The organism is Pedobacter sp. HDW13, from assembly GCF_011303555.1.
Taxonomy (GTDB): domain Bacteria; phylum Bacteroidota; class Bacteroidia; order Sphingobacteriales; family Sphingobacteriaceae; genus Pedobacter.
On record NZ_CP049868.1, the window covers coordinates 3,921,661 to 3,979,331 of the forward strand.

At 39.2% G+C, this 57,671-nt stretch carries 48 protein-coding genes and 1 pseudogene (2 of these 49 only partly in view); 35 read left to right on the top strand and 14 right to left on the bottom strand.

Features of this window, described 5'->3' with window-relative positions:
• From G7074_RS16445 to G7074_RS16490, 10 genes and pseudogenes are all read left to right on the top strand, one after another.
• On the top strand, positions 1–588 hold the 3' portion of the coding sequence (locus G7074_RS16445) for a UDP-N-acetylmuramoyl-L-alanyl-D-glutamate--2,6-diaminopimelate ligase (RefSeq protein WP_166209976.1). 870 nt of this gene lie to the left of the window's left edge; only the last 588 of its 1,458 coding nucleotides appear in the window; the start codon falls outside the window, past its left edge; its stop codon occupies positions 586–588.
• Positions 588–1,835 carry a phospho-N-acetylmuramoyl-pentapeptide-transferase gene (gene mraY, locus G7074_RS16450; RefSeq protein ID WP_124560857.1) on the top strand — a complete coding sequence of 416 codons (1,248 nt, stop codon included), beginning with the start codon at positions 588–590 and terminating at the stop codon, positions 1,833–1,835. Before G7074_RS16445 ends, mraY begins: the two co-directional genes overlap by 1 nt.
• 145 nt (positions 1,836–1,980) lie before the next feature.
• The gene (murD, locus tag G7074_RS16455; protein WP_124560856.1) at positions 1,981–3,369 is read left to right on the top strand and encodes a UDP-N-acetylmuramoyl-L-alanine--D-glutamate ligase; all 1,389 of its coding nucleotides are present in this window, start codon (positions 1,981–1,983) and stop codon (positions 3,367–3,369) included.
• A 15-nt stretch (positions 3,370–3,384) separates the two neighbouring features.
• Entirely contained in the window at positions 3,385–4,572 is a 1,188-nt protein-coding gene (locus G7074_RS16460; RefSeq protein WP_205944083.1) for an FtsW/RodA/SpoVE family cell cycle protein, read from the top strand.
• Positions 4,573–4,673: 101 nt separating this feature from the next.
• A pseudogene (gene murG, locus G7074_RS16465) lies at positions 4,674–5,776 on the top strand (undecaprenyldiphospho-muramoylpentapeptide beta-N-acetylglucosaminyltransferase).
• Between the two features lie 107 nt (positions 5,777–5,883).
• Positions 5,884–7,239, top strand: coding sequence for a UDP-N-acetylmuramate--L-alanine ligase (gene murC, locus G7074_RS16470; protein WP_166209979.1), 1,356 nt, complete (start codon positions 5,884–5,886; stop codon positions 7,237–7,239).
• Positions 7,232–8,452 (top strand): cell division protein FtsQ/DivIB, encoded by a 1,221-nt coding sequence (locus G7074_RS16475; RefSeq protein ID WP_124560853.1) that lies wholly within the window; start codon positions 7,232–7,234, stop codon positions 8,450–8,452. Before murC ends, G7074_RS16475 begins: the two co-directional genes overlap by 8 nt.
• 5 nt (positions 8,453–8,457) lie before the next feature.
• The gene (gene ftsA, locus G7074_RS16480; protein ID WP_039473398.1) at positions 8,458–9,816 is read left to right on the top strand and encodes a cell division protein FtsA; all 1,359 of its coding nucleotides are present in this window, start codon (positions 8,458–8,460) and stop codon (positions 9,814–9,816) included.
• Positions 9,817–9,946: 130 nt separating this feature from the next.
• Complete coding sequence (ftsZ, locus tag G7074_RS16485) at positions 9,947–11,581, top strand: cell division protein FtsZ (RefSeq protein WP_124560923.1); 1,635 nt, start codon at positions 9,947–9,949, stop codon at positions 11,579–11,581.
• Between the two features lie 169 nt (positions 11,582–11,750).
• Entirely contained in the window at positions 11,751–12,992 is a 1,242-nt protein-coding gene (locus G7074_RS16490) for an aminotransferase class I/II-fold pyridoxal phosphate-dependent enzyme (RefSeq protein ID WP_124560852.1), read from the top strand.
• A 66-nt stretch (positions 12,993–13,058) separates the two neighbouring features.
• Here the strand turns inward: G7074_RS16490 and G7074_RS16495 are convergent, their stop codons facing one another.
• The gene (locus G7074_RS16495; protein ID WP_166209982.1) at positions 13,059–13,874 is read right to left on the bottom strand and encodes an alpha/beta fold hydrolase; all 816 of its coding nucleotides are present in this window, start codon (positions 13,872–13,874) and stop codon (positions 13,059–13,061) included.
• Between the two features lie 527 nt (positions 13,875–14,401).
• On the opposite strand from G7074_RS16495, the gene G7074_RS16500 reads away from it, so the two are divergent.
• The 3 genes from G7074_RS16500 (at position 14,402) to G7074_RS16510 (ending at position 16,609) form a co-directional block, all read left to right on the top strand.
• Positions 14,402–14,578 carry a hypothetical protein gene (locus G7074_RS16500; protein ID WP_056871440.1) on the top strand — a complete coding sequence of 59 codons (177 nt, stop codon included), beginning with the start codon at positions 14,402–14,404 and terminating at the stop codon, positions 14,576–14,578.
• Positions 14,579–14,930: 352 nt separating this feature from the next.
• Positions 14,931–15,926 (top strand): helix-turn-helix domain-containing protein, encoded by a 996-nt coding sequence (locus G7074_RS16505; protein WP_166209985.1) that lies wholly within the window; start codon positions 14,931–14,933, stop codon positions 15,924–15,926.
• Positions 15,927–16,126: 200 nt separating this feature from the next.
• Entirely contained in the window at positions 16,127–16,609 is a 483-nt protein-coding gene (locus tag G7074_RS16510) for a GNAT family N-acetyltransferase (protein WP_124560849.1), read from the top strand.
• A 96-nt stretch (positions 16,610–16,705) separates the two neighbouring features.
• Here the strand turns inward: G7074_RS16510 and dapA are convergent, their stop codons facing one another.
• From dapA to G7074_RS16525, 3 genes are all read right to left on the bottom strand, one after another.
• A complete protein-coding gene (gene dapA, locus G7074_RS16515) occupies positions 16,706–17,593 on the bottom strand; it encodes a 4-hydroxy-tetrahydrodipicolinate synthase (protein WP_166209988.1) in 888 nt (295 codons plus the stop codon).
• Between the two features lie 85 nt (positions 17,594–17,678).
• Positions 17,679–19,691 (bottom strand): NAD-dependent DNA ligase LigA, encoded by a 2,013-nt coding sequence (ligA, locus tag G7074_RS16520; protein ID WP_124560847.1) that lies wholly within the window; start codon positions 19,689–19,691, stop codon positions 17,679–17,681.
• 120 nt (positions 19,692–19,811) lie between these two features.
• Positions 19,812–20,489, bottom strand: a complete 678-nt coding sequence (locus tag G7074_RS16525) for a hypothetical protein (RefSeq protein ID WP_166209991.1) — start codon at positions 20,487–20,489, stop codon at positions 19,812–19,814.
• A gap of 119 nt (positions 20,490–20,608) precedes the next feature.
• Between G7074_RS16525 and G7074_RS16530 the strand changes: the two genes are divergently transcribed.
• A complete protein-coding gene (locus tag G7074_RS16530) occupies positions 20,609–21,910 on the top strand; it encodes a patatin-like phospholipase family protein (RefSeq protein ID WP_166209994.1) in 1,302 nt (433 codons plus the stop codon).
• Between the two features lie 51 nt (positions 21,911–21,961).
• Positions 21,962–23,248 (top strand): tyrosine--tRNA ligase, encoded by a 1,287-nt coding sequence (tyrS, locus tag G7074_RS16535; protein ID WP_166209997.1) that lies wholly within the window; start codon positions 21,962–21,964, stop codon positions 23,246–23,248.
• Between the two features lie 494 nt (positions 23,249–23,742).
• On the opposite strand, the gene G7074_RS16540 is transcribed toward tyrS, so the two are convergent.
• Positions 23,743–24,948, bottom strand: coding sequence for a GTP-binding protein (locus tag G7074_RS16540; protein ID WP_240916333.1), 1,206 nt, complete (start codon positions 24,946–24,948; stop codon positions 23,743–23,745).
• Positions 24,949–25,035: 87 nt separating this feature from the next.
• Between G7074_RS16540 and G7074_RS16545 the strand changes: the two genes are divergently transcribed.
• From G7074_RS16545 to G7074_RS16580, 8 genes are read left to right on the top strand one after another with little or no spacing between them, the layout of a single operon-like run.
• Positions 25,036–25,431: a MerC domain-containing protein gene (locus G7074_RS16545; RefSeq protein ID WP_166210000.1), complete on the top strand. Its 396-nt coding sequence runs from the start codon at positions 25,036–25,038 to the stop codon at positions 25,429–25,431.
• Between the two features lie 19 nt (positions 25,432–25,450).
• Positions 25,451–25,615: a hypothetical protein gene (locus G7074_RS16550; protein ID WP_166210003.1), complete on the top strand. Its 165-nt coding sequence runs from the start codon at positions 25,451–25,453 to the stop codon at positions 25,613–25,615.
• Positions 25,608–26,234: an ABC transporter ATP-binding protein gene (locus G7074_RS16555; RefSeq protein WP_166210006.1), complete on the top strand. Its 627-nt coding sequence runs from the start codon at positions 25,608–25,610 to the stop codon at positions 26,232–26,234. Before G7074_RS16550 ends, G7074_RS16555 begins: the two co-directional genes overlap by 8 nt.
• Positions 26,234–27,445 (top strand): ABC transporter permease, encoded by a 1,212-nt coding sequence (locus G7074_RS16560; RefSeq protein ID WP_166210009.1) that lies wholly within the window; start codon positions 26,234–26,236, stop codon positions 27,443–27,445. Before G7074_RS16555 ends, G7074_RS16560 begins: the two co-directional genes overlap by 1 nt.
• 3 nt (positions 27,446–27,448) lie before the next feature.
• The gene (locus tag G7074_RS16565; RefSeq protein ID WP_124560839.1) at positions 27,449–27,886 is read left to right on the top strand and encodes a hypothetical protein; all 438 of its coding nucleotides are present in this window, start codon (positions 27,449–27,451) and stop codon (positions 27,884–27,886) included.
• Position 27,887: 1 nt separating this feature from the next.
• Positions 27,888–28,331, top strand: coding sequence for a hypothetical protein (locus G7074_RS16570; protein WP_124560838.1), 444 nt, complete (start codon positions 27,888–27,890; stop codon positions 28,329–28,331).
• On the top strand, positions 28,328–28,777 hold the full coding sequence (locus tag G7074_RS16575; protein WP_233603914.1) for a hypothetical protein: 450 nt from the start codon (positions 28,328–28,330) through the stop codon (positions 28,775–28,777). Before G7074_RS16570 ends, G7074_RS16575 begins: the two co-directional genes overlap by 4 nt.
• 20 nt (positions 28,778–28,797) lie before the next feature.
• Positions 28,798–29,235, top strand: coding sequence for a Fur family transcriptional regulator (locus G7074_RS16580; RefSeq protein WP_124560837.1), 438 nt, complete (start codon positions 28,798–28,800; stop codon positions 29,233–29,235).
• A gap of 1 nt (position 29,236) precedes the next feature.
• On the opposite strand, the gene G7074_RS16585 is transcribed toward G7074_RS16580, so the two are convergent.
• Genes G7074_RS16585 through G7074_RS16595 form a run of 3 tightly spaced genes read right to left on the bottom strand, consistent with a single transcriptional unit; the run spans position 29,237 to position 33,035 of the window.
• Complete coding sequence (locus G7074_RS16585) at positions 29,237–30,220, bottom strand: acyl transferase (protein ID WP_205944084.1); 984 nt, start codon at positions 30,218–30,220, stop codon at positions 29,237–29,239.
• 19 nt (positions 30,221–30,239) lie between these two features.
• Positions 30,240–30,599: a hypothetical protein gene (locus G7074_RS16590; protein WP_166210014.1), complete on the bottom strand. Its 360-nt coding sequence runs from the start codon at positions 30,597–30,599 to the stop codon at positions 30,240–30,242.
• A 6-nt stretch (positions 30,600–30,605) separates the two neighbouring features.
• The gene (locus G7074_RS16595) at positions 30,606–33,035 is read right to left on the bottom strand and encodes a penicillin acylase family protein (RefSeq protein ID WP_166210017.1); all 2,430 of its coding nucleotides are present in this window, start codon (positions 33,033–33,035) and stop codon (positions 30,606–30,608) included.
• A 197-nt stretch (positions 33,036–33,232) separates the two neighbouring features.
• On the opposite strand from G7074_RS16595, the gene G7074_RS16600 reads away from it, so the two are divergent.
• The 3 genes from G7074_RS16600 (at position 33,233) to glgB (ending at position 40,877) form a co-directional block, all read left to right on the top strand.
• Positions 33,233–36,142 (top strand): TonB-dependent receptor, encoded by a 2,910-nt coding sequence (locus G7074_RS16600; protein ID WP_124560833.1) that lies wholly within the window; start codon positions 33,233–33,235, stop codon positions 36,140–36,142.
• 245 nt (positions 36,143–36,387) lie between these two features.
• Positions 36,388–38,850: a glycoside hydrolase family 31 protein gene (locus tag G7074_RS16605; protein WP_124560832.1), complete on the top strand. Its 2,463-nt coding sequence runs from the start codon at positions 36,388–36,390 to the stop codon at positions 38,848–38,850.
• A gap of 62 nt (positions 38,851–38,912) precedes the next feature.
• A complete protein-coding gene (glgB, locus tag G7074_RS16610) occupies positions 38,913–40,877 on the top strand; it encodes a 1,4-alpha-glucan branching protein GlgB (RefSeq protein WP_166210020.1) in 1,965 nt (654 codons plus the stop codon).
• 247 nt (positions 40,878–41,124) lie between these two features.
• Here the strand turns inward: glgB and G7074_RS16615 are convergent, their stop codons facing one another.
• Complete coding sequence (locus G7074_RS16615) at positions 41,125–43,284, bottom strand: TonB-dependent receptor (protein ID WP_240916334.1); 2,160 nt, start codon at positions 43,282–43,284, stop codon at positions 41,125–41,127.
• A gap of 1,063 nt (positions 43,285–44,347) precedes the next feature.
• Here G7074_RS16615 and G7074_RS16620 point away from each other — a divergent pair.
• Positions 44,348–44,845, top strand: a complete 498-nt coding sequence (locus tag G7074_RS16620; RefSeq protein WP_166210026.1) for a Crp/Fnr family transcriptional regulator — start codon at positions 44,348–44,350, stop codon at positions 44,843–44,845.
• 372 nt (positions 44,846–45,217) lie between these two features.
• A complete protein-coding gene (locus tag G7074_RS16625) occupies positions 45,218–46,171 on the top strand; it encodes a hypothetical protein (protein ID WP_166210029.1) in 954 nt (317 codons plus the stop codon).
• A gap of 197 nt (positions 46,172–46,368) precedes the next feature.
• Here the strand turns inward: G7074_RS16625 and G7074_RS16630 are convergent, their stop codons facing one another.
• Positions 46,369–46,929, bottom strand: a complete 561-nt coding sequence (locus G7074_RS16630; RefSeq protein WP_166210032.1) for a 5'(3')-deoxyribonucleotidase — start codon at positions 46,927–46,929, stop codon at positions 46,369–46,371.
• Positions 46,930–47,025: 96 nt separating this feature from the next.
• Between G7074_RS16630 and G7074_RS16635 the strand changes: the two genes are divergently transcribed.
• From G7074_RS16635 to G7074_RS16650, 4 genes are all read left to right on the top strand, one after another.
• A complete protein-coding gene (locus G7074_RS16635) occupies positions 47,026–47,775 on the top strand; it encodes a DeoR/GlpR family DNA-binding transcription regulator (protein ID WP_124560825.1) in 750 nt (249 codons plus the stop codon).
• 302 nt (positions 47,776–48,077) lie between these two features.
• Positions 48,078–48,404: a hypothetical protein gene (locus tag G7074_RS16640; protein WP_166210035.1), complete on the top strand. Its 327-nt coding sequence runs from the start codon at positions 48,078–48,080 to the stop codon at positions 48,402–48,404.
• A gap of 20 nt (positions 48,405–48,424) precedes the next feature.
• Positions 48,425–49,306, top strand: a complete 882-nt coding sequence (locus G7074_RS16645) for a hypothetical protein (RefSeq protein ID WP_166210038.1) — start codon at positions 48,425–48,427, stop codon at positions 49,304–49,306.
• 298 nt (positions 49,307–49,604) lie between these two features.
• Complete coding sequence (locus G7074_RS16650; protein WP_166210041.1) at positions 49,605–50,279, top strand: WG repeat-containing protein; 675 nt, start codon at positions 49,605–49,607, stop codon at positions 50,277–50,279.
• A 1,180-nt stretch (positions 50,280–51,459) separates the two neighbouring features.
• On the opposite strand, the gene gap is transcribed toward G7074_RS16650, so the two are convergent.
• The 3 genes from gap to pfkA are packed head-to-tail and all read right to left on the bottom strand — an operon-like array spanning position 51,460 to position 54,297.
• Positions 51,460–52,458, bottom strand: a complete 999-nt coding sequence (gap, locus tag G7074_RS16655; protein ID WP_124560821.1) for a type I glyceraldehyde-3-phosphate dehydrogenase — start codon at positions 52,456–52,458, stop codon at positions 51,460–51,462.
• A gap of 8 nt (positions 52,459–52,466) precedes the next feature.
• Positions 52,467–53,309 carry a hypothetical protein gene (locus G7074_RS16660; RefSeq protein ID WP_124560820.1) on the bottom strand — a complete coding sequence of 281 codons (843 nt, stop codon included), beginning with the start codon at positions 53,307–53,309 and terminating at the stop codon, positions 52,467–52,469.
• 1 nt (position 53,310) lies between these two features.
• Positions 53,311–54,297, bottom strand: a complete 987-nt coding sequence (pfkA, locus tag G7074_RS16665; protein WP_124560819.1) for a 6-phosphofructokinase — start codon at positions 54,295–54,297, stop codon at positions 53,311–53,313.
• Between the two features lie 112 nt (positions 54,298–54,409).
• On the opposite strand from pfkA, the gene G7074_RS16670 reads away from it, so the two are divergent.
• Entirely contained in the window at positions 54,410–55,099 is a 690-nt protein-coding gene (locus G7074_RS16670) for an NUDIX domain-containing protein (RefSeq protein WP_052266252.1), read from the top strand.
• A gap of 168 nt (positions 55,100–55,267) precedes the next feature.
• On the opposite strand, the gene G7074_RS16675 is transcribed toward G7074_RS16670, so the two are convergent.
• Complete coding sequence (locus G7074_RS16675) at positions 55,268–56,128, bottom strand: N-acetylglucosamine kinase (protein ID WP_124560818.1); 861 nt, start codon at positions 56,126–56,128, stop codon at positions 55,268–55,270.
• A gap of 221 nt (positions 56,129–56,349) precedes the next feature.
• Between G7074_RS16675 and G7074_RS16680 the strand changes: the two genes are divergently transcribed.
• Together G7074_RS16680 and G7074_RS16685 are read left to right on the top strand one after the other, a co-directional pair.
• Positions 56,350–57,372: a low specificity L-threonine aldolase gene (locus G7074_RS16680; RefSeq protein ID WP_124560817.1), complete on the top strand. Its 1,023-nt coding sequence runs from the start codon at positions 56,350–56,352 to the stop codon at positions 57,370–57,372.
• A 47-nt stretch (positions 57,373–57,419) separates the two neighbouring features.
• Positions 57,420–57,671 carry the 5' portion of a hypothetical protein gene (locus G7074_RS16685; protein ID WP_124560816.1) on the top strand. The gene runs 531 nt beyond the window's last position, so the window shows 252 of its 783 coding nt (coding positions 1–252); it begins with the start codon at positions 57,420–57,422; its stop codon lies off the right edge, out of view.

The window sequence follows — 57,671 nt, forward strand, 5'->3', positions numbered from 1 at the left end:
GGTTCTTTTAATGCCTATAACTTGTTGGCCGTATATGGTACAGCTATTTTGTTAGAGCAGGATAAATTAAAGGTATTAACGCTTTTAAGCACTTTGTCTGGAGCAGAAGGCCGTTTCGATTATATCACTTCGCCTGATAAAATTATCGGTATTGTAGATTATGCACATACGCCCGATGCTGTTCAGAATGTGCTGAGCACCATTGCCAATATTCGTAAAGGTACCGAACAGGTAATTACAGTAATAGGTTGTGGCGGAGACCGCGATAAAACCAAACGCCCGATTATGGCTCAGGTAGCCTGCGATTGGAGCGACAAAGTAATCCTAACCTCTGATAACCCACGGACAGAAGATCCGCAGACAATTATCAGTGAGATGGAAGCAGGGGTTTCGCCAAGTAATAAACGTAAAACCTTATCCATTTTGGATAGAAAAGAAGCGATTAAAACTGCTTGTCATTTGGCTCAGCCAGGAGATATCATTTTGATTGCCGGAAAAGGACATGAAAAATACCAAGAGATTAATGGTGTAAGAAATCATTTTGATGATAAAGAGATTTTACTTGAACAATTAAACCCGATCAGCTAATGTTATATTTATTATTCGAATACCTGCATAAGCATTACGACATTCCCGGATTGAGGCTGTTTCAGTACATCACATTCCGTGCTTCTGTATCGATCATTTTATCGTTAATCATTACAACAGTATATGGTCGCAGATTGATCGATTACCTGCACAAAAAACAAGTAGGCGAAACCGTAAGGAATTTAGGTCTGGAAGGTCAGATGCAAAAACAAGGTACGCCAACAATGGGTGGTATTATCATTTTGCTGGGTATTTTGATTCCAACCTTACTTTTTGCCAATATTTCCAATATCTACGTCATCCTCATGATCATTACCACCATCTGGATGGGTGCAATTGGCTTTTTGGACGATTATATCAAGGTTTTCAAAAAGAATAAGGAAGGTTTGGCTGGCCGTTTCAAAGTTGTTGGTCAGGTTGGTTTAGGGCTGATTGTTGGAACAACAATGTATTTCCACCCAAATATCGTGGTGCGCGAAACCGTTCAGGATAATGTTAAAAATACTTCTTCTGTACCGATGGTGTTGCGTCAGAAAGGTGAAACATTTTACTACACGCAGGATGTAAAATCGACTAAAACCAATATGCCTTTTTATAAGAACAATGAGTTCGATTATGCAAAGGTACTGAAGTTTTTAGGTGGCGATTATCAGAAATATGCTTTTATCATTTTTCTGGCCTTTACGGTATTTATTATCACTGCGGTTTCAAACGGGGCAAACATTACCGATGGTATCGACGGCCTGGCAACAGGAACATCAGCCGTAATCGGGATTACCCTGGGTATTTTGGCCTACATATCGGGTAATACCATCATGGCCGATTACCTCAATATTATGTACATCCCTAACTCTGGAGAGTTGATGATTTTTGCCGGAGCGTTTGTGGGAGCATGTGTGGGTTTCCTTTGGTACAATTCTTACCCGGCTCAGATTTTTATGGGCGATACAGGAAGTTTAGCCATTGGTGGTATCATAGCAGCTTTTGCACTGATGATCCGTAAAGAGCTTTTGATTCCGATTTTATGTGGAATATTTCTGGTAGAGCTGGTATCGGTAATTATGCAGGTATCCTACTTCAAATACACCAAAAAGAAATTTGGAGAAGGGCGCCGGATTTTCCTGATGTCTCCTTTGCACCACCATTACCAGAAGAAAGGATATCATGAAGCAAAAATTGTTACCCGCTTCTGGATTATTGGAATTATGCTGGCCATTATGACAATCGTGACGTTGAAATTAAGATAATAAAAAGGTAAAAGATAGAAAGGTTGAAGGCAGGAAGGTCGATCAATCGCAATAAAGAAATAAAGTAAAAGGTATATGGTATTCAGGTTTCGATACCTAATACTCACCACCAGCGACTAAATACTTAATACAAAAAAATAAAAAAATGAGCACAAGTAATATCACATCAAGCAATACTCCCTCAGCAATGACCGGGCAGGGCCGTGTGGTTATTCTTGGCGCTGGCGAAAGTGGCGTTGGTGCAGCAAAATTGGCGCAAGCCAAAGGTTTCGAAGTATTTGTTTCAGACTTTGGTGTAATTGCAGATAAGTATAAAGCGGCTTTAGAGAAGCTTGGTGTCCCCTTTGAATCTGAAAAGCATACAGAAGAGCTGATTCTAAATGCAAGAGAAGTAATTAAAAGTCCGGGTATTCCACCAAGTGCCCCAATTATTAAAAAACTGGTGGCTAAAAGAATTCCGGTGATTTCGGAAATTGAGTTTGCCAAACGCTATACCAATGCTAAAACCATTTGTATTACAGGGTCGAACGGAAAATCGACTACTAGTTTATTAACCTATCACATTTTAAAAAATGCAGGTTTAAATGTGGGGCTGGCAGGTAATATCGGACAAAGCTTTGCCGCACAGGTAGCAACCGAAGATTACGAATATTATGTTTTGGAGATCTCAAGCTTTATGCTCGATGATATGTTTGAATTTAAGGCTGATATCGCTGTTTTATTGAATATCACACCCGATCATTTAGACCGTTACGATTATAAATTGGAAAATTATGCAGCATCGAAAATGCGCATTATCCAAAATCAAACAGCAGCAGATGTTTTTATTTACTGTGCTGATGACCAGGAAAGCTTAAAAGCTATGGCTATTGCCAAACCCCTCGCCAAAACTTACCCTTTTTCAATTGTTAAACCAGTTGAAACAGGAGCTTATTTAGAAGAAACAACAATACATATCCTTACTGAACCAAATAATCAATTAACCATGTCTATTTCAGATTTAGCCTTACAGGGCAAGCACAACGTTTATAATTCTATGGCTTCTGGCATTGTAGCCAAAGTTCTGGAATTGAGAAATGATTCTATCCGCGAAAGCATGGGTAATTTCAAAAACATTGAACATCGCTTAGAGCATGTAGCCAAAATTTCTGGAATCGATTTTATCAACGATAGTAAAGCCACCAATGTAAACTCTACTTGGTATGCCTTAGAAAGCATGACCAGCGATGTAGTGTTGATTATGGGCGGTGTTGATAAGGGGAACGATTATAACATGCTTAAAGATTTGGTTAAAAGTAAAGTTAAGGCTATTGTTTGCTTGGGTAAGGACAACAAACGTATCCACGATGCTTTTGAAGACGACGTAGATGTAATTGTAAATACGTTTTCGGCTGATGAGGCTGCCCAGATTGCTTTTCACCTGGCTAAACGTGGCGATACCGTTTTGCTTTCGCCAGCTTGTGCAAGTTTCGATTTATTTAAAAATTATGAAGACCGCGGTAATCAGTTTAAAGCGGCAGTTAGAGAATTATAATAGGAGGCTCAATATATGTTGCAGGCACTACTTAACAAAACAAAAGGCGACAGGTGGATCTGGTTGATCATCATCCTGCTTTCGCTTATATCGGTAATGGCGGTGTACAGTGCAACAGGAACTTTGGCGTATAAAAAAGGCGAAGCCGTAGAAAAGCTTTTGTTAACCAAACACCTGATTTTTGTATTGATGGGTATTGGTATGATTTACATTGCCCACCTGCTCGATTATCGCTACTATGCCGGTATTTCGAAGGTGTTGATGATTGTAACCATCCCCTTGCTGTTTTATACATTGATATTCGGAACCAACTTAAACGATGCATCTCGCTGGGTAAAAATACCGGTAATTGGATTAACGTTTCAAACTTCCGATTTAGCCAAGCTTGCATTAATTACATTTTTGGCGCGGATGCTCACCAAAAAGCAAGAGAATATTAAAGACGTAAAAGAATCATTTATACCAATTATGGGTTCGGTTTGTGTGGTGTTTGTTTTAATTGCACTGGCCAACCTCTCTACAGCTTTAATGCTGTTTGGTGTAAGTATTTTGCTGTTAATTATTGGAAGGATCAGTATTAAACAGATTGCAATTGTTTGTGCAGGTGGTTTTGTGCTCCTGTTGTTTGTGTTCTTTTTAGGGCCAAGGCGTAAAACATACATGTCGCGTATCAATACGTTTATGCATCCCGAAATGCAGCATTCAGATAAAACTTTCCAGGCAGATCAGGCAAAAATTGCCCTGGCTACTGGTGGTATTTTTGGTAAAGGACCAGGTAATAGTACGCAGCGCAACTTCCTGCCACACCCGTATTCCGATTTTATTTTCGCCATTATTATTGAAGAATGGGGAACACTGGGAGGAATTGTTATTATGATACTATACCTGGTGCTTTTATACCGATGTATCAAGATCGTAACGCGGGCACCCAAGGCATTTGGGGCACTGCTGGCAGCGGGACTAAGTTTTAGTCTTACTATTCAGGCTTTTGCCAATATGGCTGTAGCGGTAGGTTTAGGCCCGGTAACCGGGGTTCCACTTCCACTGGTAAGTATGGGAGGTACCTCAATGATTTTTACCAGTGTGGCCTTTGGTATTATTTTGAGTGTAAGCCGTGATGTGGAAGAAAACGCAAAAATTACTTCGAAAGAAGAAAAAATAGATAATAAAATAATCGTTGGAGAAATTCCGGCGATGGCTTAACAAAATAATTGAGTTAGTGAATGATTGAATTAGAGAATGTCGCTTTTGCAGATAAACATTTATTTATTCAAAATTCATTCATTTAATAATTAATGATAAAAATGAATAATTCCCCAAAAATTATCATATCAGGTGGTGGCACCGGCGGGCACATTTTTCCCGCCGTAGCCATAGCCAATGCGCTTAAACGCTTGGTGCCTGCCTGTGAAATTTTATTTGTGGGTGCAATAGGCCGGATGGAAATGGAAAAAGTTCCCGCGGCCGGATATAAGATTATTGGTTTAAATATTAGTGGAATGCAACGTGGTTCGATTGTGAAAAATTTGGCACTTCCATTTAAGGTAATTGGTAGCGTACGCAAGGCGATACAGATTATTAACGATTTTAAACCCGATGCGGTTGTAGGTGTGGGTGGCTATGCTTCCGGGCCTTTGTTGTATGCCGCATCTTTGAAAGGAATTCCATACCTGATACAGGAACAGAATTCTTATGCTGGTATTACCAATAAATGGCTGGGTAAAAAAGCATCTAAAATTTGTGTGGCTTTCGATCAGATGGATCAGTTTTTTCCGGCCGATCGGATTTTGAAAACCGGTAATCCTGTTCGTCAGGAAGTGGTAGATATTAAGGGGAAACACTACGCAGGTGCCGAACTGTTAAAGCTCGATCCTTTGAAAAAGACCATTATGGTTACTGGGGAAGTTTGGGAGCTGGTACATTGAACAAAGCCATTGAAAAACATTTGCCCGAAATAATTGCGCATGATGTGCAGGTGATCTGGCAAACAGGCAAATATTATTACAAAGGAGTTATCGAAAGATTGGGAGTGGATTATCACCCAAATGTTCGCATTCTGGAGTTTTTAAATAAAATGGACCTGGCTTATGCTGCAGCCGATATCATTATCTCGCGGGCAGGAGCAGGAACCATTGCAGAGCTTTGCCTCATTGCCAAACCAGTAATTTTGGTGCCTTCGCCAAATGTGGCAGAAGACCACCAGACCAAAAATGCAATGGCACTGGTAAAAAATGGAGCAGCGATATTAATTAACGATCGCGCTGCAGAAGATACCCTGGTGAAAGAGGCCTTAGCCTTGTTAAATAATAAAGCGCAAAGTGAGCAACTCTCGGCAAACCTGGCTAAAATGGCGTTGCCAAAGGCTGACGAGATTATTGCAGGAGAAGTATTGAAATTGATTAAGTAGCGATATGAAAATAAAGATGTTAGATAGAAGGAATTAGATTTGAGATAGGCGTTATGTCGCATTCTCAGATCTCAAATCTTCATCTATCATCTCAAATCTAAAATAAAATGGAATTAAGTAAAATAAATAGGGTTTTCTTCGTAGGTATCGGTGGTATCGGCATGAGCGCGCTTGCCCGTTATTTTGCTAAACGCGGACAAGTGGTTTGTGGTTACGATAAAACCAGAACTAAGCTGACCGAAACATTAGAACAGGAAGGTATTTTGATAACCTATCTGGACGAAGCTGCTTCATTGCCTTGTGCATTTTTAGATAACCAGGATGATACTTTAGTAGTTTATACGCCTGCTATACCAAAAGATTCGAAGATTTTAAATCACTTTATTCACAAGGGATTTAGTCTTAAAAAACGGTCTGAAGTATTGGGTATTATCAGTAAAGGCATGTTTTGCATTGCAGTAGCTGGTACACATGGTAAAACCACAACCTCATCTATTGTAGCACATATATTAAAGGATACCGGTTACGATTGTACAGCCTTTTTAGGTGGTATAACCAGTAACTACAACAGTAATGTGCTTTTTGGAAACAACAATGTGGTAGTGGTAGAAGCTGATGAGTATGATCGTTCGTTTCTAACCTTACACCCCGATGTAGCGGTGGTAACCTCGATGGATGCTGACCATTTGGATATTTACGGTGATAAAAGCCATTTAGAGGAATCCTTCCGCTTGTTTGCTGCACAGTTAAAAGATGGCGGTACGCTTTACGCGCACGAAGGCTTGCCTTTGGCAAATAACACGAGTTATGCCGCTAGTGCAACAGCAAACGCACGGGCTGAAAACCTAAGGGTACAAGGCTCCAAATTTGTGTTCGATTATACCGATGCTACGCAAAGTATAAAAGATATTAGCTTAATGCTGCCTGGTAAGCACAATGTAGAGAATACTACTGTGGCTATTGCAATAGCTCTGGCTTTGGGTATCGAGGCAGATAAAGTAAAACAAGCGGTTGCAAATTTTAAAGGAGTTAAACGCCGTTTCGAGTATATCGTAAACAACGGTAATCAGATTTATATCGATGATTATGCACATCATCCTGAAGAACTGAAAGCCTGCTTTGATGCGGTAAGACAGCTCTATCCGGATAAAAAACTGACGGTAATTTTTCAACCACACCTGTTTACCCGTACCAGAGATTTTGCCGATGAATTTGCAAAAGTTTTGAGCACAGCCGATGAATTGCTGTTGCTGGAAATTTATCCAGCCAGAGAATTGCCGTTGGCGGGTATAAACGCGCAGTTTTTGCTCGATAAAATCACTTTAAGTGATAAGAAAATATGTGGAAAAGATTTTGTGGTTCAGTACGTTAAGGACACAAAACCTGAATTAATTTTAACTGTAGGTGCCGGTGATATTGATACCATTATTGAACCTTTAAAAAATACTTTGAACAATGCTTAAGCGGATAAACTGGAGCGCAATTTTTACTGGCTTTGCCTGGCTAATCAGTCTGGCAGGGGTGGTTGTGCTTTTGGGTTTTATTAACGTTAAAAAGCAAACCGTTAAATGTACTGATGTTAAAATTATTATCCCTGGTGCCGATAATTTTATCGAACGCGAAGAAATTGACGAAATTTTAAAGCAGGATCAGGGTGTATTATTGGGCAGAAACCTGGAGAATATTAATATCCACCAGATTGAAAAGAAATTGCAATCTAACCCTTATATCGGCTTTGCCAAGGTATATGTAGATATGGATGGGGTGTTGCATATCGAAGTGAAACAACGCCAGCCTATTGTGCGTATTTTAAACGAGAACGGGCAGGATTTTTACATTGACAATGACGGATTGAAAATGCCGATTTCGTCGAATTTTACAGCGAATGTATTGGTTGCAACAGGGCATATTTCAGAAGTTTTTGGAAGTCGGGTGGATACTTTGCATACGCAGCTGGGGCGCGATTTATATAAAACTGCCCAGTACATTAAAAAAGATACGCTTTGGGATTCGCAGATTGAACAGATCGTAGTTGATCAGAAAAACGACATTACACTGATCCCAAGGGTAGGTAACCAGCGTATTATTTTGGGTAATGCCGATTCGCTTGAAAAGAAGATGAAAAACCTGTTGCTGTTCTATAAAAAGGCAATGCCGCAGGTAGGTTGGGATACTTATAAAACCATAAATATCAAGTACACCAATCAGATTGTATGCGAAAAAAGAGATTCGACAGAGTTAGGTAAAAAAGGCAAAACATTTTCTGCAGCCGATAGTTTGAGGATACAACGCAGTGTGGCAGATTCGCTAATCAAAAGTACAATTGGTGAGGCAATGGATGATAGGCCCGAAGCAGATGAGGCCGAAAAAGAAGAGCCTAAAAAGGTGGTAGTAGCAAAGCCCGAGCCTAAGAAACCAGAACCGAAAAAAGTGGAGCCTAAAAAGGTAGAAGCCAAAAAAACGGAAACAGCTAAAAAAGAAGAAAAAAAGCCGGCAGTAACATCGGCCACTAAACCAAAGGAAATAAAACCTGCGGATAAAAAAGAAAAACCGAAGCAAACGGTAACAACACAGCCAAAGCCGGCAAAATCTGAGGCAGATTTAAAAAAACAGAGAGAGGCGAGAGAGAAAGAAATCAGAGCCCTGGAAAAACAGTATAAAACTCAGCAAAATTAACGAATATGGACAAGGCAAAATTTACCAGTCAGTCGCCCATTGTAGTAGGATTGGATATCGGTACTACAAAAATTTGTGTTATCGTTGGTCGTAGAACACAGCACGGTAAGATAGAGATCTTAGGAATTGGAAAAGCAGAATCGGCAGGAGTAACACGTGGAGTAGTTTCTAATATCCAAAAAACCGTACAGGGCATTGCTCAAGCAGTTGAAGTAGCAAGCGGACAATCCAATGTAGAAATACAGGTGGTAAATGTGGGTATTGCTGGTCAGCACATTAAGAGCTTACAGCACCGAGGAATTTTAACAAGAAGAGAATTAAACAACGAAATCGGCAAAAAAGATATCGACAAGCTAATTGATGATATGTTTAAGCTGGTAATGCCTCCGGGTGAGGAGATCATTCATGTATTGCCGCAAGAATTTACCATCGATAACGAACCTGGTATCAAAGATCCGATTGGTATGGCAGGAGTGCGTTTGGAAGCCAACTTCCACATTATCTCCGGTCAGGTTACCGCAGTAAAAAATATCATTAAATGTGTAAACAATGCAGGGCTGCAAACTCAGGATCTAATTCTTGAGCCATTGGCTTCGTCTGAATCGGTGTTGAGCGAGGAAGAAAAAGAAGCTGGTATTGCCCTGGTTGATATTGGTGGTGGTACTACCGATATCGCTATTTTCCACGAAGGTATTATCCGCCATACAGCGGTTATCCCATTTGGCGGTAATAGTGTTACTGAGGATATCAGAGAAGGCTGTTCGGTAATGCGCAACCAGGCTGAGTTGTTGAAAACACGTTTCGGTTCGGCATTGGCTGAAGAGAATAAGGAAAATGAAATCATTTGTGTTCCGGGTTTACGTGGCCGCGAACCAAAAGAAATTTCAGTTAAAAACCTGGCCTATGTTATTCAGGCCCGTATGGAAGAGATTATCGAGCACGTGTATTACGAGATCAAATCTTCTGGTTATGAGAAAAAACTGATCGGTGGTATTGTAATTACTGGTGGTGGTGCTTTGCTGAAACACTTATCGCAAGCTGTAGAATATGTAACCGGTTTAGATTGCCGCATTGGTTATCCTAATGAGCACTTATCTAAATACGAAGATATGCCTAAAGCCATCTATGATGACTTAAAGAGCCCGATGTATGCAACCAGTGTTGGTTTGTTAATTAAAGGAATTCAGAAAGCTGAAGAACTGATTGAAGAAATGAAACAACCTGGAGTTTTTGTTGAGAAACCAAAAGCAGCTAAGGAAAAAGAAAAACGCGGACCAGGTTTATTCGATAAATTATTGGCAAAAACAAGAACTTTCATTCAGGATGATATGAATGTGAGCGATGAAGATTACTTGAAAAGCTAATTATTTTTCAACAAAGAAAGAGTTTTCCACATTCTTAACACTTGTGGAAAACGTCTGTTGAAAAAGTGTTAATATTACATTGAGTAATGAACAGAATTTAAAAATTTTTAAACAACTGATTCATAAAGATATGCAGTTCGAAATGTTAAAAGATAAGTCTTCAATCATCAAGGTAATTGGTGTTGGGGGCGGTGGCGGCAACGCGGTGAACCATATGTACCTGTCGGGTATTACTGGTGTGGATTTTATTATTTGTAATACAGATGCCCAGGCTTTGGAATCTAGCCCTATACCTAACAAGGTACAATTAGGTGCAAGTTTAACCGAAGGAATGGGTGCTGGTTCTATTCCCGAGGTTGGTAAAAACTCGGCAATAGAAAATATAGATGATATTAAGGCAATGTTGGGTAGTACCACTAAAATGCTTTTTATTACGGCAGGAATGGGTGGTGGTACCGGAACAGGTGCATCGCCAATTATCGCAAAAGCTGCAAAAGAACTTGACATTTTAACCGTGGCCATTATTACAACGCCTTTTTCTTTCGAAGGGAAAAGACGTAGGTTACAGGCCGACGAAGGGATGGAAGAACTGAAGAAATACGTAGATTCTTATCTTGTAATTTCTAACGACCGCCTACGTGAGATTTTCGGAAACTTAACCTTGGGCTCAGCTTTCGGTCAGGCCGATGATATCTTAACCACCGCCGCCAAAGGTATTGCCGAAATCATTACAGTACCAGGTTATATCAACGTCGATTTTAAAGATGTGCGTACCGTAATGAAAGATAGCGGTGTAGCCATTATGGGTAGCTTTGCTGCCGAAGGCGAAGATCGTGCATTACAAGCGGTTGAAGGTGCTTTAGCTTCTCCATTATTAAAAGACAATGAAATTGAAGGTGCCCGTTATATTTTATTGAATATCAGTTCTGGCCTGCGTGAGGTAACCATGGATGAAGTTTCGATTATTACCGATTACATTCAGGAAAAAGCAGGTTTATCTGCCGATTTAATCTGGGGTAACTGTACCGACGAATCTTTGAGCGATAAACTTTCAGTTACCATTATTGCTACAGGTTTCCAAACTTCAGAAGAACGCGTACACGAAGAAAAAAATAAAAAGAAAATATCACTTTTAACACCAGAAGAAGCTCCGCTAGTTCGTCCCGTTGAACCAGTAAATTCTTTTATTCAGCCTAAAGCAGCTCCATCATATGAGCCGGTTTTAAAAGCTAAAGAAGAGATTTCGCAAGTAGATCTGTTTGGTGGTATGTTTAATAAAGCTGAAACTCAGAAAGTTCAGGAACCAGAAAACAATGTGGTTCGTCATACTTTGATTGAAGAAGAGCCACATGCCGTTGAGGAGACTCAGGAAACAGGCTTTGAATTTGAAGTGAAGTTGGCAGAAACCAATTTTGTTTTCGAAACACCAGTTGCTGAAGTTGCTCAAATGCATGCGCCTGAACCAGAACCAGAAATGCCGGTTATTGGTTTAGATGATGATAAGAACGACGAATCAATGGAAGAGCAATTGAAAAAATCGAAAGAACGTATTTTACGTTTAAAAGATTTGAGTATGAAATTGCGTACTACAAATGGTTTGCAAGAACTGGAAAACGAACCTGCTTACAAGCGTAAACAAATGCAGTTACAGCAAGTTCAGCATTCATCAGAATCGCAGGTTAGCCGTTTTACGCTAAGCAACGATCAGGATGGAGGTACAGAAATCAGACCTAACAATTCTTTTCTGCACGACAACGTTGACTAAATCGACCCAAATAATACCTTTAAAAGCCCGAAATAAAAACCGGGGCTTTTTTGGCATAAAATTAGCATAGTGAAAATGTTAATTGACAGCCAAAGGATGAATATGGTTGATTTTAAGATGAATAAAGCTTAAATTCGCAAAATTTTTATAATAAAAAACAGATAATACATTGGATATATTTGATAAAATAGCAAAACACATGGGGCCGCTAGGTCAACACCAAAAATGGTCTCATGGGTATTTCTCATTTCCAAAATTAGAGGGAGAAATTGCACCACACATGCAGTTCCGTGGAAAAGAGCACTTGGTTTGGAGTTTAAATAACTATTTAGGTTTAGCCAATCACCCCGAAGTTAGAAAAGCAGATGAAGAAGCTGCTGCAAAATTTGGTATGGCTTACCCAATGGGTGCCCGTATGATGAGCGGTAACTCAAACTATCATGAGCAGTTAGAGCAGGAACTTGCAGAATTTGTTGGTAAGCCCGATGCATTTTTATTAAACTATGGTTACCAGGGAATGGTATCTATTATCGATACTTTAGTAGATAGAAATGATGTTGTAGTGTACGATGCCGAATCGCATGCTTGTATTGTAGATGGTTTGCGTTTGCACATGGGTAAACGTTTTGTTTACAAACACAACGATATAGAAAGTGCCCGTAAACAATTAGAACGTGCTACCAAATTGGTTGAAGAAACTGGTGGTGGAATTTTGTTAATTACCGAAGGTGTTTTCGGAATGAGCGGTGCACAGGGTAAATTAAAAGAAATTGTAGATCTTAAAAAAGATTTCAACTTCCGTATCCTGGTTGATGATGCACATGGTTTTGGTACCATGGGTAAAACTGGTGCAGGTACACATGAAGCACAGGATTGTATAGAAGGTATTGATGTATACTTTGGTACTTTCGCTAAATCGATGGCTGGTATTGGCGCTTTTGTAGCTTCTACTGAGCAAATTACCAATTTCTTGAGGTATAACATGCGTTCTCAGACTTTTGCTAAAGCATTACCAATGCCAATGGTTATCGGTTTGTTAAAACGCTTAGAACTGTTAAAAAGCAAGCCAGAATTAAAAGATAAACTTTGGGAAATAGCCATGACCCTGCAAAAAGGCCTGCGCGAACGTGGTTTTGATTTAGGTGTAACCGATTCAGTCGTAACTCCGGTATTCTTAAAAGGAGAACTAACAGATGCTACTGCAATTACATACGATTTGCGCGAAAATTATAGCATTTTCTGTTCTATCGTGGTATATCCGGTAATCCCTAAAGGAATGATCGAACTGCGCTTAATTCCTACAGCGGTACATACTTTAGAAGATGTTCAGCGTACTTTAGATGCATTTAGCGAAGTAGCCCAGAAATTAGAAAGTGGTTATTATAAAGAAAACCAGTTTGCTACTGCTTAAGTAGGAAATAAATATAAAAAAGCCGGTTATTGATAAAATAACCGGCTTCTTGCATTTTAAACTTCTCTAAGACTTAATAAAATCTAAAATATCTTTATTGATGGTTTCTGCTTCGGTAGTTGGCATGCCATGTGGAAAACCCGGGTAGGCAATCAGTTTTCCGTTTTGCAATAGTGCCGCTGCTTTTGGTGCCTGATGAAAAGGAACAATCTGGTCGTCTTCGCCATGTAGTACCAATACGGGTACTTTTATGCTTTTAAGGTCTTCAGTTAAATCGGTTTCAGAAAAGGCTTTAATACCTTCATAATGCGCTTTAACCGAGCCCATCATACCCTGCCGCCACCAGTTGTTTTTAACGCCGGCACTTGATTTTGAGCCTTCACGGTTGTAACCGTAAAATGCATCTGTAAAATCATGATAATATTGTGCCCTGTTAAAACCTGTTCCCTGACGTATTTCGTCAAAAATTGCTAAAGGTACTCCTTCAGGGTTGTTCTCGCTCTGGATCATAACGGGTGTAATGGCACTAATCAATACTGCCTTTGCAACCCGGTCGCCATTTTTGGCTACATATCTGGCTACTTCGCCACCACCCGTAGAGTGGCCGATATGTATCGCATCTTTTAAATCTAACGCGGCAGTTAATTCGGCAACATCAGCAGCATAGGTTTCTATGTTATGCCCTTCCGAAGCCTGGCCAGATCGGCCATGTCCGCGACGGTCATGAGCAATTACACGGTAGCCCTGGTTAGCAAAGAACATCATTTGTGTATCCCAGTCATCTCCAGATAACGGCCATCCGTGATGAAATACGATAGGTTGTCCCGAACCCCAATCCTTATAATAGATTTCGGTTCCGTCTTTTACTTTAATTGTACTCATAGCTTTAAGAATTTTATGAATGTTTGTAGGCGGTAATTGCAATTTACGTTACATTCTTTAATTAATTGTTAACCATTTGTTTATTTGTTAGCTGGTTCATTTGTTTATTGGTCATTCGTTCAATGGTTCTTTGATTATTATTCGCGGATTCCAGGTTATTGGTCATTGTTTATTGAATCATGGGCTATTTATTAACTGCCTTTTCAATTTTGGACAATTTTGTAGTTTAATTTTTAGTTTGCCAGACAGATCATTCGTGCTGTATATGTATAAATAAAATTACATGGAGGCACACAAAGCCTTTTTTAAGGGCTGTATTTGTGTTTTGGTTTGTATTTTGTTGATAAACAGTTGTTTGTTTATTTTTTTTAATATTATATATGTTCATAATTACTGTTAATGTGGAAAAAAAAGGCCTTTAGAGGCTGTTTTTTATCATAGCAAAAATTTTTTTATTACACTAAACCGTTTAAATTAGAGTTAGATAATTAAAAATCAAACCTTTAAAATTATAGGAGCCATAAAAAATGAAAAAATTTGAAGAAGTAAAAAGTTTAGTTGCAGCTTTAGAAGCTGACGCAGACAAGTTTTATAACAAAGGCAACAGCGCCGCCGGAACCCGCATACGTAAAGGTATGCAAGATCTTAAAAACTTAGCTCAGGCCATTCGTTTAGAAGTACAGGATACCAAAAACAAAGCTTAAGCCATCAAAAATATTTAAACAAAGGCCTCTTGAAATTTTCAGGGGCCTTTGTTGTTTATGTGCTTTTATCTGGTTACAAATATGCTTCTCCTTTGTAAAAATAATAAGACGATTTGTTAAGCTTTATGCTATTCTGCTAATAAGTCTTATTTGTTTTCTATTTTTGTCACCACTATAATTTCTTTACAAGTCGTAACATTTATCGCGTAAAGACTTGGCCGCTCCCCTTTTTTTGCCGTGAATACCGGGTAGTTATTTAAGAAATTACTCCTCTGGTTATTAAATAACCTCCTGAGGTAGAAATCTAATCAATATTGTTTGTTGTGAGTAATCAGGCTGAGGATGGATAAGCATGAGTAATTTAGGATATAAGATGCCGGGATATTTAAAATACAATTGTTCTAATAAGGAAGATATTAATCGCGTGCTGAAGATCATGTCGAGTGTGTATCCCGTTAGTAAAGAGTTGGTTAAAGAATTTGAAATACATGTTCAGGCGCTAAGTATCAAAAAAGATCAGATCCTTTTTAACGAAAATGAAGTATGCGAGTACATCTATTTTATCAAAAAAGGGGCATTGATGGGCTGTACTACCCACAAACGACAGCAGATTACAACTTATATATCCATAGAGAATGAGTTTGTAAGTTCTATATCGGGGCTGCACGGGTTAGCCCATTCGCAAGAATATGTTATTGCGGTTGAAGATACCGATCTGCTAGCCATTCACAACAATGAAATAAACAGGCTGTTTCTGCAATATTTTGAACTGAATTATATTTTTAGGGTAATTTTAGAGAAATATTATAAACATGCGCAGCAACGGGCACATATTATAAGGGTTGGGAATGCAAAAGAACGATATCAGTATTTTGCCAAAACTAATCCCGGTTATTTAGATCGTTTACCTTCGGAACTAATTGCCTCTTTGCTTAATGTAAAGCCGTCGACACTTTTAGGGGTTAAGAAAAGTTTTACAGTGCAGCAAGAAAGGAATAAAGAGCTCGAAATGTGGGAGGAAAAATTACGAACGCATATGGATACTCATCAATCTTTTAGGGATAAAGCCATCAGGCTGCAATCATTGGCGCAAGAAATAGGTTTAAGCAGTCATAAACTCTCTATCGTACTCAATAATTACATTAACAAGAGTTTTATCGATTACATCAATCAATATCGAATCAACTGGATTAAAGAAAGCCTGCGTAACCCCGAAATAGTTCAAAATTTTACTTTAGAGGCATTGGCCTATAGTGCAGGTTTTTCATCGCGCAGCGCGTTTTACAATGCTTTTAAGAAGCTGGTTGGCGTGAGCCCTGTCGAATATGCCAAAAATGGCTGTCCATAAAAACGTTAACTTAACGTTTCTGTTACGAAAATACACTTTTAAGCAACTTTTTAAGATATACTTGTGTTGATTTATAATACAGGACAAACTTGTTTTGTTAAACATGTAGAAAAGGTACTGTTTTGGGTATTTTTGTAGTATAAACAAGATAGACTATATGGTATCTAGTGTTTTTTTTGACTCAAAATTTGATTGAAACTATGGTAAGAGCAATGCGTGCAGCAGATTGGGATGTAGTGAGTACAATTTATCAGGAAGGAATCAAAACAGGTATAGCAAGTTTTAGAACTCCGGAAATGTCGTGGAAAGACTGGGACTCATCACATAGTAAAGTGTGTAGGTTTGTGGCCTGCAAAGAAAAAGAAATTATAGGTTGGATTGCTTTATTGCCTGTATCAGTTAAATACGATCGGGTAGGTGTAGCTGAAATTGAAGTTTATGTAAAACAGGGACACAAAGACAAAGGGATTGGTTTTTTGTTGCTCGATACCTTAATTAAAGAGAGCGAGAAGGTGGGCGTTTGGATGTTGCAGGCTGGAATTTTTCTGCAAAACGCAGCAGTATTAAAAATTCACGAAAAGGCGGGCTTCAGGGTTGTGGGCTATCGCGAAAAGATTGGTAAAGTAAACGGAATATGGCAGGATAACTTGCTCATGGAACGAAGAAATATGTTAATTGCCTAGAAAGAAAAAATCCCTTTGAATTAGAAATAACTCAAAGGGATTTTTTACTTATGAATCTTGTCGTATGGATATTTATCTATCCAGGCAAAACCTATTTTAAGCTACAACACTTAATTTTTCGATTTCTTTTACAATTAACTGTTCAAGTTGCGAAGAAGCTTTAAGTAATGGTAATCTAACTGTATCTCCGCACACACCAATATGTTTTAATGCTGCCTTAATACCTGCAGGGTTTCCTTCAGCGAAAGCCAAACGGGTAAACTCGATCAGGTTTAAGTGGGCTGGGGTAGCACCTTTAAAATCGCCTACCAAACATTGTTTCACCATATCAGAAAGCTGTTTGGGCAAAGCATTTCCAATTACAGAGATAATACCGGAAGCACCCAACGCAATCATTGGTAAAGTAATCGGATCATCACCAGAGATCAAAAGAAAGTCTGCTGGTTTATCTCTCATAATCTGGTTAAACTGATCAAAACTGCCTGAAGCTTCTTTAGTGGCAATGATATTTTTAAAATCGTGCGCCAGTCTGCAGGTGGTTTCCGGACTCATGTTGCTCATGGTACGCCCCGGAACGTTATACAAAATCAAATCTAAAGGAGATACTTCAGCCAGATATTTGTAGTGCTGATAAATACCTTCTTGCGTAGGTTTGTTGTAATATGGACTAACCGATAAAATGGCACTATAACCGGCTGTATCGAAAGCTTTCATATCTTCAGCTACAGCCAAAGTGTTGTTACCGCCAATTCCGGCAACTAATGGTAATCTGTTATCGTTAATTTCAGCAGTATAGGCCCACACCTTCTTCTTCTCGTCCTTGGTCATAGTGGCGGTTTCGCCGGTTGTACCTAAAGAAACGAGGTAATCTATCCCTCCGTCTACCAAATGATTAATCAGGTTTTTTAAACCATTATAATCAACTGATCCATCTGTGTTGAAAGGTGTAACCAACGCTACACCAGTACCCTGAAATTTGTTCATTTTTAATTAATAATTATTGAATTTTGAGTGAGGAACTGAATGAATGCTTATAATCAATCATTCATAATTTCAATCACTCCCTCATTTATTTTATCATTTCTAATAGTTCTGCATCGCTGATGATAGGTACATTGAGCTTATTTGCCTTTTCCAGCTTTGAAGGCCCCATGTTGTCGCCAGCTACCAGATAATTTAATTTGCCCGAAATACCGCTTAAAATCTTGCCTCCATTGGCTTCAATCATATCTTTTAGCTCATCGCGGCTATAGTTTTCAAAAACGCCCGAAATTACGAATGTTTTTCCAATAAGTCGGTCACTATCAAGTGTAATTACTTTTTCTTCAATTTCAAACTGCAATCCGGCTAATTTTAATAATTCTACCTGCTGTAAATGCTCCGATTTTCCAAAATACTCAACAATGCTCTCTGCAATGCGCTGCCCGATTTCGTCAATGGCAATTAATTCTTCTACAGTAGCCTTCGATAGGTTATCGATATTTTTAACGCCGGCGGCTAATTTTTTCGCTACCGTTTCGCCTACATACCGGATCCCTAGACCAAACAGGACTTTCTCGAAAGGCATTTCTTTCGATTTTTCGATACCGGCAATCATGTTGTCAATAGAGCGTTCGCCAAAACGATCAAGGGTTTTTAACTGTTCTGATTTTTGGTGAAGCGTATATAAATCACTAATGTGGTTTATCAGGCCATTTTTGTAAAAGGTTTCAATCGTTTCATCACCAAGGCCATCTATGTTCATCGCTTTGCGCGAGATGAAATGTTGTATTTTTCCTACAATTTGTGGCGGACAACCTTCATCGTTAGGGCAATAATGAACCGCTTCACCTTCTTTTCTGATCAGTTCGGTACCACACTCAGGGCAATTGTGTAAATAATTAACTTTAGTAGAATCCGCTAAGCGTTTATCCAGATTAACCTTAATAATTTTAGGAATAATCTCACCGCCTTTTTCTACAAATACAGTATCACCAAGATGTAGGTCTAAACGTTCAATCTCGTTGGCATTGTGCAGGGTGGCGCGTTTAACAGTTGTCCCTGCCAGTAAAACAGGTTTTAAATTCGCTACCGGAGTTACTGCACCCGTTCTCCCCACCTGGTAGGTTACTTTTTCTAAAATGGTTTCAACCTCGGCTGCTTTGTATTTGTACGAAATGGCCCAGCGCGGTGATTTGGCGGTAAAGCCAAGTTCCTGTTGCTGGGCAAAACTGTTCACCTTAATTACAATCCCATCAATGTCGTAGCTGAGTTTAAAACGTTCTTCTTCCCAATGGTGAATAAAATCAAGCACTGCATCGATGTTAGCAACCAATCTGTTGTGCTCGCAAACATGGAAACCCCATTCTTTTACTGCATTCAGGCTATCCCAATGGTTTTTGAATTCATTTTTATCGGTGTATAGGAAGTAAATAAAGCCATCCAGAGGGCGTTTGGCTACTTCTTTACTGTCTTGCATTTTGATTGTACCTGATGCAAAATTTCGAGGGTTAGCATAAGGGATTTCTCCCAATTCTTCGCGGGTAGCGTTTAAGCGTAAAAAAGCTGCTTTGTGCATAAAAATTTCACCACGAATTTCGAAATGCTCGGGTGCTACAGCCTGTTTAAGCTGATGTGGAATGGTGTGGATGGTTTTGACGTTAGCCGTTACCTCATCTCCTTTGGTACCATCACCACGGGTTACCGCTCTAACTAGTTTACCATTTTCGTAAGTCAGGCTGATGGATAAGCCATCAAATTTTAGTTCGCAAACATACTCGAAATTATCGCCAATGGCTTTACGGATGCGTTCGTCAAAGTCGCGCAAATCCTGCTCGTTATAGGTATTTCCCAGCGAGAGCATGGGGTATTTATGGTTAACGGTAATGAAATTTTTGGTCACATCGCCGCCAACACGCTGTGTAGGAGAGTTGGGGTCAGCAAACCCGGGGTTTGCATGTTCCAGATCCTGAAGATGTTTTAGTTTTTTATCGAACTCGTAATCGCCAATGGTAGGCATGGCCAGTACGTAGTAATTATAATTGTGCTGGTTGAGCTCGGCAACCAGGGCATCCATTTCTTCTTGTATCGCTGTTAAGGGCATTTACAAATATAAAAAAAGGATGAAAGGGTTTTGTAATTTGCAAACAAAAAGCTTTGGTGTACAAAGAGAATATTGCTGATTATAGATCCAATTTAGATGCGAGAGGGGAGGAGTATTATTTTAGCCTTTGAGCTTCTCCTCAATCTCCTCAAAAATTACCATAAAATCCTTTTGTAATACTTCTTTAAAAAACACCAGTTCAAAAGTAAGCTGCTGCAACTGCTTTTCACTCAGGGTTTCGGGCCAAAGGCGCATGCAGATCCGGTTTAAGGCATAACTGATGTTATCTATTTTTTGGTAGCTAAGCAAGTATTTGCTACTGATAAAGCTGTCGAGAAATTTGAAAAATACGCTTTGATCCTTTAAACCACAATGTTCCAGAAAATCAGTCAGTGATTCTTTTTTAATGGCATTCAGGTGGTCGTAAAATTGGTTCACCTGGATCAGGTTACATTCAATCAATAAATGATCAAGTAGCAATTCAAGTCCAATATGTGCCAAAAAGGAGGGGCGTATCGGGGTGTTTTCAACAATGGGTTTAATCAGCTGCTTTAGGATAGCTGTTTTTTCAAAGAAGAAAGCAGAAGAGTGGAAATGCAAATCGACAGCTAAATGTCTTTTCCAGCCGGTTAAGAGGTTTTCTTCGTCAGGGTTGCCCTTAAATAGAAATTCATTTTTCTGAGGATACAGATTGGCATCCTTCAATGCATTTTTAATTAAATCGGGTAAAACAGTTCCCATTACCACATTGGCATCCTGATTTGACCTGTCGAAATAGTAATGGGATAAAAAGTTCATATTGCAAGGTAATATTTTCTAACTTGTTGTAAAACCCGAATTAGAAATATTGACCCTAAATCTATATTGTTTTGGAGTCTAATTATGCATAGCTTTAAGTGTTCTTAAACTGATGCATCATGCCTAATGCTAAAACTTACAGGATCTTATCGCTCGATGGCGGTGGTTCCTGGGCACTTATCCAGGTGAAATGTTTGCGTAAGCTGTTCGCCGAAACTTTTAACAATCCCGACCCAACAGGACATGAAGTATTGGCAGAATTCGATCTGGTATCGGCCAATAGCGGAGGCAGTTTGGTAGCGGCAGCAATGGCAGAGAACCTTCGGCTTTCAGAAATAGAAAAAATATTTGATGATGCAAAGCTGAGAAACAGGGTGTTTTCGAAACTTAGCTTTTTTGAGAGGAGTTTACTAACCAGTGTAGCAAGAATATTTAAAATTGGTGCTAAATACGCTACTAAACGAAAACACATTGCTTTAAAAGAGATTTTACCCGGCATTGCGCAAATCGACATGATGGATATTCCGGCGCATATTGCAGTAAATGGAGCAATTAAAACCCAGTTTTTGATTATTGGTTACGATTATTACCGCAACAGGGCTGAGCTCTTTAGATCCGATTGCGATAGTATGGCCTCTACAGCTGTTATTGAACGAAGGCTTAAAAATCTGCCTCAGCAGGCAGAAAGCCCTGCAGACTGCATCGTCAGTTTAGTTGATGCCATACACGCTTCGAGTACTGCACCCGTTAACTATTTTAACGAACCAGCTACATTTCCGGTTAATAATAAACCTAAGTATTACTGGGATGGCGGTGTTACGGGCAATAATAATCCGGTTTTAGTGGCGGTTACTGAAGCGATTTGTAACAAGACGCAATATCAGATTGAGAACGTTCAGGTGCTTTCTATCGGTACCGGAACAGTATCACAACTGCAATATGATGAAGAGATCCCTGTAAAGTATGACGAGCTTAAGGCCAAACATGAATCGCCGGGTCTGATTAAAGATGTTCAGAAAATGGGCACAAGTATTTTAAACGATCCGCCCGATACGGCTGCTTTTGTCGCTTACATGATCCTGAACCCATCAATGCCAGCGCAACCGGTCGATTTTATCCGCATGAATCCTGCTTTAAGGCCAGTATTGATTGATGATTCGACGGGTAAACATTGGGATTTACCGGCAGGAATTGATAAAGATGAGTACGCAAAGCTGAATGCGATGGATATGGATGCGGTTGCAGATGATGAAGTTGCCCTGATTAAAAAGCTATGCAACAACTGGTTGAATGGTGAAGGTGTTCCGAACCAATCTATTCGCAGTAATTCCAGTCTCAATTGTCTCATTGGTCATCCGGATTTTGAAGCAGCAAAGACCGATTTTAAGAACTGGTTTACAAAACCAACTAATTTGCTTTAAACTAAGCTAAAATTTTATCTTTGCACGCACAATTATTAAAGTGTTTGTACAATGACGAATTTTGTTGAAGAGTTAAGGTGGCGTGGCATGCTACATGATATTATGCCGAATACTGAAGAAAAGTTAAACGAAGGTATGACTTCTGGTTATATTGGTTTTGACCCTACTGCAGATTCATTGCATGTTGGTCACTTAACGCAAATCATGACCCTTATTCATTTTCAAAACGCTGGCCATAAGCCATTTGCTTTGGTTGGTGGTGCTACGGGTATGGTGGGCGATCCATCTGGAAAATCTGACGAGCGTAATCTTCAAACGCCTGAAATGATTGAGCATAACCTAAAAGGAATGAAAAAGCAGCTGGCTAAATTCCTGAAATTTGAAGAAGGTGGAAATGGCGCTGTAATGGTTAACAATGCCGATTGGTTTAAGGACATGAACCTTTTTACCTTTATCAGGGACGTTGGTAAACACATTACTGTAAACTACATGATGGCCAAAGATAGCGTTAAACGCCGTTTGGAAGGCGATTCTGGTTTATCTTTTACCGAATTCTGCTACCAGTTAATTCAAGGCTATGATTTTTACCATTTATGGAAAAACGAAAACTGTCTGGTACAAATGGGGGGATCCGATCAGTGGGGAAATATTGTTACCGGTACGGAATTAATCAGAAGAAAAGATGCCGGAACTGCTTATGCCATTACCACACAGTTGATTAAAAAGGCTGATGGTACGAAATTCGGTAAAACCGAGAGTGGTGCAGTTTGGTTAGACCCAGAGAAAACTTCTCCTTATAAATTTTACCAGTTTTGGTTAAACGCATCAGATGATGATGTGAAAAAATGGATCCGCATTTTTACGCTTAAAAACCAGACCGAAATTGAAGCTTTGGAAAAAGAACACGACGCAGCTCCGCATTTGCGTATTCTTCAAAAAGCTTTGGCAGAAGATATTACCGTTAAAACCCACTCGGTTGAGGCTTTGGAAACAGCCATTAAAACATCTGAGTTTTTATTTGGTAATGGATCTTTAGAATTTCTAAAAAGCCTTTCAGAAAAACAGGTTTTAGAAATGTTTGAGGGAATACCGCAGTTTAACATTTCGAAATCAGAGTTAAGTAATGGTATTGATGCCGCGACTTTGCTTGCAGAAAAGGCTGCAGTTTTCCCATCTAAAGGTGAAACCAAAAAGCTGATTCAGGGTGGTGGTGTTTCTGTTAACAAAGAAAAAGTAGCGGACGTGATGCAGGTTTTCAATGCAGAACACCTGATTAACGATAAATTTATTGTAGTTCAGAAAGGAAAGAAAAACTATTTCCTTTTGATTGCAGAATAAGACTAAAGGAAAACTACTGCTGCATCGTTGTCGTTTGTAACGGGGATGGGAGAGAAGAGCGATTTTATCACTCAAGATATTTTTCAAGCATTCTAAAAAGAAAGCCGCTTTACAAAAGCGGCTTTCTTTTTATGACCTTATCTGGTTACATAAAACTTATTAAAGCATTTATAACATTTGTATCGTTTAATGGATACCCAAGGCATTAATGTTTTAAAGAGAAAACCTCGCGGCACTCTGTAAGTCTCGAAATTTTTGCATTTCGGACATGGCGGACAGCCTGTAACAACAGTTAGGTCCTTGGGTGATGTCATGATAAGTATAGTTTGTTTGGGATGATCAAACTTACGCAATATCTTGATGAGAATGGTATCAATGAACGACCATTTTGTTCATTTAATCGACTAATTATTTGCTAATTTCTATTCTTTTAGGTCTTCAGGTTATAAATAGGCTGGATTTTTAATTGAAAAAATGTTTTAACTCGCCAATTACTAATTTGGAATTACCCGTTCAAATGGATTTTCGAACCAGGCTCCCATTTTATAATCTGCGATCTCTGCAGGTGTAAGCAAGCAGGTAGCAAGCGATTCTTTCAACGCATTACTATCCATTTCCTGACCAATAAAAACCAACTCATTTTTGCGATCGCCAAAGTCGCTGTCCCATTCTGCATGTAATTCTGCTTGGTTCTCCATGTAATCAGCATATTGCATCCTCTCATTTTTGCTCATGCTGGCCCACCAAACCCCAGCTAAATCAATGCGTAAGGAGCCGCCAGCCTGCGAAAAATTAATGGCCTGCTCTGGCATTGCGGCAAGGTAAAATATACCTTTTGATCTGATAATATGTTGTGGAAATTCGTGGTTTATATAATCCCACAACCTTTGCGGGTGAAAAGGTTTTTTTGAGCGGAAAACTGTTGAACTGATCCCATATTGCTCGGTTTCTGGCTGATGAATTTCTTCAAGTTCTTTTTTCCAGCCTGCACCCTCAGCAGCCAATTCAAAGTCGAATAAACCGGTATTTAAAATTAAAGCCGGATCAAGACTGCCAAAAAGAGTTTCGTAAATTTTAGCACCAGGGTTTAATTTGGCAATTAAAGCTTTTAAAACCTTTATATCATTTTCACTAATCAAATCTACTTTGTTCAGTAAAATTACATTGGCGAATTCAATCTGATCGGTAAGCAAATTTACTATGGTACGTTTATCTGCGGCATCATCAGTCATGTTACGGTCGGCGAGTTTCTCGGCAGAACCGAAATCTTTGTAGAAGTTGTACGCGTCTACAACAGTAACCATGGTATCTAAGCGGCTAAACCGGCTTAAATCAATACCCGAAGCTTCATCTATAAAAGAAAAAGTCTGCGCAACGGGAATGGGTTCTGAAATCCCCGTGCTTTCGATCAATAGGTAATCGAAGCGGTTTTCTTTAGCCAGTTTTTCTACCTCTACCATCAGGTCTTCGCGCAGAGTGCAGCAAATACAGCCATTGCTCATTTCTACCAGTCTCTCTTCAGTTTTAGATAAGGTATGCTGGTTTTTAACCAAGGCAGCATCAATGTTCACTTCGCTCATATCATTTACAATTACGGCCACCTTTAAATCCTGCTTGTTTTGAAGTATGGCATTGAGCAAGGTGGTTTTTCCGCTGCCTAAAAAACCGCTTAGTACGGTTACTGGTAATTTCTTTATCATGTTAATGCAATTATGTTGCAAATATAGTGTTGAATATTTCAAATGCAACTTTATTGCTTTTATATTTGTCGGGTAAATTTAAAATGAATGAAACAGCGGAGCTATAAAATTAACCTCGACAGATTGGGCATAACCGCCTCTACACTTTGTGCCATACATTGCGCAGCACTGCCCTTTGTAATTACTGTTTTACCCATGTGGGGGATGGGCTTTTTGGCCAATAAATCAGTTGAAATTACCATGATTGCCGTTTCGTTAATATTGGGCGTGTGGAGTTTGAGCTCGGGCTACCACAAGCAACACCAGCGTATTGCGCCCATATTGGTACTTATTCTGGGTTTTATCTGTATTGCTATTGGACATTTTTCGGGGGTGGAAGCACTGGAACCTGTGTTGATCCCATTGGGTGGCTTTACTATTGCAGCAGCACATTACTTTAACCTTCGGTTACTCAAAACCTGTCCCATAAATCATAACCATTAATTCTTTTCCTTATTATCATATGTTTAAGCACCCTAAAATCCTCTTCATTCCGGCACTGTTATTTATTTCAGTGTTAAATCCAGCCTGTAAGCATGGTACTAACGATGCCCAGGCGCTGTACAGGCGTTATGCCATCAAAAATCTGGTGATAAAAAACGTAGAAAAAGCTGTACACCATGATTAACATCAAATCGCTGATCCACGTTTATGAGCAGGGAAGAAGAATTGTTTTTCCTGATTGGGAAATTGCCGATATGGAACAGTGGCTTTTGCTCGGTGCATCAGGAAGCGGAAAAAGTACTTTGCTGAATATCATTTCCGGATTGCTCAAACCCAGTCATGGGCAGGTTGCTATTCAGGGTACTAATTTGTACACCTTACCGGCGCGCAGTATGGATCAGTTCAGGGGAAAAAATATTGGTATTGTTTTTCAAAGGCCGCACCTTATCCAATCGCTAAATGTGCTCGATAATCTCGAACTGGCGGCAGTAATGGCACGTGTACCAATTGATACAGCACATAATTTATCGCTGTTAAATGAACTCGGTATTGCAGATAAGGCGCAAAACTATCCCGACCAGTTAAGCGAGGGCCAATTACAAAGGGTATCGGTGGCACGGGCGCTGGTTAATAAACCCGAGTTGCTGATTGCCGATGAACCTACTTCGAGCCTCGACGACAGGAATGCGGCACAGGTAATTGAAATGCTTACCATGCAGGCTAAAGCTAATGGTGCTGCTCTGATTATTGCCACACACGATCAGCGGGTGCGTAAATACATCACTAAAACCTATTTATTGTAATGAATATCTTTAAAATAAGCAGTCAAAATCTGTACAGAAATAAGCTAACCACGCTTTTAAATATTATTCTGGTTGCCTTTGGTGTGGGTATTTTAACGATACTTTTTTTAGCTGCTAACCAGATTGGTAATAAGCTCGAAAAAAATGCAAAAGATATTGATTTGGTGGTAGGGGCAAAAGGAAGTCCCTTGCAATTGATTATGAGCAGCATTTATCATATCGATTTTCCTACAGGAAACATTCCGGCGGCAGATGCCTACCGCTTAATGAAAAACCCGATGGTAAAAAGAGCAGTTCCGCTGGCGCTTGGGGATAATTACAACGGGTACCGCATTGTAGGTACCGATACCACTTTTAATGGATTATACAGCTTATCTGTACAAAAAGGCAGTTTCTGGAAAAAAGATTTAGAGGTTACCATAGGGAGCACGGTGGCATTAGCTTCAAAACTGCGTATTGGTGATACCTTTTTCGGTGCACACGGACTTACTGGTAGCAGCGATATACATAAACAACATGCCTATGTGGTAAAAGGTATTTTAAAGCCGCAGGGCAATATAACCGATAACCTGATCCTCACCAATATTGGTAGTGTTTATAAAATGCACGAAGCGCCAGTGGAGAAACATGAGCACCATTTGGCCGGAGAGAGCAAGGAAATTAACGATAAACAAATTACTGCTATTTTAATCCAATACCGTTCGCCGATGTCGGTTATTGTTTTTCCGCGGATGGTGAACCAAAGTACCAATATGCAGGCTGCATCGCCAGCCATGGAAAGTGCAAGGCTGTTTTCTTTAATTGGTGTTGGAGTAGATACTTTAAAGTGGTTTGCTGTTTTGATTATGGGCATCGCAGCGCTGAGTATTTTTATCAGTTTGTATAATGCCATGAAAGAACGCAAATACGATTTGGCTGTAATGCGCTGTTTAGGTGCATCCAAATTTCGCTTGTTTTTGCTGGTGTTGCTAGATGGTATGCTGGTTACGGGTATTGGAACCTGCTTTGGCCTGTTAATTGGTCATGCTGCGCTCGAATTGATCGGCGCCTATCAGGAATCTTCGCAAGCCAGGCTAAGTGGAATGGTTATCGTGCCACAGGAGATGTATTTAATTGTTACGGGCTTTTTTACCGGCGCACTGGCTTCGGTGATACCGGCTTTGCAGATCTACAAAGTAGATATTGCTGAAACGCTTACCAAAGCCCATTAGGTTATGAAAAGATTAATTGGTTTGGTTGTTTTATGTTTAGGTTTCCAGATTTTGGCTGCGCAGGTTCGGGTACACACCGATATGCGCACGCCAACCTGGAATTTGATTGGTTTACGCTACGATGCAGAAATTGCACTCGGAAAATGGGGCAGCGTTTTTCCTCCTGCATTAAAACGCCTAAATAATAAGGTAATTGAACTCCCCGGATATATCATTCCTACAAAAGTGGGGCAGCGGTTTAGCGAATTTATGTTTTCTATTGTACCCATCGCATCCTGTCCTTATTGCGGTTCGGGCGATATTCCATCCATGGTACAGGTTAAAATGTTAAGCCCTATTGCCATTACAGAAAAACCTGTAAAGCTACGCGGCCTATTTATGATTAACGATTCGGGAGATGACAGAAGTGAGTTTTTCCTGTTAAACGCTAAACAGTTATAATATGAAAATAAGGAAGTATGGTATTTGGCTTTTTTTGCTTTTAGTTTCTTTTGGCTCGTACGCGCAGGTTCAGGTGCATACCGATATGCGTACGGCCAACTGGAACCTGATTGGCTTAAAATGCGATAAGCAGGTAAAACCTTTGGTTTGGCAGGCTGTTTTTCCACCGGCATTAAAAGCAATAAACCATAAAGTAATTGAGTTGCCGGGTTATATTATTCCAACCAGGGTGGGCAATACCTTTACAGAATTTATGCTCTCTGTTGTACCCATTGCATCATGCCCTTATTGTGGTACGGGTGATATTCCATCAATGGTGGAGGTTAAAATGTTAAAGCCCATCAAATGGACCGATACCCCTGTTTTAATTAAAGGAAAATTCGAAATCAACGATTCTGGCGATAGCCGGTCTACCTTTTTTCTGCTAGAAGCTGTACAAAAATGAAAAACTTATTGCCGATCACCTTTCTGTTTCTTACTGTTTTTACAGCCAACGCACAGACCCAACACAAACCCGGCGATCAGTTGCGGTCGTTGAACTGGGATGTAATTGCCTCAGTTAAATTCGAACTGACTGAGAAGAATGAACTGTTGCCCTTATTTTCAGAATCGATAAAACGTTTTGAGAACAGGGAATTTGAGTTAAAAGGCTATTTGATTCCCATTAAAAGCGGATCAAAACAACAGCAGTTCCTTTTGGCAACATTACCCATTAACCAATGTTATTTTTGCGGGCAGAATGGTATTCCGGTAATGATTATGATCGAAATGGAGCAGGCTATACCTTATAATGAAAAGCCCATTAAGGTAAAAGGTATTTTGAAATTAGAACAGAAAGATGCCAGCTATGCACCACCAATCACGATCAAAAATGCCAAACTCATTAATTAATTGCTTATTTTTGTACTGCTATGGAAAACAACACAGAGCGTTTCGAAAAACTTTTGGTTAAAAACGGTTTAAAAAGAACTGCACCGCGCTTGCAGGTGCTCGAGATTTTGAGCAGCCGCGATTCTGCAACTTCGCAGCCTTACTTAGAGCAGGTAATGGGCAAAGATGCGGACCGTGTTACGCTTTACCGGGTTTTGCAGGCTTTCGAAGAAAAAGGGATTATCCATAAAGTGCTCGATCAGCAGGGAACGGCTAACTACGCCATATGTTCAGAAGGTTGCAGTGCGCACGATCATCATGATGAACACGTACATTTTAACTGTGACAACTGCCATAAAATTTATTGTTTAGATAGCGTTAAAATCCCTGCATTGAAGGTGCCGGCCGGATTTAAAGTAGAGCATCTTAACCTGATTGCCACAGGGCTTTGCGCCAACTGCTCTGATAAAGTAAACTAATTTACTGCACCAAAAGGTTACAGCCCCTGATATCGGCATGGTCGAACCTACCCAGTACCTCAAAACTCTGGTCAGGATTTATTTTGCCCAGATCTTGCGTTGCAATAAAAGAACAGGAGTTGAGATTAGCCAGATCGATTACATTAATGCCACCGGTACGGCCTTCAGCTACCAAGCTTAAAGGATCATTGGTATCGCGGATTAAGACCTGCATCCAGTTCGGACAGTTAAATACCCCATCGCCTAAAGAATAGGCCTGCGAAAGCAACTCGGTCATTCCGTATTCGCTGTGAATCGATTTTACGCCAAAGCCTTTGGTTAACTGCTCGTGTAATTCTTCGCGTACCATTTCTTTGCGTTTCCCTTTCATGCCGCCAGTTTCCATTACAATCAGCTCCGGGAAATCGATATCATGCTGTTCTATAAAATCGAGGAGGGCATAGGTTACACCGATCAAAACTGTTTTCTGTTTTTTCGATTTCAGATCGAGCAGGGTTTGCATCAGATCATCGTGGTTGTATAAAAAATAACCACTTTGAGCATGCCCACTTTTTTCAATCAGATCGTTAACCATGTAAATTAAAGATGAACCTGCTCTTTGTTGATAGGAAGGTAACAATGCCAGGAAACAATATTCGGAAACATTGCCATAAAACAGGGCAAAGGCCTGCAGGTAACTTTGCTCATATAATTTAACATCCGTAACGTGGTGGCTGCTTTGCACCATGCCGGTTGTGCCCGAACTGCTAAAGGTTATTTCGATAGGAGCCTCGCTGCTTAAAATAGAATGACTTTTAAAAAAACTGATGGGCAGAAAAGGAATCTGCTCAATTGTTTTCACCTGTTCAACATCAACACGTAAATGGTGGATGTACTCCCCATATACTTTACAGTTTTGGGCCTGAAACCTGAAAATGTTTAAGGCGAGCGTTTTAAACCCATCGGCATTCTGTACAGAAAATATATTTTCAGCTGTTAAATTCACGCTGCAAAAGTACAAAGCATTATGCTATTTTCTCGTCAGTTTTTTTGGCTAGCATGGCCATGCGAAACTGGTAACCACAATAACCGCTAATTCCTGCAACCAGGCCACTTAAAATGCCCGTAACCAATAATAATAGCCACCAGATTTTAATTCCGGTCATTATCGCAACCCGGCTGGCAAGCAAATTGTCGTTGGGCAGACTTTTAAATAAAGCATAGCCAATCCATAACAGAAAAATAGCGAGAAATGATTGCCAGAAAGCTATTTTTCCCGTTTTACCGATAATGCCACAGGTGGCAAAAGAAATAACAATAATTACCCACCATGGAGCGATCATTTGCAAGAAAAAACAGATAATTACGATGACTATGAAAACCATTTTCGATTATTTAGAAATTTTTAAACGAGAGATAACTGTGCCCGATTTATCATCGACGCTTTGCATGTAAAACAGATCATAAAGCTGGCCATTTGCCCAGGTATCGATCATGTTATCATAAAATTTGCTACCAGGGTTGCCCGACTGCCCGCCCGGGTAAACGCCATGCCCTTTGGGTTTTTTGCCCAGTTCTATTACCATACGCCATGAAGGACCATTGGTTTCAGACAAAGCATTGATGGTGCTTTTACCTCCACCTATTTGTAAAACTTTTGAACCAAAACCTGGTATTTTAGCCAAATGAGGAACATTGCTTTGTTTTACATTGGCCCAGTTCCAGTCTTTGTTTATTGGCCCAAACCTTCTTTCCAAACTATCGCAACTGTATTTAAACGCTTCGTTTACCAAATCAGTGAGGGTTTCTTTTTTGCTGGTGTGAATGTTATCATACCAAGGGGCATTAGGTTCTTTTAAAATCATTTCCACGGTACGATCTCTGGATGGATAGCGCATAGGAATACCTTTTACCTCAAATTCATCAGCCCAAATATCAAAAGTTAGGCGCTTGGTCCATATTTCGAACACACTTGCTGCAATCTGATTGGCATCGTACCGTTTGTTCCATTTGCTTACATAGCTTAATGCTTCTTTTTGCGTAGCGTTTAATTGCTCGTTATTCAGTAGTGGAAGTAAGGCTGGTACCAGGTTCTGAGCCAAAATACTATAATTATCAGTCTGCATCAGGCGAATACCGTCCATAGTTGCCTTGCTCATTGCACCCAGACGGTCGTTAATTCTTTTGCCACGTTCGTAAGGAGAAAATTCCCAGTTAATGTAGTAAGGATAGGTGGTATCGGTAGAAGATTGGTTGGCCGAACTTACAAAGCCACGTGGTGGGTTTTTTACCGTTGGGTTTTGTGCTGCTGGAATCCAGCCTTGCCAGTCGTAGGCCGGATCGGTACCATCTAAAATAAATTTGCCCTGATCTTTCCATTTTAGGGGGAACTTTCCGTTCGGCGTAATGGCGATATCATTATCTATACTGGCGAAAACAAAATTCTGTGCAGGTGCAGTATAAAAAGTTAGTGCTTTACGGTAATCAGCATAGTTTTTGCCCCGGTTCAGGTAATAAAAAGTCATCAATTCGTTCGATTGGTCGTGGGCAATCCACCTTAAAGCATCGCCAACAGGTACGTTGTTTGCCCGGCTGTATTTCGGTTTCTGGAAATAAACTACCGGACCATGGTGCGTATAAAAAACGGTATCTATTTCGTCCTTTGCACCACGGATTTTTATTACTTCAAGTTGTTTAGTGGTCGCTTTCCATTGATTGTTGTACCAGTATTCGTTGTGACTACTGTCTTTAAATTTAATCTGATAAAAATCGAGTACATCAGCAGCGACATTGGTTACTCCCCAGGCTATTTTCTGGTTAAAGCCAATAATTACCCCTGGCGCGCCCGGTAAAGAAACCCCATACGTATTTACCCCTGGTGCATGTAACTGAATCTGATACCAGATAGAAGGCAGGGTCAGGTCGAGATGTGGATCGTTTGCAAGGATTGGATAGCCAGAAGCTGTTTTTGAGCCAGATAAAGCCCAGTTATTGCTGCCAATACCTTCCCTTTTTTCAGTTGTTTTTACCTCACCTGTTTGAGCCTGGGTAAAACTTTCGGGTGTTTTAGGGATAGGAAGGGGCGAGAAATCCCACTTTGTACCTACGGGGATAATCGGATCTTCGCGGAAAGGATAATCAGGGAAAAGATTTTTGGTTACCTCCGGACCAAACTTTTTAAGGATGTTGGTCATGTAAAACTCGTCAGATCCCATTGCCAAAACTGCCGACATCTGTTTTAACAATAAGGCACATTTAACCGGGGTCCATTCTTCAGGTTTAAAATCGAGTATTTTATATTCTATTGGATAGTTGGCTTTAGAAAGGGTTTTAATGTAAGCATTAATGCCTTCAGTGTAGGCTAAAATCATTTCTTTAGCCTTTGGATCGGCCATCATGCCTTTCAAAGAGTTATTCGCGCCATAAACCATGCCCATACGGCGTTGGTAACGGTCTACTTCGATGGCTTTATCGCCTACTACTTCACTGATTCTTCCGGCAGCAAAACGGGTTTGAAAATCCATCTGCCAAAGGCGGTGCATGGCCGTTACATAGCCTTGGGCTAGGTAAAGATCATGATCGTTTTGCGCAAAAATGTGCGGAATCATGCGGTCATCGAAAACGATTTCTATTTTATCTATAGCGCCTTTAATCTTTGCTTTATGGTTAAACATAAAATGATTGTTCTCTGCATTTTGCCAAAAACCCATAAAAGGATTTAGGAATTTGAGTAAAGGAGGCGTATTTCCTAATTTGGTGTTAAATAAAAAAGCTAATGCTATTGGGATTATGACACAGATAAGGGCTTTAATTTTATTCATAATGGTTAGCTAACAAGTCAGTTCACTAAGATAGGGCAAAATGACGGTTTATGTTTAATGCAAATTACAACAAACTGGATATCAATCAAAATTATATTTTGAATTGAAATTATTATGCTAACATAATTTGTTTAATTCAAAAAAAGAATTTAAGTTTATGTAACTAATAATACAAACAACCAAATTAACAATCGTTTATGAGCAGAATTTTTACACAGACCTTTTATGTGTTATTATTTGTGTTTGCCTGTAATATGGCAGCACAGGCACAGAGCATTACGGTGAGCGGAACCGTAAAAGACAAGCAATCGAAAGAAGGATTAGCTGGCGTAAGTTTAACTATCAAAGGCCAGACGGGGGGTACGGCCTCTACAAGCAACGGTAGTTTTACCTTTACTACCACGGCAAAAGTTCCTTTCACATTAGTGGCTTCTTATGTAGGTTATGGTACGGTAGAACAGCAAATTACCGGAAGCACTACCAGTATCAATTTTGAACTCGAAACGGCGGTTGTACTTGGTGGCGACGTGGTGGTTTCGGCCTCGCGTACACCTGAGCGTATTTTAGAGTCGCCGGTTTCTATCGAACGTATGAGCGCTGCAACGATCAAAGAAATTGCTGCTCCATCGTTTTACGATGCCCTAAACAATATGAAAGGGGTAGAGAGTAGTATGCAGAGTTTGACCTTTAAATCCATTAATACACGTGGTTTTAATTCGAACGGTAATACGCGTTTTAACCAATATATTGATGGAATGGATAATCAGGCACCGGGACTTAATTTTTCGGTTGGTAATATCGTAGGTATAACCGAACTTGATGTAGATAATGTAGAGCTTTTACCTGGTGCTTCATCGGCACTTTATGGTGCGGGTGGTATTAATGGTACCTTATTAATGACTTCGAAAGATCCTTTTAAATATCCGGGAGCAAGTTTTCAATATAAAACAGGTGTAAACCATGTTAACGACGATAATAGTAGTGTACAACCGTTTAATCAACTGGATGTAAGGATGGCTAAATCGTGGAACAATAAATTTGGCGTAAAAGCAGCCTTCTCATTTTTACAGGCAAAAGATTGGTTCGGTAATAACTATTCAAATTTTGACCGTATTTCCAGAACTGCTAAATCAGGCGACCGAAATAGCGATACCAATTATGATGGTATAAATGTTTATGGTGATGAGGTAAGCCAAAATATGCGAAATGTTGCTTTGAGTGTACAAAATGCGACAATTGCAGGGATCAATACTAATACAGGTGGTTTAATCCCTAATATTAAATCAGCTATGGACGGTGCTTTCGGTGCGGCTATTCCAACCCCCATACAACAAGCTGGTTTTCTTGCGGGCCTGCCTGCAGCATTACGTCCTGCGGTACAAAATTATTTCCCTTTCTATGTAGGTTTAAAGGCTAATTTAATTCCTGATCAAAATGTATCGAGAACAGGTTATAATGAAGAAAACCTGGTTGATTATGATACCAAATCGTTAAAAGTATCTGGCGGATTGTACTATAATATCAGTAATACTGTACAAGCTGTTGCGCAGGCAAACTGGGGTACAGGAACTTCGGTATATACAGGATCTGACCGTTATTCATTGCGTAATTTCAACATCGGCCAATACAAACTGGAAATAAAAGGCGAAGACTTTTTCGTTAAAGCTTACACTACTCAGGAGCGTTCTGGTGATTCTTATATTTCTTCTATTTTAGGTAGTTACATTAATGAACTTTCAAAACCATCTACAACCTGGTTTCCGCAATATATTGGCAATTATGTAGGGGCAAGGGCTGCTGGTCAGGGCGATGCTGCTGCGCACGCACTAGCCAGAACTGCTGCTAACCAGGGCCGTTTTGAACCAGGATCGGCTCAGTTTATTCAGGCGAAAGATCAGATTATGAATACCACGATCAGTGCTTCTGACCCATCAAAAGGTATTTATGGTGCAAAATTCGATGATAAATCAAACCTATATCACTATGAAGGAATGTACAACTTTACCAACCTTTTTGATAAAGTGGTGGAGTTCCAGGTAGGTGCATCTTATCGTCTTTATGATTTGAATTCGGCAGGAACAATTTTTAACGATTTATTAAACTCTATCGATATTAAAGAATATGGTGCGTTTGGGCAGATCGGTAAGAAGTTTTTTAACGATAAAGTTAAATTTACTTTTGCTGGCCGTTACGATAAGAGCCAGAACTTTGAAGGCAGGTTTACACCAAGGATTACCGGAGTATTCACCGTGGCCAAAAACAACAATATCAGGGTTTCTTACCAAACTGGTTACCGCAACCCAACCACACAAAATCAGTATATCGACCTTTCAGTTGGTGGTGGTTCACAGCGTTTAATTGGTGGTTTACCCGAGATTATGTTCAGCAAATATCACTTAGACACCAATAAACCGTATACCGACGTGAGTTATCGCGCATTTTTAGCCTCTGCTGCAGCTACAGGAACACCAAACCCTGCGCTTTTGCAACAATATAATTTCGATGCAAAAGGTGTTCGCCCTGAGAGTGTACAATCTTATGAGCTAGGTTACAAAGGCTTATTGCTTCCAAACTTATTGGTTGACGCTTATGGTTACTACAATATCTATAAAGATTTTATCACTGCGGTTGATGTTTATCAGAACGTAGGCGGAACCTTTGTTAAATTTGGTGTGCCTGTTAATGCCGAAGGAGAAGTAACTTCTTATGGTGGTGCTTTAGGTCTTGATTATTTGGTTGGCAAATGGAATGTGAGTGGTAACGTTTCTTACAACCAGATTGGAGATTTGCCAGTTAATTACATCAACGATTTCAATACCCCTAAAATCCGTTATAACCTGGGTTTGGGTAATAAAGAGATTATTAAAAACTTCGGTTTTAATGTTTCTTACCGCTGGCAAGACCAGTTTTACTGGAATTCATCTTTTGCCTCAGGTCAGGTACCTGCATACAGTTCTTTGGATGCGCAGGTTAGCTTAAGGATACCTTCAGTAAACTCAGTAGTTAAACTGGGTGGTTCGAACGTATTGAATAAATATTATATTACTTCTTACGGTAACCCAATGGCGGGAGCAATCTATTATTTAGGATTGACCTTTAATCCATAGATATCTTATTGAGTTTTGAGTGGCCCTCTGCGCAAAAGCGCAGTGGGCTTTTTTGTTTACCTGCTAAGGCTTATTATTAGATTTCTTACCACGTATTCGATGAAGGTTAGTGTAAATAATACACTTTAATCAACAAGCCTTGAAAAAAAGCTGTACCCCTTTTAATAAAATATTTGTATTATAGTACTTTCTTAAGCACTGTCCCGGTTTAAGAGCTATTAATTTGAAATTATAGATATATAAGGATGGAAGCGCAAAACGACAAACCTAATGAAATAAGTGAGCTGATTGAAAAGGAGCAGGAAATACAGCATCTTAACAATCCAGTTGATATATCGGTAAAGCCAATTGTAAAACAATACCTTGGTGCGGTTAAAAAAGTAAAGAAAGAAGGCAATCGTTTTTATTTCTCCGATGGCGATGCCCGTGTAGAAGTGAGGGTGGTAAGTGATGATATTATCAGGGTAAGACTGGCACCACATGGTGTTTTTCTTGATGATTTTTCTTATGCTGTACCAGAAGTAGACCAAAAGGTTTCTGTTTTTAAAATGCAGGAACACGAAGACCATTATACCATCTCTACCTATGCCGTAACCTGTAAAATAGACAAGGCAAACTTTCATATCTCCTTTTCGGATAATATTACCAATGTAGTGATGGTTGATGAGGCCAACTCCATGCACTGGGAAGAAAATGTAGATTTTGGTGGTTACTATATTTATGCGACCAAAAAATGCCACCCTGAAGAGAATTTCTTCGGTTTAGGCGATAAATCAGGGAATTTTAACCTGCGTGGCCGCCGTTTCGAAAATTGGAATACCGATGCCTACTCTTTCGGCTGGAACCAGGACCCGCTATACCGTACCATACCATTTTATATTGGCTTACACAACCAGGCTGCTTACGGTATTTTTTTCGATAATACCTTTAAATCGTATTTCGATTTTGGATCCGAAGATGTAAATAAGACCAGTTTCTGGGCCGATGGTGGTGAGTTGCAATATTATTACATTCACGGGCCACACATTATGGATGTGGTTAAACGTTATGCTACTTTAACCGGTACGCATCCAATGCCTCCAAAGTGGACACTGGGCTATCAGCAATGCCGCTGGAGTTATTATCCGGAAACTAAGGTTAAAGAAATAGCTAAACAATTCAGAGAGCGTAAAATTCCTTGCGATGCCATTTATCTCGATATTGATTATATGGATGGTTATCGCTGCTTTACCTGGAACAAAAAATACTTTCCAGACCCCAGGCGGATGATTAAAGAACTTTCTGATGATGGTTTTAAAACCGTTGTAATGATTGATCCGGGAATTAAGGTTGATGACGACTACTGGGTGTTTAAAGAAGGTAAAGAGAAAAGATTTTTCTGTCGCCGTAGCGACGATTATTATATGGAAGGGCACGTTTGGCCAGGCCGCTGCCAGTTTCCAGATTTTACTAACCCAAAGGTGCGTACCTGGTGGGGTAATTTATACAAAGAACTGGTTGATATGGGCGTGGCCGGTTTCTGGAATGATATGAATGAGCCGGCAGTATTTGGTTCAGGTACCTTCCCGAATGATGTGCGCCACAATTACGATGGTTACCGTGGTTCGCACCGCAAAGCACACAACGTTTACGGCATGCAAATGGTTCGTTCTACTTACGAAGGACTGAAAAAACTAATGCGCAACAAGCGTCCGTTTACCATTACAAGGGCAGGTTATTCGGGTATGCAACGCTATGCCAGTGTTTGGACGGGCGATAATATTGCCACCTGGGAGCACTTAAAGATCGGAAACATCCAGTGCCAGCGTTTATCAGTTTCTGGTGTTCCTTTTTGTGGAACAGATATTGGTGGATTTAGCGGCGAACCAGATGGAGAATTATTCACCCGCTGGATTCAGCTGGGTACATTCTCACCATTTATGAGGGCACACTCTGCAGGCGATACTGCTGAGCGTGAACCCTGGAGTTTTGGCGAGTTTTTCGAAAATATTAACCGCAAGTTTATTGAGCTAAGGTATCGTTTAATGCCTTATCTGTACTCGGTTTTCTGGGAACATCACCGTTATGGTTTCCCGATTTTGAGGCCATTGGTAATGCTTGAACAGGAGAATATCAGTAACAGTTTCCGCCAGGATGAGTTTTGCTACGGCGATAAACTTCTAATCTGTCCGGTGCTGGAGCAGGGAGCCATTTCGCGCAAAGTTTATCTGCCTAAAGGTACCTGGTATAATTTCTGGACCAACGAGATTTTAGAAGGCGGTAACGAATATACCGTGGATGCCAAGATCGACAGTATGCCGATGTTTGTACGTGCAGGTTCTGTTTTGCCTGAATATCCGGTTATGCAGTATGTAGATGAAAAATCGATTACCGAAGTGGTATTGAATATCTACCATAGCGATTATGAAGTAAACTCGTACATGTACGAAGATCATGGCGATACTTTTGCATATGAACAGGATATTTACCTGGAGAAGAAATTTACGGTAAAGGGCGATAGCCAGACCATTAAAGTAAATCAACGCATTGAAGGCTTGTATACACCTAATTATGAGTTTTATGTTTGCAATGTTATTGGCGTAAAATTCCAGGTGAAAAAGATCATCATCGATAATAAAGAGGTGAAAGATTTTTACACCGACGATAAGCATGTATTGCATTTCAAATGCAATAAAAATTTCTCTGAAATTCAGATTTTAAGTCTGTAAATCTTTTAGCCCCAAATGCTGTTTAGTATTTGGGGCTTAATTTATCTAGCCAAAAAATATCTATGCCAGCAGCCAAAAAAGTTACTGCAAAAAAAGCAGCTTTAACAAAAACCGACCACAAGAAAACGGTTTGGGTACACAGTTTATTTACCGATTACGACATTGATCTTTTTCTGGTTGGAAAGCATTTCAGGCTTTATGAAAAAATGGGATCGCACCTTGTCAGTGTTGATGGCATAGCCGGAACTTATTTTTCGGTATGGGCGCCCAATGCCATTAACGTAGCTGTGGTAGGTAATTTCAATGACTGGAACAATACTTCGCATGAATTAAACAAGCGATGGGATAAATCTGGTGTCTGGGAGGGTTTTATCCCTGGTATCGCCAAAGGCGAGGTTTACAAATATTTTGTAAAGGGTTTTGATGAATCCGAACATTTAAAGGGAGATCCCTACGCCCGTAGGTGGGAACACCCACCGCAAACGGCTTCCATTGTTTGGGATACCGATTACACGTGGAAAGATAAAACCTGGTTAAATAAAAGGGCCAAACTAAATACTTTAGATCAGCCAATATCCGTGTACGAAATACATTTGGGCTCCTGGGAGCGAGATCCGGATAATCCAGAGCGTGTTTTAACCTGCCGGGAAGTAGCTGGCAGATTGGTGCCTTATGTTAAAGAAATGGGCTTTACCCATGTAGAGCTGATGCCGGTAATGGAATTTCCATTTTTTCCGAGCTGGGGTTATCAGATTACAGGTTATTTTGGGGCAAGCTCGCGCTATGGTTCGCCACAGGATTTAATGTACCTCATTGATGAGCTGCATAAAGCGAATATTGCTGTGATATTGGATTGGGTACCTTCTCATTTTCCGGGCGACAGGCACGGTTTATATGAGTTTGATGGTACGCATCTGTACGAGCATGCCGATATGCGAAAAGGTTTCCACCCTGACTGGAAATCGTATATTTTTAATTACGATAGAAACGAGGTACGCTCTTTCCTGATCAGCAATGCGATGTTCTGGTTAGATCAATATCATGCTGATGGTTTAAGGGTGGATGCTGTGGCATCTATGCTTTATTTTAACTTTTCGAGAGAAGAGGGCGATGCTGCTACAAACGAGTATGGCGGAAGCGAAAACTTAGGTGCGATACAATTTTTACAGGATCTGAATGTGGCGGTTTATGGTAACTTTGAAGGTGTACATACGATTGCCGAAGAAAGCAGCACTTACCCTGGAGTAACCCATCCGGTACATACCGGCGGACTTGGCTTTGGCATGAAATGGATGATGGGCTGGATGAATGATACGTTAAAATACTTCAAGGTAGATACGTTAGGAAGAAAGCACCACCATAATCAGTTGAGCTTTAGCATGACTTATGCCTTTACCGAAAATTTTATGCTGCCTTTTTCGCACGATGAGGTGGTACACGGTAAATCGCCTATGTTGTATAAAATGCCGGGCGATGACTGGCAGAAATTTGCCAATTTAAGGGCGCTGTATGGTTATATGTTTACTCATCCGGGTGCGAAACTGCTTTTTATGGGCAACGAGTTTGGTCAAACCAATGAGTGGAATTTTACCCAGTCGCTCGATTGGCATTTACTGCAATACGCCCCGCACAAAGGAATGCAGGAAACTGTTAAGGCCTTAAATTTCCTGTACAGAAAAGAACCCGCGCTATATCATTTTAATTTTAGTTACGAAGGTTTTGAGTGGCTCGATGCAGATAATGCAAACGAATCGGTATTTGTGTATATGCGCAAGGGACCCAAAGCAAAAGATACACTGGTAATTGCCATAAACTTAACTCCTGTCGTTAGAGAACACTATCGGATTGGCGTACCATTTAAAACCAAATGGACCGAAATTTTTAATACCGATGATATTGTTTACTACGGTAGTGGCATTAACAATAAGGGCGCAATTATACCTGGCACAGAAGGTTATCATAACCAAAAATATGCTATTGATGTAAACCTGCCTCCTTTAGCAGTAGTTGTTTTTAAAAGTAAATAAAGGCAGTTTTATGCTTTGAATTGAATTTATATTACGCCAAAACTGCATAATAAAACCTGGTTTTGGCGTGATATAGGTTTTTATATTGCGCCAAAACTTATTTAATTGACTACAAAATACCCTTAAATAAGAAAAGCCTCTCATTGCTGAAAGGCTTTCTTAAACTCTGGAGTGGAAGCATCCAGAGCGGCTGCAAAGGTACAATAATCTTGTGCACTTGCAAGTATTATTTTTTATTCTTTCATTTTTAGAGCTTTAACTTTATCCCGGCATTAAAAGTTCTTCCCTCTGTGTGTGTCCAGATGTCATCGAAAGTGGGATTAAGGTGCGATCCGTTTACTACACTTTTATATTTGCTTTGCCTGGTATCGGTAAAGTTCTCTGCATTAACAAAAACCGAAATCTTGCCAAAAACCTTTTCGGCCATAAAGCCAAACTCCCAAAAAGCACTGGTTTGCTGGTTGTTGTAAAGGTATTGCCTATCGGTAAAATACCCTTCAAGTCCCATTTTAAAGTTTCTTTCCTTCTCGTAAAGCAGGGCAAGGTTTAATTTGTTTTTAGGTAATAACCTGATGGTTTGTATAACCGGGAGATAATTTGCTTTGGCAGAAGTAAAAGTATAACCAGCAAAAAGCTTAAAATATTCTTTGAAAATTATTTTTGCATTGGTTTCGAAACCTTTGCTTTGTACTGGCAGACTGGTGTTTTCGAAGTGAAAACTGCCAGCTACATCCTGGAGTAAAATAGTCGAATTGTTAATCCGGGTATAAAAAAACATCTGGTTCAGGCTAACCATCCAGTCGTCGCCTATATTGGTTTTATAATTAACATCGGCTGTACCACCGTAGCTCCGTTCGGCCTTTACCTGGTTTAAGGGAAGCAAGTTTTGATATTGGAAGGTTTCGGTTTGTTCAGTAAACAAAGTGGGGGTTTTATAACCCAGTCCACCACCAATGCGCGAGCTCCACTTATCATTGAACTTATACAATGCTGAGATTCTTGGTAGAGCAAAAGCTTCTTTTTTATTGTAATTCGCATTAAAGTAATTTACAAAATCGATCCGCATGCCACTTTCAAGCTTAAATTTTTGGGTAATATCCCAGGTTTGCTGTGCGTAAAGCCCCGCCGTTTTTGTGGTGAAGTTTTTGGCAAGGCTTACAGCCTGGTTCTGCTCTGTAAAATCATCGTATACTAAGTTGGCCCCGAAAATTAAACTCTGGTTTTTGATATTCTTCAAATAACTGATATCGGTATAAGCATTGTAATTGATACCATCGAAACGGTAATCAGGGATGGCGATACCACGCTTAAAGTAATTGAAACTGGTTTTGATTTTTAAAAGATCCTTTTCGGTTGTTTTATAGCTAAAATCGAGCGTGGAAGTATTCCGGATACTGTTGTTGGTTTCAAAATAGCGGTGACTGGCATCGGCGTTATTGTTGACTACAAATATATCGCCACCAGTACGGTCGCTTTTGGTAAAAGCATTGCCGATTACCAAAGTTGCACGCTCGCTTGGGTAGAAAAACAGTTTAGGGTGAATGGTGAAATCTTTTGTTTTAGGCAGTTCGGTAAAATCATCATCATCTACATCGTAAGCTTTTTGAAAATTAGCCAACGCCAAAAGGCTATAACCGAATTTTTTATTGCGCTGCATACCAAAACCACCAATATTGGTTTGGCCCACATTCGATTGGTTAACAATAAAGTTAAATTCTGCCTTTTCTTTTGGGGTTCTCGAAATAAAATTCACTACCCCCGCTATTGCACCTGCTCCGTATAGAGTAGAAGAGGGGCCTTTAATAATTTCTACCTGACTTAAATCCAAAGGTGGAATTTCCAAAATACTTAATCCGCTGGCAAAATTGCCGAAACTGGCATAACCATCTTTCAGCAACTGGGTATAACGGCCGTCAAGTCCCTGAATCCTGATGCTGGCATTGGCGCTCGTTGCCGAAGTTTGCTGCACCGAAATACCAGTACTTTCGTGTAAGATCATCGAAACATTAGCAGGCCTCATATTGCTTTTCTCATCAATTTCTTCCAGTTCGATGGTTTCGACCCGGGTAGGGGTATTTTGAATGCTGCGACTGGTTCTTGTTGAAGAAACAATTACTTCTTCCAGTTCATCTTCGGATGCTGCTAAAAAGATTTCGAGCGGGCTTGTTTGTTTTAGCGGGAAGTTTAAGGTAATCCATTGTTCTTCATAACCTACATTTCTGACAATTAAAATCTGTTTGCCATTAGGGATGTTGCTTAAGCTGGCCGTTCCGTTTTCGGCTGTTTTGGCTATAATGCCGCTACCTTTTACAAGAATGGTAACGCCTTGCAGGGGCGAAGCGTTTTCTTTGTCTTTAACGGTTACTTTAAAATTATCCTGTGCGTAGGCATTTGTTATACACAGCATAGTGCATAGCAGTATTATTATTTTTTGCATGTATTTTTTAATGGGTTATTGAATAAACAGATTGTAAAGTTTACAATCGAGGGTTATCGGTTAGCCGATTACTATTTTATTCAATTTCGGCGGTTGCCAGATATTTTGGATGTATGCAGAAATAAAACGGTTACTGTAATGAATTTTTTGTTTTACAGCTACTTCATACCCTAAGAAAACAAAATCTGAAAAAATGAGGCTGCTTATCGTTGGTTGCCCGCAGCAATTGCAGGTACACATTGGCGAACAGTCGTCTTTGTGGGTACTGTTTGCTGGTTCGGTCGACTTTACAATGGCAATATTTAGTTGATTATCGCAAGTAAATTCCGGTACATCTTCGCAGGTAATGCAAGAGATGAGCAGAATGCTTAAACTTAAGAAGTAGGCTAATATTCTCATTGTAGTTTGCAAATGTACAAATCATGTTTTAGTTTTTGTGGTTTGTTGATGAAAGTCAATAAAACAGCGGTTTATAGTAAAAAGCACTACAGTATCCTGAATGAACCGGACCGTGATAAATCAACTAAGTTTAGTAACCGATTTTTTTTGCGCTAAAACCTCCGGATTGTTTACGCTTAACATTATAGTTTAAATAAGCTGGGTAGTTACTACCACGGACCGCACAAAATACCTATAAGTTACTCCTTCAGGATTTTCCTTACAGATGATTAAGTAGCGAGAGAATGGGTATTGTTATGGATAAACTGTATAACCCTCTGAGCGTTTTAGCGCCAGATATTTTTAAAGACGTATGAGTTAACTTACATTCTTATGGATATATGTCAAATTGTGCCCGAAAAGTAAAAATTAAGCTTAGTTGTTGATTTTAATCAGTAAATCCGACGCTCCAATGTAGTTTATTTTTGTCGTTTAGTTTAATTCGCTATAATTAGAGGTCTAAAGTCTATTCCAGTAATTATATGCTCGAAACACGCAAAGTATTTTTGATAAATAACATGTTAAATTACCTCAGCAATTTAAATCCGGTAACCCGGGTTTTATTCAGGAAGTGAAAAAGCATGCTGAACCAATTTTGATCAAAAAGAATAAATATATCCTGTCGCCAATTGATAATAATGATTATGTGTTTTTTGTAGCCTCTGGGTTGGTTAGGGGATTTGTTAAAGATGAAGGTAAAGAAATTACTACCTGGGTAAGCTTGGGGAATGAGTTTATTGGTGCTATTCAGCATCCTGATGAGCAGAATCAACAACCTTCTATTGAGTACCTGCAGGCATTAGAAAAAACAGAGGTTGTAGCCATGTCAAATGCTTTTATCAATAAGTTATACGAAAGCCATATCGAAACCAATATTATTGGCAGAAAGATTCTGGCCCTTCAGTATTATGCAGCTTCCGAACGTGCAATATTAGCGCGTATCCCTTCAGCAGAGCGGCGTTATGAAAAATTTCTGGAACTAAACGTTTTCGAGATTAACAAAGTTCCCCTACGCTGTGTGGCTAGCTACCTGGGTATGCGTTTAGAAACGTTGAGCCGTATACGCAGCAGACTAGTTAAAGAACTGGTTTAAGTTTTTAACTACCTGTTTCCTGTTAATTCATAATAAGTTACGGTATTTTATTGTGTTTGATACTTTATGTTTACATAGCATTATACACATTTTACAAATTGCTGTACAAGATAGTATCAAGGGGTGAATGTATAAGAATTCTGGCTATATTTGGGTAAGTAAAAATTAAATCAACGGGACGATTTAGATTACACTCATAAGCCTCTCTTTTAAGAGAGGCTTATTTTGTTTCAGCTGGTCCCGAATTTCTATTGTGCCTAGGCGATTAATATTTACATTGATTTCGGGAAGGACTCATGACTTCTTTCCATAATATCATTAAATTGCCCTTGTTTAGTTTTAGTACTGAGCATTATCCGATAAACGCCCGTCATGAAAATATTAGATCAGTTACTCCCTGCTAGTCCCATTAAGCAAAAATGGGCTGCAATAGCTTATACCGTTATCATTGCCGCTATATTAACGCTGGTAGGTATTTATGGCATTGGTGTATACGGGATCGCATTATTTATATTTACCCCGGTTTTTATCGGAGGGGGAGCCACCTTACTTTATGGCCGAAAGAATGAAATAAGCCAGAAACAGGCAGTTAAGCTTGGTTTTACTACCCTGGCTATTTTTACTGCTGTGCTACTGGTATTTGCCATTGAGGGCATTATCTGTATTTTTATGGCAGCTCCATTTGCTTTGCTGCTTACCTGGCTAGGTAGTAAACTTGCCCATTCAATGGTAGAAAAGAAAGCCGGCAATGCTCCAACTGTTATGGCATTGTACATTTTAATGATCCCCGCCACTGCGTTTATAGAAAAACGAAACGCACCCGAACTTACCGCTGTAGTAACTACGATAGAAATAAATTCCAGTCCAGAAAAAGTTTGGGAAAATGTAATTGCTTTTCCACAGCTTAAAGCGCCTAAAGAGTTTCTCTTTAAAACAGGCATTGCCTATCCCATTAATGCCCGGATAGATGGTGCCGGGGTTGGTGCAGTGCGACATTGTAATTTTACTACTGGTAGTTTTGTAGAGCCTGTAACTGTTTGGGATAAACCAAAGCTTTTAAAGTTCGATGTGCTGGAACAGCCTGCGCCAATGAAAGAAATCAGTTTTTGGGATATTGATGCTCCCCATCTGCACGATTATTTCGTATCTAAATGTGGCCAATTTAAGTTAACTGCACTGCCGAATGGTAGAACACTTTTGGCTGGTACAACCTGGTATTATCATAACATTAAGCCGGTTTTTTACTGGCAGCTCTGGAGCAATTACATTATTCATAAAATACACACCAGGGTTTTGATGCATATTAAAGAAAATTCAGAAAAATAACCACACTAGTTGCTTGCTTCATTTCTTTTGAGAATTATCAAAGAAAAAAGTATTTCTTCATGAAATCTTAATCTTTCTGCCGTAATATTGTAAGCATAAGGGGTGAGAGCCTTATATCAACTTCATAAGTTGAGAGCGTTAATTTAGATAGGGGATGTAGCCAGTGGTTACATCCTTTTTTGTTATGGTTTAGATCTTTACGCAATCGCAAGGCTTTCTAATTGCTCTTCTTCCAGTTTTTTTAATAGCCCGGGTACTTCGTTCCAATGGTTTATCCGTTGGTGGTGATCTTTCTCTACATTGTGAAATGCAGTAAACATAAGTGGTTTCCCTTTGCAGAAATCGAGGTTTTTGCAATGATCGTCTATTAAATAATCGGTGTCGATAATGCTTTTATCACCACAAAAGATAATGTTTCTCCAGCTAATAAAAGGGAAGTGTTCGGCGAGCCATTCGCGTTTTTCAAACAACGATAAAGGGAATTCCATTGCGGCCGAAACGATATACACTTCATAATCTTCCATTAGTTTTTTTACAGTTTCAACGGCGCCATCCATCAGGGGCAGGTTTCTGAAAAAGCCCGCTTTATTGCAAATTTGCATTACCGTTTCCCTGTCGGGGAAAAGTTCTTCTTCCGATTTACCTTTTATATCATCCCTGGTAAGTACAATACCAGTTTGTGCCGCATACGATTGTAATATGTGGTCTTCTATATCGGCGAGTACGCCATCCATATCAATGCCTATTGTTCTTTTCATGGTTTGCTATATTTTGCAACAAAAATATTAAATATTGCAATATATTGCAAATTTGTTTCGCTTTGAAATTTTATATTTGCAGTATATTGCAGTAATATGGTAAAAGAAGAACGCTTACAGATTATTATCGATACGCTTGAAAAAGACAATAAAGTACGCCTGGATCAGCTGAGTAGTTTGCTCAAGGTATCAGAAGATACAGTAAGGCGCGACATTAAAGAACTCGATACACAAGGTTTGCTCAGGGCGGTGCGGGGAGGGGCAATTGCACGCTCGCCTATTCCGCAGCATTACAGAGAAAGGGAAAAGTACAATCAACAGCACAAGCAAATCATTGCAGCCAAAGCTTTACAATTTTTAAAAGATGGTCAGGTAGTTTTTTTTGATGGTGGTACCTCAGTTGTAGCGCTGGCAGCCGCTTTGCCAAAAGATTTAAAAATTACCATTATTACCAATAGTTTTCCGGTGGCCAATATTTTAGAAGATCACCCCTGTGCCGAAGTAATATTTGCGGGAGGAAAATTGCATAAAACTGCATTTACGACTATGGGGCAGGAAACCATCGATACCTTCAGGAAAATACGTGCTGATATTTGCATGCTCGGAATTTGCAGTTTACACCATAGCATGGGGATTACCTCTATCATATATGAAGATGCACAGCTAAACAATACCATGATTAACCAGGCGCAGAAAACCATTGCACTTTCGGCCCTCGAAAAGATTAATACCGTAGAGCCTTATTATGTATGCCCTGTTACCGATGTTGATGTAATTATAACTGAAACCGAGCCAGCTAATGCTGCTTTGGATGCCTACAGGCATTTGGGGATTGAGGTGGTGTAGTTAGTCATCGTCCGCGTTTGTAACGCGGATGAAAGAGCTATACATTTGTAATGTGTGGCGATACAATCGCCAGTCTCACTTATCCTCGTTGCAAACGAGGACAATAAAGAGTGTATCACCTTAAATCTGCGGGAGAAAAAATGGCGATTAAGAATGTTCTGTATGTGTTTGGCAATATCAAGAAAACGAAACTGTTGTATTTTGTATTTCCTCTGTTTTTGAGTTGTAAAACAAAACAAGTTTTACTCCCGCCTATGGTGATTTCAGAATATGAATTCACGAACTTCTGCGAGCTGCCTAAAATGGAAAAAGAGCTTGTTTATATCAGCGCAATTTACAGAGGGGTAGAAGAGTACTGGGCTTTGACATCAAGAGATAAAAATTGTATAGATTTACGTGTAGAACTGGAAATACCAGAGAGCTTAGTTATTTACCCTAAATTTGAAAAACTACTTAAAGATGTACAGGATAAATACTGGCAAAAATATTTAATAATTGATGCCATAGGAGAATATGAAGTTGGGAATGAACACGGTTATGGGCATTTAGGTACTAATAAAGCGAAGTTTACAGTTAAAAAGTTGATTAATGTACAATTGATTGATAGAAAAAGGAAATTCCTTTATTGAGGTCCGTGTTTGAAACGCGGATGGAAGAGCTATACGTTTGTAATGTGTGGGCGATACAACCGCCAGTCTCACTTATCTTCGTTACAAACGAGGACAATAAAGGATTTGCTGCATTTAAATTAGATATAAGAATATTAACGCCCTGTACTTTAATCATGAAGCGCTGCTTAAATATATTAACGCTATTTTTAATAATATCGGGCTGCATTAATAAGCAGCCCCAAAAAGTTAAAGTAAGCTCAGGAAAGGCTAATCTAAACTGTAACTGCGAAAAGGATTCGATATTGTCTCATATTATTTCTTGTGAACCTAAAACTTTAACCAATGGGTCAAAACTATACTGGAGTTATAATTGCGATTCTTCCTGGATAACATTCGAAGGTAAGAACAGGACAAAAAGAATCATTTTCACTTTGGGTGATGGATTAGTACAGCTTACTAATCGACTTGGTCATACCGGTTTTAAAGAATTTAAAACGACTTTCCTTTACACAAACAGAGTTATCTCAGGTTGTTGCGATCCTGACAACTATTATCTTTACAGCAAAGCCACAGGTAAATTATTAAAAGTAATAGATGGAGTCATTTATGTTCCTGACAGCAGCCGAATACCTTTTGTAGTCTCTATTGCCAATTATGATTACGATCACGGCTCGAAATTTAGCTATAATTCATTAACGCTCTATAATATCGACAGTCAAAAATCTTATAAGATTGCTATAAAAAAGGGTGAAATTGAAAAAGGAATGAAAAATAATAAATATTTGTTCCCTGAATATATTTTTGATACATCACTATTTGACAGTCGAATACTTATTGTCAAGTACTTTACAGAAAAATATAGTAAAGGGGTGAAGCTAAAATATAAAACCATCAAGATTGACTTAAAAGCGTATAGCTAATGGTTTAAATTTATCATAAAAAATATTGTGTTTAGCTGATCATTTAGACTTTTTAGGGATCATGTCACTTATAGGTACTTATAAACATAAATTGCTGGGTTTTGTAGAATGCCCATCTACCTATAATTTTGTCAACTTTAATGAGAAGACTAGAAGAATTGCAGTGTATAGAGCTATACATTTGCAATGTGTGGGCGATACAATCGTCAGTCTCACTTATCATCGTTACAAACGAGGACAATAAAGGATAAAGAAAGAATAATGCAAGATGCTTTTGTTTGAAAGTAAGTAATTCAACATGGAGATAATATATTTTCAGAGTAATACCTATGGTGCTCCTCAGGGGAAATGTTTGCGCTATAGAAAGGTGGTTGTTGATTGCGAGGAAGATGATTTGGCTTTGGTAGGAAATGATATGGTTTGCTATAAAGGTAAATGGGGGATGTTGGATGGCGATGGTAAATTGATCATTCCGGCAGAGTATGATTTTATCGATTGCATCTGTAGTGAGACTCAATTTAAAGTTGCTTTAGGAGATTTGGTGATTGACCTTTGTAAAAGTCAGATCGGTGGTGAAATAACTTATATTGCTAAAGGGGCAAAATGGGGTATTATAAACGAAAACAATGAAATATTGGTTCCGATTCAGTATGATTGGGTTGAGGAGCTTGCTTTAAATAATTATGCTGTAAATATAGGTTGTACGTTAGAATATAACGACAATTATCAGGAAGAGTATTGGTTTGCCCAAAATGGCAAATGGGGTGTGGTAGATGCTAATCATAAAATTATTGTTCCTATTGAGTATGATTCATATTATAATACAGCAAAGAAATACGAAGATTTAATCTTTGTTCAAAAAGGAAGACCTTATTTTGATGAACAGGAGCCATACGATGTCTTTGATTATGGCGGTAATCTGCTTTATAGTAACATACAAGGTTTTGTGGTTAGGATATTCGGTAGTCCGTAACTTAATAAATATTGATATTTGATATCTGAGAATGTTAAAAATGCTTAATAAACAACTTAGATTCTAATTAGTAAGTTCATAAATAAGCTAATATCTATGTAATAGTTTAAAATTATAAAGGGATACGCACAATCGTACTTGGAACATATATCTTTTAGCAAATAACTTATAATTATAAGCTCAGAACATATATCATTTAAAAAATAACCTATAATTATAGGCTCGGAGCATATATCGTTTAGCAAATAACCTATAATTATAGGCTCGGAGCATATATCGTTTAGCAAATAACCTATAATTATAAGCTCGGAGCATATATCATTTAAAAAATAACTTATAATTATAAGTCCGGAGCATATATTGTTTAGCAAATAACCTATAATTATAAGCTCTGAGCACATATCGTTTAGAAAATAACCTATAATTATTGATTCGGAGTAAAGTAGGTTGTTTAGTTAATCGACTTCGTTTGTAACGCGGATGGAAGAGATATACCTTTGTAATGTATACCGTGCAATTAGCGCTCTTATCTTATTTCCTTAGTAAAGACGGTTTTTGATGTCGCTGCGGGTAAGGAACAAAAAACCCGTATAAAAGAAAAGAGATACTCCATCCAGACGTATCTCTTTTTTCTAACCAAATATAAACCTGTTATGAGCCAGGCTTTGTCTTTAACCTTCTTTCTAAACCGGGGTTTATCCAGAAAGTGATTTATCTTTTTTTATTGATAACAAACATCGTTCCGTTTATTATGATACAAATATAGTAAAAAATTTGATAGTGTAAAAAATACACTAAGAAAATTTTAAGTATTTTTTTTGTCATTTTTTATTTCCTGTTCCTTTTCTGGAGGCTTTTAGGATTTAAAATGATCGTACCACAAAGATAAGGCAAAAATTTGTTAACTAATTGTTAAATATTGACAATTTATAGTACGATTTAGTCAAACGTTTGTTTAGTTTTTGCTAAAAAATATGTTTTACTGAAATTTTGTATAGATTTTTGTGTTTTTTGAGATGTTTAGTCGGATTATTTGCTTTTAAATTAAATAAAGTTGAATTTTTGATTGATTTTAAAATAAAATTTATAGGTGAAAATGCTGTTTAAAACAAAAAGGTAGCATTAAATTAATAATGCTACCTTTTTAGTAGTATAATGATGCGCTTAGCGCTATTTTTTATTATAAACTAGCGTAATATTCTACGAATTTAGCTAATGCTGAAGAATATCCCCACTCGTTATCGTACCAAGATACCACTTTTACGAAATTATCGTTCAAAGAGATACCAGCTTTTGCGTCGAAAATAGAAGCGTGGTCATCACCAATAAAGTCAGAAGAAACAACTTCATCCTCAGTATAACCTAGCACGCCTTTTAAATCGCCTTCAGAAGCAGCTTTCATTGCAGCTTTAATTTGCTCGTAAGTAGCTGGTTTTTCTAAACGAGCAGTTAAGTCTACTACAGAAACATCAGCAACAGGAACGCGGAAAGACATACCAGTTAATTTTCCTTTTAATTCAGGAAGTACCATACCTACAGCTTTAGCAGCACCGGTTGATGAAGGGATGATGTTAGAGAAACCACCACGGCCACCTCTCCAGTCTTTAGCTGATGGGCTATCAACAGTTTTTTGAGTTGCAGTTACAGCGTGGATTGTGCTCATTAAACCTTCAACAATACCGAAGTTATCGTTTAATACTTTAGCAATTGGCGCTAAACAGTTAGTAGTACATGATGCATTAGAAACGATAGTCTGATCTGCAGTTAATTTATCGTGGTTAACACCCATTACGTAAGTAGGGATATCGCTATCTTTAGCAGGAGCAGAGAAAACTACTTTTTTAGCACCTGCGGCAATGTGTTTCTCAGCATCAGCACGGGTTAAGAATAAGCCGGTTGATTCGATTACCACTTCAACACCTACAGCATCCCATTTCAAATCAGCAGGGTTTCTTTCTGAAGTAACACGGATAGTTTTACCATTAACTACAAGGTTACCGTCAACAACTTCAATTGTGCCATCAAATTTACCGTGAGTAGTATCATATTTTAACATGTAAGCCATGTAATCCGGATCAATTAAGTCGTTAATGGCTACAATATCTAATCCTCTTTTTAATGCGGCTCTGAAAACCAGTCGGCCAATACGGCCAAAGCCGTTTATTCCAATTTTGCTCATTGTTTTTGTTAATTAATGTAATGTTTTAATAAATTCTGTATTGGTTCTTTAATAATGCTTTTAATTTCAAGGTTGTATTTGCCTGCTACCAGTCTTAAGCGATCTTCGAGCTCGGCAGCTACTTTGCCTACAATATGCAGCTCCTTGTTTGGGTATTTCTCAACTGTAGGTAAAATATAGGTCTCAATGTATTTTTCAAATCCTTCATCAATCAGCTTACGGATGTATTCGTGTTTGCTGTTTTGGGTTACGAAATCGAAAAACGAAGTTAAGAAAATATTCGCCTGCGGCTTATTGTAAATGCGCTCTAAAATTTGAGGGCGGTCCAGACTGTGTGTTAACAAGAATTTGGTTTCAATGTCTTTAGGTAGTTTATGGCTTAAAAATTCTCTGAGTATCATTTTTCCAAAGTAATTTGAAGAGCCTTCATCACCTAATATATAACCCAATCCAAAGTTATTGTTGAGTGGCTTTTTCCCATCAAAATAGGCACAGTGTGCGCCGCTGCCCAGCATACCTACAATGCCTGGTTTGTCATAACAAGCCGCTTTGGCTGCGCCAAACATATCATTTTCGACCACAACTTTACTGTATTTAAAAAATGAAGAAAGGGTTTTTGCCAGTTCTTCTTTCCTGTCAGCTGATGAGGCGCCTGCGGCAAAGAAATAAATTTTTTTTATGTTCTCTGCATTGTTAACCAGGACTACCTTTTTGTTTAGGATCTGTAAAATAGTTTTCGGATCAACAAAGCATGGGTTTAAGCCTGTAGTATTGCAATGTGCCACCACCTGGCCATTTTGGGTGATTTTCCAAAACGCCGTTTTCGATCCACTGTAAACAACCGCTATCATATTATATAGAAAGTACTTCGGTCATTTCCAATAAATCGGGTTCAAGTTTAAAGGAATGCGCGGTTAAAGCGTCCTTAATGCTGGTTAATTTAATTTCGTTACCTTTTAAGCCTACCATTTGTTCAGTTTGGCCTGCAATTAACGCATTTACTGCGGCAAAACCTAACCTGCTGCCTAAAATACGGTCAAAACTGCTCGGGCTACCACCGCGTTGAAGGTGACCAAGTATGGTAACTTTGGTGTCGTAATGATCAAAAGTTTCCTTTACTTTTTTTGCTATATCATAAGCACCGCCTTGTTTGTGCCCTTCGGCTACAATTACAATGCTTGATGATTTTTTAGTTGCTGCACCTAAAGCAAGTTTATCGATCAGTTCGTTTACACTGGTTTCCTTTTCAGGTAGTAATACCGCCTCGGCACCACTCGCAATCGAACTTCTTAAAGCTATACATCCCGAATCGCGACCCATTACCTCAATAAAGAACAAACGGTCGTGCGCATCGGCAGTATCTCTGATTTTATCTATCGCTTCAATTACAGTATTAATTGCTGTATCGTAACCCAGGGTAAAATCTGATCCGGCAAGATCATTATCAATTGTGCCGGGAATACCGATTACTTTAACACCAAAATTTTCCGAAAAACGCTTGGCCCCGGTAAAAGTTCCGTCGCCACCAATCACCACCAGGGCATCGATATCGTTTTTCTTTAAATTGTTGTACGCAATCTGCTGACCTTCGTCTGTTTTAAACTCTAAGCAGCGTGCGGTTTTCAATATGGTTCCGCCCAGGTGTAGTATATTACTCACCGAACGGGCATCCATTGGTTTTATGTTGTCGGTAATTAAACCCTGATACCCTTGCATTACACCATACATATTTATGCCATGGTAAATTCCGGTACGAACAACAGCTCTGATCGCAGCATTCATTCCGGGGGCATCGCCACCAGAAGTTAATACGGCTATATTTTTAATATTTGGCTCCATCTTATAATATACGAATATAGTGTGTAATTTTTACACTAAGTAATTTTTTTTATTTTTTTTACTTAATATTGAAAGTCATACCTTTATCTGCTTAAAATAACTAATTTTTACTTTGGAACAAATTTTACCTCATTTAGATTCTGTATTCTCGATAGATTGCGTTTTGTTTGGATTTGATGGTAAGGAGTTAAAAATCCTGCTAATCGAAAGGAATGAAGAACCGTTTAAAGATTGGTGGGCCTTGCCCGGTAACATTGTTGGTCCAGACGAGAGTTTAGATCAGTCTGCCTCTCGGATTTTATACGAACTTACGGGGTTGCGCGGAATATACATGGAGCAGTATTATGCTTTTGGAGATCCGTACAGGCACCCTCAAGGTAGGGTAATTACCCTGGCTTATTATGCATTGATCAGGTTAGGTGGCGATAAAGAGTTACGGCCGATTAGCACTTATGCCAAACGTGCCAATTGGTTGCCCATTACCGATCTGCCTAAACTGGCTTTCGACCACCAGAAGATATACGATAAAGGTTTAGAAAAAATTAAGCGCCGGATTAAACACCAGCCGATTGCTTTTGAACTTTTGCCCGAAAAATTTACGCTTACCCAGCTACAACATGTATATGAACTGGTTCTGGGAAAAAAATTGGATAAACGGAATTTCAGGAAGAAGATTGTAAGCTTCGGTGTATTGAAAGAATTGGATGAGAAACAAAAAGGCGTTTCTTACCGTGCAGCTACTTTATACCGTTTCGATAAACGAAAATACGCTAAGCTTTTTGGTAAGGAGATTTCGTTCTAGCGAAAGAGCGAGGAGCGGAGGGCGTTGAGCAGAGAGACCAAAGCTTAAAGCGAAAATACTAAAACACAAATAATATTTATAAAAAAGAAAACCCGGATTTGAATTTCAAATCCGGGTTTTTTGTTCTTTGTGTTTCAGTCCTGGCAACTCCAAACTGAAAACTCCCAACTATGCTTTAGGCGCTAGCTCTAAGTGATAATGTACTAAATCATCTATAGGTGAGCGGATAATTTTACCCACGCCCATTTCGTAACGGTCGGCAACAATACTTAAAATATCGCGGAAACTATAGCCTACAGAACCCACGCAATTTAATTTGTGGTCCTTGTAGTTTGGATAGTGGATAACCAAAGCTTCGAAAAATGCAGTAAATGCATAATCGATAGTGCTGAAAGCATAATCTTCGTAGTTATCTTTAAAATCATATAAGAATTTACTAAAGCTGGCACAAAAACGATTTGGCAAAGGCTTGTTGTAAATGTTGTCGAAAATATCTTCGTTGGTTAATGCGTAGTTATCGTAAAAAGCTTCACGTAATCCTTTTGGCATGTAACCTTTCATGTAATCGCTTAAAATACGTTTACCAATGTACGAACCGCTACCTTCATCGCCCAGGAAATAACCCAAAGAATCGATGTTCATGGTAATTTCGTTTCCATCATATAGGCATGAGTTTGTACCTGTACCTAAAATAGCTGCAAATCCTGGCTCGTTTCCAAGAAGTGCTCTGCAAGAGGCAAGTAAATCATGACCTACAAAAATGGTAGCATTGGTAAAAATCTGTTGCATGGCATCGGCCACAATTTTTACATTTGCCGGTGTAGAACAGCCCGCGCCGTAATAATAAACTGCTGTTAGTTTTTCTCTTTCCAAGTGGTCTGGAAGAGTCTCATTCAAAGACTTTACAATGTACTCTCCTTTGGAAAAATATGGATTGTAACCTTCAGTGTTAAAGTAAATTTTTCTGCCGGCCTCGTTAATCAGACACCAATTTGTTTTGGTCGATCCGCCGTCTGCAATTACTATCATTTTTATTTATTTTTGGTTTTAGCACGATAAAAGTATAAAAAGTCTTATATTTTGTATCCTTTTTTTTAATAATTTTTTAACAATTTGTTGTTGCTGAAAATTAAGTGTGTAAAAAATACACTATATAGAGCGTTTAATGGCCGAAAAACCTTAAAATTATACCAGAAAGGGCATTGGTCTTTTTTTTTAACATCAAGAATTTTTTACAATCGAATAGCGAAATGAACAACAGATTTTTAGATTTCAGAAGTGATACGGTTACCAAACCAACAGCCGGAATGCTGGAAGCCATGATGACTGCAAAAGTGGGAGATGACGTTTTTGGTGAAGACGAAACGGTGCATGCATTGGAGACAAAACTGGCTTTGGCTTTTAATATGGAAGCAGGATTATTTTGCCCTTCGGGAACCATGACCAACCAGATCGCCATTAAGTGTTTTACCCAGCCGATGGATGAGGTAATCTGTGATCAGACTGCACATGTTTACCGTTACGAAATTGGTGGCATTGCTTTCCACTCTGGTGCATCGGTAAGGTTGTTGCATGGCGAGCGTGGTATTTTAACACCCGAGCTCATTGAACCTGAAATTAATGATGACAACATTCATTATCCCAATTCGAGTTTGGTGGTTTTAGAAAATACGGTAAATAAAGGCGGTGGTAGTTGCTATACCTTATCGCAGATTGCGCCAATTCACCATTTATGCAATATAAAAGGTTTAAAGCTGCATTTAGATGGCGCCCGCATCTTTAATGCCTTAGCGGCAACCGGCGATCATGCAAGCGCATATGGTAAATACTTTGATGGCATTTCGGTGTGCCTCTCAAAAGGTTTAGGCGCTCCGGTAGGTTCGGTGCTGTTGGGAACCAAACAAATGATTAATAAAGCCCGAAAAATCAGGAAAGCTTTTGGTGGCGGTATGCGTCAGGCAGGCTTTTTAGCTGCAGCGGGTATTTATGCACTCGATCATCATGTCGCCAGGTTAAAAGATGATCATGCGCATGCAAAGGCTTTAGCTGTGGCCCTGGCCCGTACAGCTTATGTAAAAGCGATTATGCCGGTTGAAACCAATATTGTCGTTTTTGAGGTTGAAAAAGGTACTGCAGAGAAAATTGTGCACCAGTTAAAGGAAAAAGGATTGCATTGCAACACCACCAGTGCAAGCACAGTGCGGTTGGTTACGCATTTAGACCTTACTCCTGCAATGATAGATCAGGCTATTGAAATAATTTTGCACCTTTAAGCAGAAACTCATATTTTACCTTTTATAATCAAATATTAAAGTACTACATGAAGACAATAAGGTTTATGGCAATGCTTTTGTTGGTTGTATTTTCAGCTAAGGTTAAGGCACAAGAGCGTGCTCAGGCAAATTTTTTAGTTCGTAGTGCAAAATATGATTTCTCAAAAATATGGGTTAGGGATTGCATTGCTGATTTATATTTCGAAAATGAAAATAAAAACCAAAAAATTAAAACTCCCGAACCTCTTGGCTTTATTGGCGATAATTATCAGCGATTTTATATTCATTTGATTTCTGTT

Bases quoted from the DNA above. Each gene is read 5' to 3' on its own strand.
- gap (WP_124560821.1), bottom strand. From the start codon at position 52,458: ATGAGCAAAATTGGAATAAACGGCTTTGGCCGTATTGGCCGACTGGTT.
- G7074_RS16495 (WP_166209982.1), bottom strand. From the start codon at position 13,874: ATGAGTACAATTAAAGTAAAAGACGGAACCGAAATCTATTATAAGGAT.
- G7074_RS16560 (WP_166210009.1), top strand. From the start codon at position 26,234: ATGAATATCTTTAAAATAAGCAGTCAAAATCTGTACAGAAATAAGCTA.
- G7074_RS16475 (WP_124560853.1), top strand. From the start codon at position 7,232: ATGCTTAAGCGGATAAACTGGAGCGCAATTTTTACTGGCTTTGCCTGG.
- G7074_RS16625 (WP_166210029.1), top strand. From the start codon at position 45,218: ATGAAAATATTAGATCAGTTACTCCCTGCTAGTCCCATTAAGCAAAAA.
- G7074_RS16645 (WP_166210038.1), top strand. From the start codon at position 48,425: ATGGAAGAGCTATACGTTTGTAATGTGTGGGCGATACAACCGCCAGTC.
- G7074_RS16570 (WP_124560838.1), top strand. From the start codon at position 27,888: ATGAAAATAAGGAAGTATGGTATTTGGCTTTTTTTGCTTTTAGTTTCT.
- G7074_RS16575 (WP_233603914.1), top strand. From the start codon at position 28,328: ATGAAAAACTTATTGCCGATCACCTTTCTGTTTCTTACTGTTTTTACA.
- G7074_RS16595 (WP_166210017.1), bottom strand. From the start codon at position 33,035: ATGAATAAAATTAAAGCCCTTATCTGTGTCATAATCCCAATAGCATTA.
- G7074_RS16590 (WP_166210014.1), bottom strand. From the start codon at position 30,599: ATGGTTTTCATAGTCATCGTAATTATCTGTTTTTTCTTGCAAATGATC.
- ftsZ (WP_124560923.1), top strand. From the start codon at position 9,947: ATGCAGTTCGAAATGTTAAAAGATAAGTCTTCAATCATCAAGGTAATT.
- G7074_RS16530 (WP_166209994.1), top strand. From the start codon at position 20,609: ATGCCTAATGCTAAAACTTACAGGATCTTATCGCTCGATGGCGGTGGT.
- G7074_RS16510 (WP_124560849.1), top strand. From the start codon at position 16,127: ATGGTAAGAGCAATGCGTGCAGCAGATTGGGATGTAGTGAGTACAATT.
- G7074_RS16605 (WP_124560832.1), top strand. From the start codon at position 36,388: ATGGAAGCGCAAAACGACAAACCTAATGAAATAAGTGAGCTGATTGAA.
- mraY (WP_124560857.1), top strand. From the start codon at position 588: ATGTTATATTTATTATTCGAATACCTGCATAAGCATTACGACATTCCC.
- G7074_RS16640 (WP_166210035.1), top strand. From the start codon at position 48,078: ATGGAAAAAGAGCTTGTTTATATCAGCGCAATTTACAGAGGGGTAGAA.
- G7074_RS16505 (WP_166209985.1), top strand. From the start codon at position 14,931: ATGAGTAATTTAGGATATAAGATGCCGGGATATTTAAAATACAATTGT.
- G7074_RS16600 (WP_124560833.1), top strand. From the start codon at position 33,233: ATGAGCAGAATTTTTACACAGACCTTTTATGTGTTATTATTTGTGTTT.
- G7074_RS16550 (WP_166210003.1), top strand. From the start codon at position 25,451: ATGTTTAAGCACCCTAAAATCCTCTTCATTCCGGCACTGTTATTTATT.
- murD (WP_124560856.1), top strand. From the start codon at position 1,981: ATGAGCACAAGTAATATCACATCAAGCAATACTCCCTCAGCAATGACC.
- G7074_RS16555 (WP_166210006.1), top strand. From the start codon at position 25,608: ATGATTAACATCAAATCGCTGATCCACGTTTATGAGCAGGGAAGAAGA.
- G7074_RS16500 (WP_056871440.1), top strand. From the start codon at position 14,402: ATGAAAAAATTTGAAGAAGTAAAAAGTTTAGTTGCAGCTTTAGAAGCT.
- G7074_RS16635 (WP_124560825.1), top strand. From the start codon at position 47,026: ATGGTAAAAGAAGAACGCTTACAGATTATTATCGATACGCTTGAAAAA.
- ftsA (WP_039473398.1), top strand. From the start codon at position 8,458: ATGGACAAGGCAAAATTTACCAGTCAGTCGCCCATTGTAGTAGGATTG.
- ligA (WP_124560847.1), bottom strand. From the start codon at position 19,691: ATGCCCTTAACAGCGATACAAGAAGAAATGGATGCCCTGGTTGCCGAG.
- G7074_RS16660 (WP_124560820.1), bottom strand. From the start codon at position 53,309: ATGATAGCGGTTGTTTACAGTGGATCGAAAACGGCGTTTTGGAAAATC.
- G7074_RS16565 (WP_124560839.1), top strand. From the start codon at position 27,449: ATGAAAAGATTAATTGGTTTGGTTGTTTTATGTTTAGGTTTCCAGATT.
- G7074_RS16630 (WP_166210032.1), bottom strand. From the start codon at position 46,929: ATGAAAAGAACAATAGGCATTGATATGGATGGCGTACTCGCCGATATA.
- pfkA (WP_124560819.1), bottom strand. From the start codon at position 54,297: ATGGAGCCAAATATTAAAAATATAGCCGTATTAACTTCTGGTGGCGAT.
- G7074_RS16675 (WP_124560818.1), bottom strand. From the start codon at position 56,128: ATGATAGTAATTGCAGACGGCGGATCGACCAAAACAAATTGGTGTCTG.
- G7074_RS16540 (WP_240916333.1), bottom strand. From the start codon at position 24,948: ATGATAAAGAAATTACCAGTAACCGTACTAAGCGGTTTTTTAGGCAGC.
- G7074_RS16460 (WP_205944083.1), top strand. From the start codon at position 3,385: ATGTTGCAGGCACTACTTAACAAAACAAAAGGCGACAGGTGGATCTGG.
- G7074_RS16680 (WP_124560817.1), top strand. From the start codon at position 56,350: ATGAACAACAGATTTTTAGATTTCAGAAGTGATACGGTTACCAAACCA.
- G7074_RS16545 (WP_166210000.1), top strand. From the start codon at position 25,036: ATGAAACAGCGGAGCTATAAAATTAACCTCGACAGATTGGGCATAACC.
- murC (WP_166209979.1), top strand. From the start codon at position 5,884: ATGGAATTAAGTAAAATAAATAGGGTTTTCTTCGTAGGTATCGGTGGT.
- G7074_RS16615 (WP_240916334.1), bottom strand. From the start codon at position 43,284: ATGCTGTGTATAACAAATGCCTACGCACAGGATAATTTTAAAGTAACC.
- glgB (WP_166210020.1), top strand. From the start codon at position 38,913: ATGCCAGCAGCCAAAAAAGTTACTGCAAAAAAAGCAGCTTTAACAAAA.
- G7074_RS16525 (WP_166209991.1), bottom strand. From the start codon at position 20,489: ATGAACTTTTTATCCCATTACTATTTCGACAGGTCAAATCAGGATGCC.
- tyrS (WP_166209997.1), top strand. From the start codon at position 21,962: ATGACGAATTTTGTTGAAGAGTTAAGGTGGCGTGGCATGCTACATGAT.
- G7074_RS16650 (WP_166210041.1), top strand. From the start codon at position 49,605: ATGGAGATAATATATTTTCAGAGTAATACCTATGGTGCTCCTCAGGGG.
- G7074_RS16580 (WP_124560837.1), top strand. From the start codon at position 28,798: ATGGAAAACAACACAGAGCGTTTCGAAAAACTTTTGGTTAAAAACGGT.
- dapA (WP_166209988.1), bottom strand. From the start codon at position 17,593: ATGAACAAATTTCAGGGTACTGGTGTAGCGTTGGTTACACCTTTCAAC.